This is a genomic window from Achromobacter sp. Root565 (assembly GCF_001427425.1).
Lineage (GTDB): Bacteria > Pseudomonadota > Gammaproteobacteria > Burkholderiales > Burkholderiaceae_B > Achromobacter > Achromobacter spanius_D.
In genome coordinates this window covers 112,047-165,703 of record NZ_LMGO01000008.1, presented here as the reverse complement: position 1 = coordinate 165,703, position 53,657 = coordinate 112,047, and the positions used below count along the sequence as shown (strand labels likewise).

The following is a 53,657-nucleotide window of genomic DNA, read 5'->3' as shown; positions in this document are numbered from 1 at the left end:
CTCTTCGAGCGCCCGCGCGCCATTAAGGCTGAACCTGAGCGGAAATCCGTCTGTACCCGTCAATTGGTGCAACTGTTGGAGGTGGGCGACGAGGAGGTGGATATCGTCGGGAGCCACCAAGATGATTCCTGCTTGCTGGCGGAGCCAATGTTCGACGGCGTGGGTGAATAATGCCTCGTCGAGCGGAACTAGCAGGGGGCCATGGCGATAGCCTGGATTTCGATATTCCCGAGGCGTATCGCGCCAGACCCAGCGATACTCGAATCCACGCCTGATTTGCAGAAGGTCGTTCTCGAGCGTGTCGCTGTGCGCGCCGTCCAGAAGAATCCAGGGGCGGGTTTCCTGTTCAAGCGTCGCCCAGTCGGGGCATGGCAACGCTTTTACTACGCGACGTGTCCACTGGGACGCCTCGTCCATCAAATCTGTCGCTGCGCCCGCCATGTGCGTGTCACTCGTCAATTGAACGAAAAGTCGTTCAATCTAAGGCGGGACCTTCGCCATGGACATATGAATAGTTCGAAAGCTCGGCAAAGGGGGGCTAATTTGTCAGAAGGCTGGAACCGGCTAAAAAATTGCCGACCATTAGCGAGGTTGCTAGTGGCGGGCTCCCAAAAAGAAAAATCCCCACTCGGCATATCGCTTCGTGGGGATCGGGCTGACCGTCCTAGTATGGCCGCCGGAACCGCCGGCCTTTTGCCATGGCGGCGGGCGGCAAGCCTGCAGCCGCGCAGCGGACCACTTACACCGTCAATTCCTTCCAGATCGCCAGCGGCGCTTCGGAACTGTTCAGCGTGTAGAAGTGCACGCCCGGCGCGCCGTTGTCCAGCAGCGTCTGGCACAGCTCGGTCACGACGTCCACGCCGAAGGCGCGGATGGAGGCCTTGTCGTCGCCGAACTCGGCCAGGCGCAGGCGGATCCAGCGCGGCACTTCGGCGCCGCACATTTCCGAGAACCGCAGGAGCTGCGTGTGGTTCGTGATGGGCATGATGCCCGGCACGATCGGCACGTTCACGCCCTTGGCGCGGGCCCGGTCGACGAAGTCGAAATAGGCGTCGGCATTGAAGAAATACTGCGTGATGGCGGCATCGGCGCCGGCCTTCACCTTGGTCACGAAATGGTCCAGGTCGGCCGAGGGATTGGCGGCCTGGGGGTGCATTTCGGGATAGGCGGCCACTTCGATGTGGAACCAGTCGCCGGTTTCCTCGCGGATGAACGACACCAGTTCGTTGGCGTAGCGCAGCTCGCCCGCGTCGCCGCCCATGCCCGACGGCAGGTCGCCGCGCAGGGCCACGACGCGCCGCACGCCTTCGTTCTTGTAGGCCTGCAGGATGTCCCGCAGGTCCTGGCGCGAGGCGCCCACGCACGACAGGTGCGGCGCGGCGTCGCAACCCAGATTGCGCAGCGTGCGCACGGCGTCGGCCGTGCCGGCGCGCGTGGAGCCGCCCGCGCCGAACGTCACGCTGACGTACTTGGGCTGGATGGCCAGCATCTGCTTGGCCGCGCGCACCAGACGCTCTTGGCCGGCGAGATCACGCGGAGGAAAGAATTCCAGACTAAAAGCAGGAGAGTTCGATTCGGACATATCAATCTTTTTATGGCTAAGCGCCGCATTCGGCCGGAGTGACCCCGCGAGGTGCCGCGGATCCGGGCTCCGCCGGTCCGCAGGCACGCCCCTGGGGGAAGCGCGCAGCGCTCGGGGGGACTCTACCGTCGGGGGGGCCCTCTACGGGATCAGCTTGGTCAGCAGACCGGAGATGATGCTGTACAGGATGGCGCCGCCCACGGCCCACCAGAACCCGTTGACCTGGAAACCCTTGAGCACGGAGCCCACGAACCAGAACAACAAGGCGTTGATGACGATGAGGAAGAGCCCGAGGGTAACGATCGTGATGGGCAGCGTCAGCAGCACCAGGACCGGCTTGACCAGCATGTTCACCAAGCCCAGCACCAGTGCGGCGATAAGCGCCGAACCGAAACTGGCCACCGTGATGCCGGGCAGCAGGTAGGCAACGGCCAGCAAGGCCACTGCGTTCAGGATCCAGACGAGTATCAGTGTCACCATGTTCGAACTCCTGTATTGACGCTCCGCGGACCCGTCGGCGCCGGGCGGCGACGGGCGTGACCCGCAGACCGGAAAACCCGCGCCGACATGGCGCGGAATTTTCCTATTGTGCTACATCCATCAATAGCGGTAGTGGTTGGGCTTGTAGGGGCCTTCGACCGGCACGCTGATGTAGTCGGCCTGGTCCTGACGCAGCGTCGTGAGCTTGACGCCCAGCTTCTTCAGGTGCAGGCGGGCGACCTTCTCGTCCAGGTGCTTGGGCAGCACGTAGACTTCGCCGGACTTGTAGGCTTCGTTGCGCGTGAACAGTTCGATCTGGGCGATCGTCTGGTTGGCGAACGAGGACGACATCACGAACGAGGGGTGGCCGGTGGCGCAGCCCAGGTTCACGAGACGGCCCTGAGCCAGCAGGATGATGCGCTTGCCGTCCGGGAAGATGACGTGGTCGACTTGCGGCTTGATCTCTTCCCACTTGCAATCGGCCAGACCGGCGACATCGATTTCGTTGTCGAAGTGGCCGATGTTGCAGACGATGGCCTGATCCTTCATTGCGTTCATGTGGTCGCGCGTGATGACCTGGTAGTTGCCGGTGGCGGTGACGAAGATGTCGCCGTGGGCGGCGGCTTCTTCCATCGTCACGACCTTGAAGCCTTCCATGGCGGCCTGCAGCGCGCAGATCGGGTCGATTTCGGTGACCCACACTTGCGCGCGCAGCGCGACCAGCGCCTGGGCGCAACCCTTGCCTACGTCGCCGTAGCCGGCCACAACCGCGATCTTGCCCGCGACCATGACGTCGGTGGCACGCTTGATGCCGTCAACCAGCGATTCGCGGCAGCCGTACAGGTTGTCGAACTTGGACTTGGTGACCGAGTCGTTGACGTTGATGGCGGCAAAGGCCAGCTCGCCCTTTTGCGACATCTGGTACAGGCGATGGACGCCGGTGGTGGTTTCTTCGGTCACGCCCTTGATCAGCGCCAGGCGGGTCGAGTACCACTTGGGATCGCGCTTCAGGGTTTCCTTGATGGCGGCGAACAGGATGCGCTCTTCGTCGCTGCCCGGGTTGGCCAGGACCGAGAGGTCCTTTTCAGCCTTGGTGCCCAGGTGCAGCATCAACGTGGCGTCGCCGCCGTCGTCGAGGATCATGTTGGCGTTCTGGCCATTGGGCCATTCGAAGATCTTGTGGGTGTACTGCCAATACTCTTCCAGCGTCTCGCCCTTGACGGCGAAGACCGGCGTGCCCGACGCGGCGATGGCGGCTGCGGCGTGGTCTTGCGTGGAGAAGATGTTGCACGAGGCCCAGCGCACTTCGGCGCCCAGGGCCACCAGCGTTTCGATCAGCACGCCGGTCTGGATGGTCATGTGCAGGCTGCCGGCGATGCGCGCGCCCTTGAGCGGCTGCGACGCGGCGAATTCCTCGCGGATGGCCATCAGGCCGGGCATTTCGGTTTCGGCGATGGCGAGTTCGCGGCGGCCCCAGCCGGCCAGCGACATGTCGGCGACGAGGTAGTCGGAAAAGGATTTATCAGTCACAGCGTTCATGGTGTGTAGGCTCCACGTAAATGACGAACGGCGCACGAGATGGCCGGACAACGCGAATACACCACGACAGTCGAGTGCTCGCCTTTCCCGCCATACGCGACAAAGGTGAGCGCCGTTGCTGTAGCGACGCGCGGGGCGCGGCGCTTGAACAAGGATTCCTGAGCCTGGCGAGCCGGGGTCCGCATGGGTAAGACACATGGGGGACCGCAGGGTCGTCGCAACGCTCCTCAGGATTGCCGGGCATTGTACAAGGTTGGCGCGCCAGACGGCTAGCAAATCCGGGCGGCGCGTCTGTATCAGCTTGTGGTCGCCCAATCGTTGGCCGCCCCGCGCGAATCGCCCTGTGTCAGCGGCACCAGTGCGTCCAGCAGATCCGAAGCAACCGAATCCCAGCTGCGGGTCAGCGCCTGCGCCCGCACCTCGTCGCGGTGCAGCGGCAGCGCGGCCAGGCAGGCCCGCTTCAGGTCGTCGTCCAGCCGGCCCGTCACGCCTTCCTGCACCACGGCAAGCGGGGCCTCGCTGCGAAAGGCGGCCACCGGGGTTCCGCAGGCCATGGCCTCGAGCATCACCAGCCCGAAGGTATCGGTCAGGCTGGGAAACACGAACACGTCGGCGGCCGCGTAAAAGCCGGGCAGCGCGCCGTCCTGTTGCATGCCCAGGAAGATCGCGTCCGGGAAGCGCTTTTTCAGGCGGGCCTCATCGGGTCCGGCGCCCACCACGACCTTGCTGCCCGGCAAATCCAGGGACAGGAAGGCATCCAGGTTCTTTTCCTTGGCCACGCGGCCCACGCTCAGCCAGACGGGCCGGGGCAGATCATGGAACGCCTGGCTGGCCGAGGGCTGGAACTTGCGCGGATCGACCCCGCGCGACCACACGCGCAGATTCGCCAGGCCGCGCCGCACCAGGATGTCGCGCACCGTGGGCGTGGGCACCAGCACGCATTGCGACGGCCGGTGGAACCAGCGCAGGTAGCGCCACGGCAGCGCCGCGGGGATGCCCATGCGCGCCTCCAGGTAATCCGGAAACATCGTGTGGAACGAAGTAGTGAAGCGCCAGCCCCGCCGCAGCGCCATGCGCCGGGCAGCCAGGCCCAGCGGGCCTTCCGTGGCGATGTGCAGCGCGTCGGGGATGGTGTCGCCCAGGATGCGGCGCAATTGCCGGCCGGGTTGCAGGCACAGCCGCAGATCGGGTTCGGAGGGCGCGGGAATGGTTCGGCTGCCCTCGGGACTGACCACGATCAGCTCGTGGCCCCAGTCGCTGAGGATCTGCCGCATGGTCGACCAGGTGCGGACGACGCCGTTGACTTGCGGATGCCAGGCATCCGTGACCAGGACGATGCGCATGATGGAGCCGGAAGTGGGCAATGGCGCTATTCAGCCTGCGCCATGTGACAAGCCCAAGACGGGGACGCAAGCGCGTCAGTGCGCAGCGGCGTCAGTTGTTGCGCCGCGGATACCCTTGCGACTTGATGCGGATCCAGACTTCGCGCTTTTCGGCTTCCGACATGAACACCCAGTTGGCAACTTCCATGGCCGTGCGCCCGCACCCGCGGCAGATGTCGTCGAACAGCGTGGAACACACCGCCACGCAGGGTGAATCCGACGCCTTGAAGGCGCGCTGGGCGTCCTCGGCGTCGGGCAATTCGGAAAGATCGGCGAAGTAACGATTCATGGGCCGAAGGTTAACACCAGGGGTGTGTCCCTTTTTGGATAGCCCTATCGCCTGCCGAGGCTTGATTGACAGCGGGCGCCGCCCGGTTGTTCAACGCCAGCCGAAGAATGCGCCTGCTTCGCCCAGCACCGCGTCTGGCGTTTCCTCGGCCAGATAGTGCGCGCCGGGCAGCGGGCCGCCGGTCACGTCGTCAGCCACCGCGCGCCACAGGGCCAGCACGTCGAAGTTGCGGCCCACGGCGCCGCGTTCGCCCCACATCGCGCGCACCGGCATGCGCAGGCGCTCGCCAGCAGCGCGGCCGGCCTTGTCGTGGTCCAGGTCGATCGTCGCGGACGCGCGGTAGTCCTCGCAAAGGCCGGTCGCCCAGCCGGGTTGGCGCGCGGCGCGTTCGTACTCGGCCATGGCCTCGGCCGAAAAATGCGCCAGTCCGCCCGGCCGCCCGCCCATCACGGATCGCAGATAGAAAATGGGATCGTGCTCGATCATCGTTTCCGGCACGGGCGCCGGCTGGATCAGCCAGAACCAGTGGAAATAGGCCTGCGCGAAGGCGCGCGTCGTGCCTTCGTACATATCCAGCGTGGGCGCGATATCCAGCAGCAGCATCCGGCTCACGGTGTCGGGATGGTCCAGCGCAAGGCGATGTGCGACACGCGCGCCGCGGTCATGCGCCAGGACCTCGAAACGGTCGTGGCCCAGTCCGCGCATCAGCGCCACCATGTCCGCCGCCATGGTGCGCTTGGAATGCGCGGCGTGATCGGCGCTGGCGGCCGGCTTGCTGCTGTCGCCGTAACCGCGCAGATCGGCGGCCACGCAGGTGCGATGACGCGTCAGTTCGGGCCAGACGCGGTGCCAGATGGCGTGGGTCTGCGGATGCCCGTGCAACAGCAGCAGGGGCGGACCCGAGCCGTCGATGCGGGCGGCGATCTCCACGCCGTTGGCCGGAAAGCGCCGCACCGGCAGGTCGAAAAAGGCGGTCATCTGCGTCATCTCCTTTCGTTGTCATGCGCGTCCAGCCGGTCGCGCACCTGTCGCGCCACATCCTTCATCCACGGAAAGCGGGCCCAATGGCGTGCTTCAAATCGCTCCACCTCGGGCAGTTGCTGCAGCGTCGCGCCCACCATGTCCTGCCCTTGCGCGAACATGCTGCGATGCCGCGCCGGCAGTTCAAAGTGTGCGATCCAGCCGTCGGCCGCGCGCACCTGCCCGGCCATCACGTCGATGCCGACGCGGTTTGCGCCGGCTGCCGCCGTATTGGACACCTTCGCGAGCAAGGCGTCGACCTCGGCGGGCGGCAACGTCACCAGCAAGAGGCCATTATTGAGCGCGTTGAAGTAGAAGATCTCGCCGAAGCTGGACGCGATGACCGCCCGGATGCCGAACTGCTTCAGGCCCCAGACGGCGTGCTCGCGGCTGGAGCCGCAGCCAAAATTGGGACCGGCCACCAGGATGCTGGCGCCCGCGTAGGCGGGCTGGTTCAGCACACAGTCCGGCCGCGGCGCGCCCGCTTCATCAAAGCGCAGGTCGTACAGCAGGCCCTTGTCCAGCCCGGCCTTGTCGATGATGCGCAAGAACTGCTTGGGCATGATCTGGTCGGTGTCCAGATTGGAGTACGGCAGCGGCGCGGCCACGCCTTCGGTCATGACATTCATTTGGCGTCTCCCCAGGTGCGCACATCGACGATACGGCCCGCCAGCGCGGCCGCTGCGGCCATCGCGGGACTCATCAGGTGCGTGCGCCCTGCCCGCCCCTGGCGTCCCTCGAAATTACGGTTCGTGGTGGACGCACAGCGTTCGCCGGGGCGCAGCACGTCATCGTTCATGGCCAGGCACATCGAGCAGCCGGGCTGGCGCCATTCAAAGCCCGCCGCGATCAGGTCGGCGGCCAGCCCTTCGGCTTCGGCCTGCGCGCGCACCGCGCCGGAACCGGGCACCACCATCGCACGCACCCCCGCGGCCACCTGCTTGCCGCGCGCCAGATCCGCCACGACGCGCAGGTCTTCGATGCGGCCGTTGGTACAGGAGCCGATGAACACGCGGTCGATCGGCACCCCCGCGATGGGCGCGCCCGCCGCCAGGCCGATATAGTCCATGGCCTTTTCCAGCGCCAGCCGGGCCAGCGCGTCCGGTTCGTCCCGCGGATCCGGCACCGCGCCATCGACGGGCATCGCCTGATCGGGGCTGGTGCCCCACGTCACGAAGGGCGCGATGCGGCCCGCGTCGAACGCGTGTTCCACATCGAAGCGCGCGTCGTCGTCCGAACGCAGCGTAGCCCACCACGCGCGCGCCTCGTCCAGCAACGCGCCGCGCAGTTGCGGCGCGTGCGCCGTGACGTACGCGTCGGTGACAGCGTCCGGCGCGATCAGCGCGGCGCGCGCGCCGGCTTCGACCGTCATGTTGCACAGGGTCATGCGCGCTTCGGCCGACAGCGCGGCCACCGCCTCGCCGCAGAACTCCACGGCATGGCCGCGCGCGCCCTGCGCGCCAATGCGATGCACGAGGTAGATCACCAGATCCTTGGCCGACACGTGCGCCGGCAGCGCACCGTCGATGCGGATTCGCATGTTGCGCGCCACGCGGTACGCCAGCGTCTGCGTCGCCAGAATGTGTTCGACTTCGCTGGTGCCGATGCCAAAACCCAAGGCGCCCAGCGCGCCGTACGTGGTGGTGTGGCTGTCGCCGCACAGCACCACCATGCCGGGCAGGATCATGCCGTGCTCCGGCGCGATGACGTGCTCGATGCCCTGCAGCGGATCGGTGGTATCAAAGAGCGCGATGTGCTGCGTATCGCAATTGCGCTTCAGGTTCAGCGCCTGGCGCGACGAGGCGTCGTCCGCAATCACGCGCAGCGCGGACGGCACGGGATGCGTGGGGATGATGTGGTCCACCACCGCCATCTGCTGACCCGGGCGCAGCACGTCGCGGCCCCGCGCGGCCAGGCCGCTGAAGGCCTGCGGGCTGGTGTATTCGTTCATGATGTGCAGGTCGACGTAGAGCAGCACGTGCTCGGCGTCGATCCGGGCCACCTCATGGCTGGCCACCAGTTTGTCGTATAGCGTCATGCCGGGCATGTCAGGGCTTCCTTGCTTGAAAGAGGCGCCCGCGGCGCGCGCGGGCGGGTATTGCGGGCCGGAGTTGCTCGCGGCCTTTGCGTGCGGCTTTTTCGTGCGGCCTTTGCGCGCTTGGCCGCCGATCAGTTCGCCTGGATCCCGGCTTCCTTGACGATGCCGGACCAGCGCGTCATCTCGGTGGCCACCATGGCGTCGGTCTTGTCCGGCGCGGTGATCAGGGGTTCAAACCCTTCTCTCTGCATGCGTTGCGTCAGCGCGGCCGACTTCAGCGCCTGCGCCAGCTTCGCGTTCAGCGTGTCGATCACCGGCTGCGGCGTGCCGGCCGGCGCGCTGATGACGAACCAGGTGTTGAATTCGTAGCCCGGCAGGCCCGACTCGGCAATCGTCGGCACGTCGGGCAAGAGCGGCGAGCGCGTCGTGCCGGTCACCCCGAGCGCGCGCAGCTTCTTGCCGTCAACCTGCGGCTTGGCCGCGGACAGCACGGGAAAGCTCATCTGCACCTGCCCGCTGATCGTGTCCAGCATCGCGGGGCCGCCGCCCTTGTACGGGACGTGCATGATCTGCGTCTTGGACACGGACTTGAACAGCTCTGCCGCCATGTGGAACGTGCTGCCGGTGCCGGCCGAGCCAAAGCTCAGGTCGTTGGCGGGACGGGCGCGCACATACGTGAGCAGCTCGCTGACCGACGCCACGGGCAAACTGTTGGTGACCGTCAGCACATGCTGCGACGTCCCCACCGTGCCCACCGAACGCAGGTCCTTTGCGGTATCGAACGGCATGGTCTTGAAGAGCGCCGGATTGATCGCGAGCGACATGGTGTTGATGCCCAGCGTGTAGCCGTTGGGCTCGGCACGCGCCACGGCCGTCATGCCGATGTTGCCGGACGCGCCGGCGCGGTTTTCCACGATGACGCTCTGCCCCAATTCCTTCGCCCAGGCGTCGGAGATCAGGCGGGCCGCGATGTCCACGCTGCCGCCCGGCGCGAACGGCACGATCAGCGTCACCGCGCGTTCGGGAAAGGCGTTGCTGGCCCCGGCCGCATGGGCCCAACAGGATGCGGCAACGGCCGCGCACAATGCGCCGGCCAATCTGGCTATCTTCATTTCGGGTCTCCTCGTGTGGCCGCGTGGCGCGGCTCTGTATCGGTGAACCCAGTGTATAGGCCGGTTTCGTTCTTATAATTCGCTGGATTTATAAATCTTTGTTAAATCCAATTTATAAATAGCCATGGACGCGCTCTCCGATCTCGCCTTCTTTTCGCTTGTGGTCAAGCACGGCAACCTGTCGGCCACGGCGCGGGAACTGGGGCTGACGCCGCCCGCGGTCAGCACCCGGCTGGCCAAGCTGGAGCAGCGCCTGGGCGTGCGGCTCTTGAACCGCACCACGCGCCGCGTCAGCGTCACGCAGGAAGGCGAGCTGTACCTGGCCGAGGGCACGCGCATCCTGGCCGACCTGCAGGCGCTGGAACGCTCCGTGTCCAGCGCCCGCGCCCAGCCGCAGGGGCTCCTGCGCCTGAACGCCACGTTCGGCTTTGGACGCGCCCACATCGTGCCCGCCGTCTCGGACTTCTGCCGCCAGTATCCCGACGTGGAAGTGCAGATGCGCCTGACCGACAGGCCGCTCAATCTGATCGAGGAAGGCGTTGACGTGGCGGTGCGCTTTGGCGACCTGCCCGACGCGCGGCTCACGGCGCGCAGGATCGCCTCGAACCGGCGCCTGCTCTGCGCGTCGCCGCGCTATCTGGAGATTCATGGCGAGCCGCGCGCGCCCAGCGACCTGCAGCGCCACCGCTGCATCGTGGTGCGCGAGAACGACGTGGCCTACGGCACCTGGCGGCTGGAATCCGGGGCGCGCGCGGAGACCGTGAAGGTGCGCGGCCCGGTCAGTTCAAATGATGGCCAGAGCGCGCTGGAATGGGCGCTGGACGGCCACGGCATCGTGATGCGGTCCGAATGGGAAACCGCGGCGCACCTGCGCGCGGGCCGCCTGCGCGAAGTGTTGACCGATTGGCGCACGCCGCCCGCGGATATCCACGCGCTGTACCCCGAACGGCTGAACCTGCCGGCCAAGACGCTGGCGTTCGTGGACTTCCTGTCGCGCCGCTTCGCGCGCCGCCTGCGGGCGCCCGGCTCGGACGCCGCCGTGTGGTGAGGCTTCAGATCTCGTCGATGGGCGTGCTGGCCGGCGCGTTCTTTTCCGCGCCGATGGCGTAGCGGTCGCGCGTCCGCACGTAGAAGCTGGCGCCAAACCGGCCCACCGGAAAGTAATCCTGCAGGCGCACGCGCCAGGTTTCCGTGTCGATCAAGCCGTCGCGCGCATGCAGCCAGCGCACCTGGCCGATGAAGATCTGGCGGCTGGCGGTTTCCATGGTTTCGAATAGCGTGCATTCAAACGCGACGGGCGCCTGCACGATGCGCGGCGGCGCGACGCGGTGGCTGGGCGCGGCATCCAGGCCCGCGTGCGCCAGCTCGCTGACATCGGCCGGCAGGCGGTCGCCGCAGCGGTGCATCTTTTCGGCCATGGCCTCGTCGGTCAGGTGCACGACGAACTCGCGGTCGCGCTTGATGTTGACCGCGGTGTCCTTCAGCCCGCCGTCTTCCAGGCGGTTGATGCTGACCATCACGATGGGCGGATCCTCGCCCAGCATGTTGAACATGCTGAACGGCGCGGCGTTGACCACGCCGGTCTCGGACAGCGTGGTGATCAGCGCGATCGGACGGGGCACGATCAGGCTGGCCATCAGCTTGTAGCGCTGATATTCGGTGATAGCGTCGAAGTCGATTTCCATGTCAGGCCAGTCCCAGCATCTGGGCAAGGGTTTGCGCGGGCTGCGGGCGCTCCAGGCTGATGCGCCGCTCCAGGTCCGCAAGGTGGTTGTCGTTGGTCCGCACGGCTTCGGCCACGTCGCCGCGCTCCATCATGTCCACGATCAGCACGTGCTCGCCGTGTTCGCAAGCGGCATTGCCGGGCGGCTCGTACAGCGCCACGATGAGCGAGCAGCGCGACACCAGTTCGGCCAGGTAGCCATGCAGGATGGTGTTGCCGGACAGTTCGCCCAGCCGCACATGAAACGCGCTCGCCTGCCGCGCCCAGGCCGGCTGCCCGGCGCGATGCAGCAGCGCATGTTCGTCGCGCAGTTGCCGGCGCAGCGAAGCGTAATCGGCGCGCGTGGCGCGGGCCGCCGCCAGCGGCAGCAGCGCGGCCTCCAGCGCGCGGCGCGCCTGGAATATCTGGCGCGTGTCTTCCGGCGTGGGTTCGGCCACTACCGCCCCGCGGTTGTGGTGCAGGTCCACGACGTGCTCGTGCGCCAGCCGCTGCAACGCCTTGCGCGCCACCGACCGCGACACGCCGAACAGATCGCAGATCGCTGCCTCGGGCAGCTTGGTGCCCGGCGTGAGGCGCTGGCTCATCACGCTTTCGTAGACCGCCTCGCAGATGCGGCGTTCCATGTCGGCGTCGGGGGTAGCGGACGGCGATCCGGCCTCGGGCATGACATCAGCCGCCGCCGCGGACCTGCGCGTCCGGGAAGCGGCGGGCTTGGCGGACTTGGACCGGACGGTGGCGGGATTGCGGGACTTGGCGGCGCTTTGGGTGGACATGCGGAGCTCGGTTCAACAAGAAAAACAACATGACGTGGGCGGGTCGTTCTGACGGACCCTTAATCGATCACACCCGGCGGCAGGCCGTCCACATGGCGGCAGATCTCGCCCGGCGTGGTGAACCAGATCTCGCCGCGGTCGCGGGCGGCGGCCAGCGGCGCCAGCGCGCGCCGCAGGTGACGCAACCGGTACGGCTGGCCGACGATGTAGGGATGTAGCGCAATGCCCATGACCAGCGGCTGGCGCACCGCCTGCGCGCGCATCTCCTCGTACTGGTCAAGGATCATATCGGCAAAATCGCGCGCGTCCATCTTGCGGCCCATGATCATCGGAATGTCGTTGAGCTCCTGCGGGTAGGGAATCGCCCACAGGTCGCCCGCGCGGGTGCGCATGCGCATGGGCTGGTCGTCGTGGCACCAATTCAACGTGTAGCGGTAGCCGGCCTCGGCCAGCAGGTCGGGCGTGGCGTGGCTTTCCGAGATCCACGGCGACAGCCACCCCGCCGGCTCGCTGCCTGCATGCTGCAGGATGCGATCGCGACAGTGCGCCAGCAGCGCGCGTTCCTCGGCTTCGGGCAGGCCTCCCTGCCGGTGCGCGTTGCTGTAGCCGTGTCCGATGAGCTCGTCGCCGCGCGCCAGGAAGGCATCCACCAGATCGGGGCAATGCTCGTAGAGCGCAGTGTTGATCAGTACGCCGGCCGGCAGGCGCAGCTCGTCAAAGAGCTCCAGGCAGCGCCACGCGCCCACCCGGTTGCCGTATTCGCGCCAGGCGTAGTTCAGCACATCCGGATGCGGCGACGCCGGGCCAAGTTCCGCGCCTAGTCCTTCTCCGAACGCAAAGTGCTCGATGTTGAAGCCCAGGTACACGGCCAGGCGCGCGCCGTTCGGCCATGAATAGTCGGCCCTGCCGGCGATGGGGCGGTACGGGAACCGGCCGTGGCAGGCCAGGGGTTGCGGCGTCCAGGCGGCGTCGCCGTCACGCCCCGGTTTAGTGCTTGGAAGCGAGGATGGATTCATTTTGGTGCAAATCCTGAAGCATGATTGTGAACAAAATCGCGGAAGTTTTGGCGACAAAATCCGTAGACCGGTGCATACATATCCGGTCTGTTGCCGCCGCGCCCCGCAGCGGCTGGGCGGAGACGGCAAGTGGCAGTGGGCGCGGATCAGGTGGCATGGATCTTGCATAAGGAAACGAAGCAGCACTTAACCCCATGCAAGATTCATTCCACTTTTTCAGGAGTGTCCCGATGACCCCGACCCGTCGTTCCTTCATGCGCCACGCGGCCGCCGCCGCCCTTTTCGCCGCGGGCCTCGTCTCGCAGCCGGCGCTGGCAGCGGACCCGATCAAGATCGGCCTGATCACCGCGTTGTCCGGGGAGTCGGCGCGCGCGGGTGAAGCGCTGACGCGCGGCATCACTGTCGCCATCGACGAGATCAACGCGCGCGGCGGCCTGTTGGACGGCCGCCAGGTCGTGCTGGTGCGGCGCGACGACGAAGGCAATCCCGCCAAGGGCATGGCCGCGGCGCGCGAGCTGATCTTCAAGGAAAAGGTTGCCGTGCTGTTCGGCGGGCTGGACACGCCCGTGTCCATGGCCATCGTGCCGATCGTGAACCAGGAGAAGGTGCCGTTCATGGGCCCATGGGCCGCGGGCACCGCCATCACGCAGAACAAGGGCAATCCCAACTTCGTCTTCCGCGTGTCGGCGATGGACGAGATCGTGGACAGCGCGATGGTCCAGTACGCGCAAAAGACGTTCCAGAGCGCCAAGCCCGGCATGATCCTGGTGAACAACCCCTGGGGCGAGTCCAACGAAAAAGGCCTGAACGCCGCGCTGGCGACTGCCAAGATCACGCCGGCCGGCATCGAGAAATTCCAGCCCAATGACCTGGACATCGTGCCGCAGTTGAGCCGCCTGAAGGCCGCGGGCGCCGACACGCTGTTCCTGGTCGGCAACGTGGGCCCGTCGGCGCAGGTGGTGAAGTCGCTAGACCGCATGGGCTGGAAGGTGCCGATCGTGTCGCACTGGGGTCCGGCCGGCGGCCGCTTCACGGAACTGGCCGGTCCCAACGCCAAGAACGTGCACTTCGTGCAGACGTACAGCTTCTTCGGCAAGCAGGGGCCGGTGGGCGACAAGGTGATGCAGGCGCTCAAGACCAAGTATTCCGACATCAAGGGACCGCAGGACATCACGCCGGCCGTGGGCGTGGCCAACGCGTACGACGGCATGCAGCTTGCCGCGCTGGCCATCGCGCAGGCCGGCTCCACCGACGGCGACGCGGTGCGCCAAGGCTTCTACAAGATCGGCAAATACGAGGGCCTGATCAAGACGTATGAGCAGCCCTTCACGCCGGCTTCGCACGACGCGCTGCGCGAGGACGACTACGTGTGGACGCAGTTCATCGACAACCGCATCCTGCCCGTCAAGGGCGTGCAGTAAAGCGGCCAGACGCCGCGGGAGACGCGCATGTTGTTGATGTCCGCCATCGTCAGCGGCCTGGGGCTGGGAAGCATGTACGGGCTGATGGCCCTGGGCTTTTACCTGACCTATGCCGTGTCCGGCACGGTGAACTTCGCCCAGGGCAGTTCCATGATGCTGGGCGCCGTGCTGACCTACACGTTCGCTCAGACGCTGGGCTGGCCGCTCGCCGTGGCGCTGCTGTTTGCGCTGGCGCTATGCGCCCTTTACGGCCTGGTCGTGGAGCGGCTGGCGGTGCGGCCATTTGCCAGCCGCGGTTCCAACGCCTGGCTCATGTCCACGGTGGCACTGGGCATCGTGCTGGACAACGTGGTCATGTTCACGTTCGGCAAGGAGCCGCGCAGCCTGCCCTCTCCGCTGGCGCAGTCGCCGCTGGAGATCGGCGGGCTGGGCCTGGGCATCTATCCGCTGCAACTGCTGATACCCGTGGTGGGACTGGCGCTGGCGGCCGCGCTGCACACATTGTCGCGCCGCACGCGCTGGGGCGTGGCGCTGCTGGCTGTGGTGCAGAACCCGAACGCCGCGCGGCTGATGGGCATCCCCGTGCGCCGCGCGATCATGGCCGCCTTCGCGGTGTCCACGCTGTTCGCGGGCGTGGCCGGCGCGCTGGTTGCGCCGCTCTTTAACGTGCAGGCGGACATGGGCACGCTGTTCGGCTTGAAGGCCTACGTGGTCGCCATCCTGGGCGGCATCACCAGCGCGTGGGGCGTGATGATCGCGGGCCTGCTGTTTGGCGTGGTCGAAGCGCTGATCACCGTGGCGCTGGGTTCCGGGTATACGCAGATCATCAGCTTCACGCTGGTGATCGTCATGTTGGCCGTGCTGCCCAATGGCCTGTTCGGGCGCGCCGATGTGAGGAAGGTCTGATGAACAAGCAATCCCCCATGCGCTGGCTGCCGCCGGCGCTATATGCCCTGCTGGCGGCGGTGGCCCTGATGCTTGCCGCCACCGTCAACGGCTACTACGTCTTCGTTCTGGGCAATGTGGCGCTGCTGGCGCTGGCCGGCATCGGCCTGAATGTGCTGGTGGGCCTGACGGGCCAGATGTCGTTCGGCCACGCGGGCTTTTACGCCATCGGCGCCTACACGGTTGCGATCCTGACCGGCCAGGCCGGGTGGAGCTTCTGGCTGGCGTGGCCGGCGGCCGCGCTGGTGTGCGGCGCGTTCGGCCTGCTGCTGGCCGTGCCGGCGCTGCGCGTGAAAGGCCCTTATCTGGCGATGATCACCATCGCGTTCGGCTTTATCGTGGAACACGCGCTGATTGAAGGCGGCTCGGTCACGGGCGGGCAGAACGGCCTGATGGGGATCGTGCAGCCCGCCATCGGCAGCCTGGGCGGAGACCGCGGCGTGGCGATGCTGGCCATCGTGGCCGTATTCGCGGCGCTGGGCGGTTATGCGCTGCTGTCGCGCGGCACCTGGGGCGCCGCCATGCGCGCGGTCAAGGACAGCGAGACGGCCAGCGAATCCATCGGCATCAATCCGCTGGCGGTCAAGGCGGCGGCCTTCATGGTGTCCGCTGCCGTGGTCGGTCTGGCGGGCGGGCTGTACGCGCCGCTGACGGGCATGATCACGCCGCACAACTTCAACTTCATGCAATCCATCCTGTTCGTGCTGGCCGTGACGATCGGCGGCGCGGGATCGCTGGCCGGTCCGCTGCTGGGCGCGGTGGTGGTGGGCCTGCTGCCGGAAGTGCTGTCCAGCCTGGAGGAGTACCGCCTGCTGTTCTTCGGCGCCTTTCTGCTGGTGGTGCTGTGGGCCGCGCCCGAGGGCGCCGCCGGGCTCTTGGCACGCTGGCGGTGGCGCGCGCAGACGCAGGGTCTTGCGCCGCGCCACGGCGCCCTGCCGGCCAGTGCGCGGACGCGACGCACCCTGCATGCCGACACCCTCACCATGACCTTCGGCGGCGTGCGTGCCGTGCAGGCGGTGTCCTTCACCGTGCCGCCCGGCGCGGTGACCGCACTGATCGGCCCCAACGGCGCGGGCAAGTCCACCGTCATCAACATGCTGAGCGGCTACTACCAGCCCACCGATGGCCGCGTCGCGCTGGGCGATGCGCCGCTCGCCGCGCTGCCCGCGCATCGCGTGGCGCGCAGCGGCATTGCGCGCACCTACCAGACCTCGCAGCTCTTTGACACGTTGAGCGTCGAGGACAACGTCGCACTCGGCATGCTGCGCGGTCGCCTGGGAGGGCTGCTGGCGTCGCGCCGTTACCTGGCGCCCGATGTGCGCGAACGTGCGCGCGCCCTGCTGGCGTTCTGCGGCTACGAAGGCGCGCTCGACATTCCCGCGGCCGACCTGCCGCACGTGGACCGGCGGCTGGTGGAGATTGCGCGCGCGCTGGCCACGGACGCCGACGTGCTGTTGATGGACGAGCCCGCAGCCGGGCTGTCGCGCGAAGACAAGACGCGGCTTGCCGGGCTGCTGCGGCGCATTGCCGACGCGGGCGCCGGCGTGCTGCTGGTCGAGCACGACATGACGCTGGTGATGGGCGTGTCCGACCACATCGTGGCGATCGACGCCGGACGCGAGCTGGCGCAGGGCAGCGTCGCCGAGATCCAGCAATCGCCGGAAGTGCGGCAGGCTTATCTGGGCGACGAGGCCGCACGCCGGGCGCCGGCCACGCGGCGCAGGCCGGCGGGCGAGGCGCTGCCGCCCGAGGTGCTGGGCGTGGGCAACCTGACGACCGGCTATGGCGCCAATCCCGTGCTGCACGGCATCGACCTGCAGGTCAGGCAAGGCGAAATGGTGGCGCTGCTGGGCGCAAACGGCGCGGGCAAGTCCACGCTGATGCGCACGCTGGCCGGGCTGCACCGGCCAGCGCAGGGCGGCATGCACCTGCAGGGGCAGGAGCTGCACAATCTCCCCGCCGATCGCATCGTGGCGCGCGGCCTGGTGCTGGTGCCCGAAGGCCGTCAGGTGTTTCCGGGGCTGAGCGTGCTGGACAACATCCGCCTGGGCGCCTTCCTGCATCCGCAGGACCGCGAGGCGCGCGTCGAGGAAATGCTGACGCGCTTTCCGCGGTTGCGCGAACGGCTGCACCAGCGCGCGGGGCTATTGTCGGGCGGCGAACAGCAGATGCTGGCGATCGCGCGCGGCCTGATGGCCAAGCCCGTGATCCTGCTGCTGGACGAGCCCTCGCTGGGCCTGGCGCCCAAGATCATCGACGAGCTGTTCGACGCGCTGGACCGGCTGCGCAAGGAGTCGATGACCATCCTGCTGGTGGACCAGATGGCGGCGCTGGCGCTGTCGCTGGCCGACCGCGCGTACGTGCTGGAATCCGGCCGGGTCGCCGCGCACGGCGCCGCGGAAGACATCGCGAAGGACGGTGCGCTGGCGCGCGCTTACCTGGGGGCTTAACGGGCGAGTAGCGACGCCATCACGCGGCGTCCGTCCCCAGCCGCGCACCCGCGCGCACAATGCCGCAACGCTTGTGCGCGCGCATCACCACGCCGACCTCGCTGTTCAGCACGCCGTCCAGCTCGCCCAGCCGCCGCGTCACCACGTCCCACAGATGCAGGCTGTCGCGGCACAGCACGTGCCAGAAGAGCTGCGAGGCGCCACTGGTGCCGAACAGGCAGCGGGTGTTGGGGTCCAACGCCAGATGCGCGGCCAGCGCGTCCACCGTTTGCGGGCGTACCTGCACCGAAATCACCGCTTCCACCGGAAAGCCGACCAGCGCCGGCTCGACTTCCACGCGAAAGCTCAGCGCGCGGCGCTCCACCAGATTCTGCAGCAGGCGATTCGCAGTCGGTTCGCTGACGCCGGATCGTTCGGCCAATTCCGCCAGACTGGCGCGGCCATCGCGCATCAGGTGCGACACCATGCGCTGCTCGGGGTCGGTCAGCGCCGCCGGTGGCGACAGCAGCGGCGCGTCCGCATCGCCGCCAGACTCCGGCTGGATCCGCCACTGGCCCGCGCGCCGGAACGGCCGCAACACCAGGCGCGCCTCCACGTGTTCCACCCCGTCGATGGACGGCAGCACGTGGGTCACCACGTCCGGCATGTCGGCCGCGTCGGCCAGGGTCAGCTCGGCCATCAGGTCGGCGGAACCGGCCAGCGTCACGACGAGCTGGCTGATGTCCAGCCGCGCAAGTTGGTCGGCCACGTCCGGCACCCGGCCCGACCGGCAGCGCACCCAGGCGTGCAGCACCACGCCGCGGCCGGTGGCCAGCGGATCCGGTTCCGCGATGACGCGCAGCGCGTCCGCGTCCATCAGGCGCTTGATGCGCCGCGCGACAGTTCTCTCGGCGATGCCGGTCGCCGCGCCCAGCTCGCGCCAGGACGCGCGAGGCTGCGCCTGCAGCGCGACGAGGCACGCGAGATCCGTGTCGTCCAACGCGGCGATTAGGGAATTACCCTTACTTGACGTGACCATATTCATTAATCTAACGTTCGCGCATTGATAAAAACACAAAATTTATTGGTCTATTTGACCAAAAAACAAAACACAATTTGAGGACGTCATGAGCAGCACATCCGCAACCTTGCGCGCGGCGCAAGGCGCAAGCGCCCCGCCCGTTTCGCGCGGCCGCACGATTCTGGCCGGTAGTGTAGGCAATGCGGTGGAATGGTTCGATTGGACCATCTACGCGTCGTTCGCCATCTTCTTTTCCAGCCAGTTCTTCCCGCCCGGCAACGAAACCACCGCCCTGCTCGCGACGTTCGGCATCTTCGCAGTCGGGTTTTTCATGCGTCCCGTGGGCGGATGGGTGCTGGGCATCTTCTCCGACCGCTATGGCCGCAAGGCCGCGTTGGGTCTGACGATCCTGATGATGGCGGGCGGCTCGCTCATCATCGCCATCACGCCCACCTACGCCACCATCGGCATCGCCGCGCCGCTGCTCCTGACCGCTGCGCGCCTCCTGCAAGGCCTGTCGCTGGGCGGAGAGTATGCCTCGGCCACGACCTTCCTGGCGGAAATGGCGCCGCCCAACAAGCGCGGGTTCTATTCCAGCTTCGTCTTCTTCAGCGCCGCCGTCGGCATCCTGGCCGCCTCGGCCGTGGGCTGGATCCTCACCACCGTCCTCACCAAGGCCGACATGGCCGCCTGGGGCTGGCGCATTCCGTTCCTGCTGGGCGCCCTGGGCGGCCTGGCCGGCATGTGGATCCGCCGCGCCATCCCGGAAACCGAAGCCTTCTCGCACGCCAAGAAGGCCGGCGTTGAAAAGCAGCCGCTGCGCACGCTGCTGCGCGACCATCCGCGCGAAGTGCTGCGCATCGTCGGCTTCTCGGTCCTGACCACGTTCGCGTTCTACATCTTCGTGGCCTACGTGCCCACCTACGCCATCCGGCAGGTCGGCGCCGACCCCAAAACCGCATTCGCGGCCAACACCGTCGCGCTGATCGTGTTCATGCTGGTGCAGCCGCTGTTCGGCATGCTGTCCGACCGCATCGGCCGCAAGCCGCAGCTGATCTTCTTTGCCGCGGGCTACCTGATCTTCTTTTATCCGATCATGACCACGCTGGGGCCGTCGTTCGGCTCGATCCTGGCGGTGGAGCTGTTCGGCCTGGTGCTGTACGCCATGTACACCGCGATTGCGCCGGCCATCATGTCCGAGCAGTTTCCCACCAGCGTGCGCGCCGTCGGCATCGGCACGCCGTACAACCTGGTCGTCGCGCTGCTGGGCGGCACCACGCCCTACCTGCTGACCTGGCTGCAGAGCAAGGGCATGGAGCGCTGGTTCTTCTACTACGTGCTGGCCGGAGCCGTGATCACGCTGATCACCTTCATCCGCATGCCCGAAACCAAAGGCCAGGTCCTGAAGTAGGCCAGCCCCGGTAGGCCCCCCCTGCGCAGCCCTTCCGATCAGATCGCTTTCCGGTCCCGCCGCGGACCGGAAGGCTTTTTCCATTTCGACGAGACTCATGCCCGCCCAAGATACTGCCCTGCATTTCCAGGACGCCCGCCAGCTTGCCCGCGCCATCCGCGAGCGCAAGCTCCGTTCGCGCGACCTCACCCTGCATTTCCTTGACCGCATCGAGCGCGGCGCGGCGCTCTCCGCGTATAGCGTGGTCACGGCCGAGCGCGCCCTAGCGCAGGCCGAGGCGGCGGACCGGTTGCTGGAAGCCGGCATCAATCTGGGCCCGCTGCATGGCGTGCCGGTCGCGGTGAAGGACAGCGTGCAGTGGGAAGGCACACCGTGCAGCGGCGGCTCGCAGGCGCGCGCCGGCGTCGTCAGCACGGAAACCGCCACCGCCGCGCGCGCGCTGGCGGCGCAAGGCATGGTGCTCCTGGGCAAGACGCGCATGACGGAATTCGCGTTCGGCCTGTCGGGACAGAACCCCACGCAGGGCACCGCCCGCAATCCGTGGGACGCGAAGGTCCCGCGCGCGCCGGGCGGCTCGTCCAGCGGCGCGGGCGTCGCGGTCGCGGCGGGTCTGGCGCCGCTGGCGCTGGGCGGCGACACCGGCGGCTCGGTGCGCGCGCCCGCAGCACTGAACGGCGTGGTCGGCTTCAAGCCATCGTCGGGCCTCATCAGCCGCGCCGGCTGCCTGCCGCTGTCCGACACGCTGGACGTGCTGGGCCCGATCGCGCGCAGCGTCGGCGACGCGCGCCTCTTGACGCAACTGCTGGCCGCACCGGACGTCGATGACGCCGCCACGCTGACGCTGCCGGCCGCCCGCTTCACCGGCCTGCGTCACGCCACCGCGCGCCAGCCGGGCGCCGTCGCCGTGCTGGCGCCGCAAGCCTGGCCGGCCCCGCTGACTGACGAGGCGCTGCAAACCTGGCACGCGGCGCAGGGACGCCTGGCAGCGGCCGGCTACACGCCCACCGCCTGGCATCCGCCCGCGTCGCTGTCGTTTGCCCGCATGGCGGATGACAATTCGCTGGTGCTGGCGTTTGAAGCCTTCCGCTACTTCGGCGCGCTAGCCGAAGACCCTGCGCAGCCCTTGTGGGATGTCGTGCGCGCGCGCATCGCTGCAGGCGGCCGGATCACGCAGTCCAGCTACGAGGCCGCGCTGCTGCGCCGCCAGTCCGACATGGCGGCTTTCGAAAAAGCCATGCAGGGCGTGGATGCCCTGCTCATGCCCGCCAGCGATCAGGCCGCACAGGCGCTGGACCCGCAGGACACGCGGCACGCCGGGCTGGGCAAGCTGCTGCGCCCGGCCAACTTCCTGGGCGCGGCGGCGATCACGCTGCCGGCCGGCCTGGACGCGGACGGCATGCCCTGCGCCGTGCAACTGCTGGCGCCCGCGGGCGGCGACGCCGCACTGCTGGACTGCGCGGCGGCCTTGGAAACCGTGCTGTCTCCGACGCCGCTGCATCCGGATCTGTCGGCCTGGGGGCTTTGACGCCGCGCCTGCCGCGATCGGACCCGACAAAAAGAAAAGCGCCCCAACGGGCGCTTTTCCATGAACCGCATGGCGGATCGGGTCAGACGGACTTCTTCAGTTCCTGAACCTTGTCCGTCGCTTCCCACGAGAACTCCGGCTCGGAGCGGCCGAAGTGGCCGTAGGCGGCGGTCTTGGTGTAGATCGGCCGCAGCAGGTCCAGCATGTTCACGATGCCCTTCGGACGCAGGTCGAAGTGCTCGCGCACCAGCTTGGCGATCTGGTCATCGGGGATGACGCCCGTGCCTTCCGTGTAGACGGTGATGTTGATGGGTTCGGCCACACCGATGGCGTAGCTGACCTGCACCTGGCACTGGCGCGCCAGCCCGGCGGCCACGATGTTCTTGGCCACGTAGCGGGCGGCGTAGGCGGCCGAACGGTCGACCTTGGACGGGTCCTTGCCCGAGAACGCGCCGCCGCCGTGCGGGCAAGCGCCGCCGTAGGTGTCGACGATGATCTTGCGGCCGGTCAGGCCGCAATCGCCTTGCGGACCGCCGATGACGAAGCGGCCGGTCGGGTTGACCAGGAACTTGGTCTGGGGCGTGATCAGGCCTTCGGGGAAGCTGGGCTTGATGATGTCTTCGATGACCGCTTCGCGGATGGTCTCTTGCGAGACTTCCGGCGCATGCTGGGTCGACAGCACCACGGTGTCGACTTCGGCGGGACGGCCGTCGACGTAGCGGAACGTGACCTGCGACTTGGCGTCCGGACGCAGCCAGCCCAGGCGGCCGTCCTTGCGCAGTTCGCTCTGGCGCTGCACCAGGCGGTGCGCGTACCAGATCGGGGCGGGCATCAGGTCGGGGGTTTCGTCGCAGGCGTAGCCGAACATCAGGCCTTGGTCGCCGGCGCCCTGGTTCAGGTAGTCTTCCGAGCTGCGGTCCACGCCCTGCGCGATGTCGGGCGACTGCTTGTCGTAGGCGACGAGCACCGCGCAACCCTTGTAGTCGATGCCGTATTCGGTATTGTCATAGCCGATGCGGCGGATCGTGTCGCGCGCGACCTGGATGTAGTCGACGTTGGCGGTGGTGGTGATTTCGCCAGCCAGCACGACCAGGCCGGTGTTGCACAGCGTTTCGGCTGCGACACGCGCGTTCGGGTCTTGCGTGAAGATGGCGTCGAGGATCGAATCGGAGATCTGATCGGCAACCTTGTCGGGGTGCCCTTCGGAGACGGATTCGGAAGTGAAGAGAAAATCGTTGTTGGCCACAGATGCGTCCTTAGTGTCCGGTCTTGCCGGCGCATAGGTTCTTGAGACGCGTAGCACCCCGGTCTGCACTGCAATGCCAACTGGGCGCGACGCTTTAGCGGATTTGGCATGGGCCGCGCAAAGCGCAGTACCCTTGCCGTCGCCCCGCAAGTTGTCGGTTAACTCGGCGACTGGGCGCATTTTAAGCGAAAATGCCGTTCTTATGCTTGCGCCCGGGGTGTATCCATATACCCCGAGCAGCGGTAATACCCTGCCCGTTTTCATCCTTTTGACGAATGCTGCTGCCCCTGTTCCGACTTTTTGCCGCCCTGCCGCTCCCCGTCGCGCATGCGATCGGGCGGTTCGCGGGACGCGCCATCTACGCCTTGCCGGGCAAATACCGGCGGCGCCTGCAGGCCAATGCAGCGCAGGCCGGCTACCCCGGCGCGGCGTTCGCCCGGCGGGCGGCGGCCGAAGCCGGCGCAATGATTCTTGAGAACCCGCGCGTCTGGTTCCGCAACCAGGAAAGCCTGGCGCAGGTGGTCTCCGACGATGACGACGTGGTCGCCGCCGCCCGCGCGGAAAACCGCGGCATCCTGTTTCTGACCCCGCACCTGGGCTGCTTCGAGATCACCGCCCGCTATCTGGCCCGCCAGATGCCCATGACGGTGATGTTCCGCCCCCCACGCAAGGAAGCGCTGGCGCCCCTGCTGGAAACGGCGCGCAACAGTTCGGCCGTCAATGCGGTGCCCGCCAACATGCAGGGCGTGCGGGAATTCGTGCGGGCGCTGCGCCGCGGCGAATCCGTCGGCATGCTGCCCGACCAGGCGCCCAGCGTGGGCGACGGCGTATGGGTGCCGTTCTTCGGGCGTCTGGCCTACACCATGACGCTGCCCGGCAAGCTTGCGTCGCAGACCAACGTTCCCATCATCCTCACGGCCGGCGAACGCCTGCCCAAGGGCCGCGGCTGGCGCATCCACTACGTGCGCGTGCCCGAACCGCTGCCCGCCGAGCCCGAGGCCCAGGCCGCCCTCATCAACGCCGCGATGGAAACGCTGATCCGCCGCTGCCCCGACCAGTACCTCTGGAGCTACAACCGCTACAAGACTCCGCGCGGCGCCACCCCGGCGCCCGGCGCAGAACCGGCGCCGCCAGCCGCTTGATCCCTTGCCGCTCCCGCCGCCCGGTCTCATTCCACGTCCATGATCGATAGAAAAACGCGCACGCTGGTTTCCCTGCTGAAATGGTTCAGCCGCATCAAGCCGTCGACGCGCCTGCGCATCGGCGCTTGCCTGGGCTGGCTTGCGCCCCGCCTGGCCAAGTCGCGCGCGCACATCGTGCGCCGCAATCTCGAACTGTGCTTTCCCGACCAGCCCGCGGCCGTGCGCGAACAATGGGTGGCCGACCACTTCCGCGCGCTGGCGCAGTCTATCGTCGACCGCGGCGTGCTCTGGTACGGCACGCCCGAAGCGATCAAGGACATGGTCACGCTGCAGGGCGCCGACCGGATCAATGCGCTGACGGCCGAGGGGCGGCCCGTGATCCTGCTTGCGCCGCACTTCATTGCGCTGGACGCCGCGGCCACCAGCTTGACCTTGGTCATCCCCAGCGCGGCCACCATGTACACGCCGCAGAGCGACCCGCACATCGACGCCGTCGTGGCCGCCGGCCGGGCGCGCTTCAACGAAGTCTTCCTGGTCAGCCGCAAGGATGGGGTGCGCGACCTGATCCGGCACCTTCGGGCCCCGCGCCCCGTCTACTACCTGCCCGACATGGACTTCGGCCGCGTGGGCTCGGTCTTCGTGCCGTTCTTCGGCGTGCCGGCCGCCACGCTCGTCGCCACGGCCCAGCTGGCCCAGAAATGGAACGCCGCTGTCCTGCCGATCGTGGGATTCTGGAATCCGGACACCGGCAAATACCACGTCGACGTGCTGCCGCCGCTCGAAGACTTTCCGGGCGACGACACGCTGGAAGCGGCCACCGCCCGCCTGAACCGCGAACTCGAATCCTGGGTGCGCCGCTGCCCCAGCCAGTATTACTGGGTCCATCGCCGCTTCAAGACGCGTCCCGAAGGCGAACCCAAGCTGTACTGATCCGCGGCGCGCGCTCGCCGCACCGCGAGAATGGGCGATAATCCGCAGATGAACTGGAACTTCACCAAAATGCACGGCGCGGGCAACGACTTCGTTGTGCTCGACGGCGTCCGTCAGACCATCGAGATGACGCCCGAGCGCGCGCGCGCCCTCGGCGACCGCCACTTCGGCATCGGCGCTGACCAGATCCTGCTGGTCGAACGCGCCACCCGGCCGGACGCCGACTTCCGCTATCGCATTTTCAATTCCGACGGCTCCGAGGTCGAACACTGCGGCAACGGCGCCCGCTGCTTCGTGCGTTTCGTGCACGAGCAAGGCCTGTCCGACCGCAATCCGCTGCGCGCCGAAATCGCCACGGGCATCCTGGTCCTGGACGAAGGCGACGACGAACAGGTCACCGTGGAAATGGGTAGCACCCGTTTCGACCCGGCCGCGCTGCCCTTCGACACCGCCGGCCTGCCTGCCGTCACGCAAGGCCAGGACACTCTCTGGGAGCTGGAACTCGACGCCCCCGCCGGGCTGCCCCGCACGGTCGTCCTGTCGGCTGTCGCGATCAGCAATCCGCACGCCGTGCAGGTCGTCGACAACGTCGACACCGCGCCCGTCGCCGTGCTGGGCCCGCTGATCGAAACCCATCCGCGCTTTGCGCGCCGCGTCAACGCCGGCTTCATGCAAGTCGTCGACCGCCACAACATCCGCCTGCGCGTCTTCGAGCGCGGCGCTGGCGAGACCCTGGCCTGCGGCACGGGCGCCTGCGCCGCGGTTGCGGCCGGCATCCGCCGCGGCCTGCTCGATTCGCCCGTGCGCGTGCAAACGCGCGGCGGCGTGCTGACCGTCGCCTGGAACGGCGAACAACTCCGCATGACCGGCCCGGCCGAATCCGTCTTCACGGGCCAGGTCGACATCGACAAGCTCGTTTTCTCCATGGCGCTGAACCGATAACTCTATGACTGATACCGCTTTCACCGCCCAGGACATCGCCGCCTTCCTGCAAGATAACCCCGGCTTCTTCGACGAACACGCCGAAGTCTTTTCCACCCTGCAGATCCCGCATCCGCACGGTTCGCGCGCCATTTCGCTGGGCGAACGCCAGATCCTCACGCTGCGCGAGCGCACCCGCGAACTCGAATGGCGCCTGAACGAACTGGTGCGCAACGCCACCGCCAACGAAACCATCGGTTCGCACGTGGCCAAGTGGTGCTGCCGCCTCTTGTCCGAATGCGATCCGCAACTGGTGCCCGGCGAAATCGCGCTGGGCCTGGCCGAACAATTCGAACTGAACCACGTGGCGCTGCGGCTCTGGAACCTGTCTGAACTGCCCGATCACGGCTACGGCGAGCCCGTGTCGGACGACGTGCGCACCTTCACCGACAGCCTGAAGACGCCGTATGTCGGCGCCGACACCGCCTTCGAAGCGGTGAACTGGCTGGACGCCAAGCCCAAGTCGCTGGCGCTGGTGCCGCTGCGCCTGGAAGCCGACGGCGCCGCCGTGGGCCTGCTGGTGCTGGGTTCCGACGACCCCGAGCGTTTCACGCCCGAAATGGGCACGACGTTCCTGGAATCCGTCGGCCAGCTTGCGTCGGCAGCCCTGCACCGGCTGAATCCGGCCTCGCCCAAGGCGTAAGCCTGCCGGGGCGGACAAGGACAACGCGATGCGCAACGCCGAGCAAGACGCCAATCCGCCCCCCCTTCCGGATCCGATGCGCGCCTGGCTGCGCCATCTGGAAACCAACCGCCGGTACTCGCCCCATACGCTGGACGGCTACGGGCGCGAACTGCAATTCTTGCGCGAACTGGCCGACAAGGCCGGCCTGCCGCTCGATAAGCTCGCCAACGGCCACATCCGCCAATTCGTGGCGCGCCTGCATGCGCAGGGCCGCGGCCCGCGCAGCCTGGCACGCACGCTGGCGGCATGGCGCGGTTTCTATCAATGGTGGGCGCCGGCCGCCGAACTGGCCGGCAATCCCGTCGCGGGCGTGCGCGCCCCCAAGGCGCCGCGCGGCCTGCCCAAGGCCTTGTCGGTCGAACAGACGCAGGCCCTCCTGGATAGCGCGCCCGCACAGGTCGCCACGGAACCGGCCGCGCTGCGCGACCAGGCCATGTTCGAACTGCTGTATTCCAGCGGACTGCGGCTGTCGGAACTGGTCGGACTGGACCTGCGCTACGAGCGCGCCGCCGATTACGAATCGCGCGGCTGGCTGAATCTGGATGACGCCGAGGTCGTGGTGCTGGGCAAGGGCGGCAAACGCCGCTCGGTGCCGGTCGGCCAGCAGGCCCTGGCAGCGCTGCGCAAGTGGATCGAGGTGCGTCCGCAGCTCGCGCGGCCCGCGCCGCCGCCCGAAGACGCGGCCGCGCTTTTCCTGGGCGCGCGCGGACGCCGCATTTCGCCGCGCGTGGTGCAGTTGCAGCTTGCGCGCATCGCGCAGACGGCGGGTGTGCCCACGCATGTGCACCCCCACGTCTTGCGCCACAGTTTCGCCAGCCACGTCCTGCAATCCGCGCAAGACCTGCGCGCCGTGCAGGAGATGCTTGGCCACGCCAATATCTCGACCACGCAGATCTACACGCGGCTGGATTTTCAGCATCTGGCCAAGGCCTACGATCAGGCGCATCCGCGCGCCGGGCGCAAATCCTGAACCTTTGTGCCTGAACCTTTCTGGCGGCGCGGCTCTGCTGCCTGAACAAGCGCGGCCGCAGTTCGCAGATCGCGTCAGCCGCCCGCCGCCACCATGCCGCCCAGCAGCGTCACCCCCAGCAACAGCACCGCCATCGCCGCCAGCGCCTCGATGGCGTAGCGCAGCCACGCCGCGCCCGCGCCAGACAGGCGGCTGCCCAGGCGCGTGGCCGCGCCCCCGGCGGCGACGGCAAGGCAGGCCAGCACCGCCACCGTCAGCCCCGTGCCCAGGCCCATCGCCAGCGCCGACGCCACCCCGGCCAGAAAGAAGTTCTGCGACAGCGCGAACACCAGCACGATCAACGCCCCGCTGCAGGGCCGCAGGCCCACGGCAAAAATGGCCGACCACGCGCGGCGCCAGTTCAACGGACCGGCGACCTGTTCCGGCGCGGGCACGTGCACGTGTCCGCACCCGCAGTCGTGGCTGTGGTCATGGTCGTGGTGATGATGGTGGTAGTGCTCATGATGATGCACGTGCGTATGCACGTGCGCGTGATCCGGCGCATGCGCGTTGCCATCGTCATGCCCATGCGCATGCTGTTGCCCATGCCCGCGCGCACCAGCCCGCCGCAGCAGCGGCCTCACCGCCTTGATCCACACCAGCCACACGCCCAGCAGCGTCACCAGCACATACGACGCCAGCTCCAGCCAGCGCGTGGCCTCGTTCATCGTGGCCGCCGTGGCGTTGAACACCAGCGCCAGCACCGCCACCATCACGATTGCCACCAGCGCCTGGATCAGCGAAGACGCCAATGCCAGCAGCGCGCCGTTGCGCGCGGTCTGGCGGTTGGCCAGCACGTACGACGAGATAACCGCCTTGCCATGGCCCGGCCCCAGCGCATGAAAGACGCCGTAGGCAAACGACAGGCCGATCAGGGCCCACGCCGCGCCGCCGTCCGCCTGCCAGGCACGCACCGCGCCCGTCAGTTGCCGGTAGAAATGCGATTGCCAGACGGACACGCTGCCGAAAAAGCTGGACAGCCAACCGGGCCCGGCCACGCCGCTTCCGCTTTCCGGCACGCCAAAGGGATGCGCACCTTGCGCGGCCGCCACCGACAGCCCGCCGATCATCAACAGGACGACGGCCAGCACGCGCGCCCATCGGCCTACGGGCATCGCACCTCGATGCGGTGCGTGAGCCCCTTGGTGATGGCGAACAGTTCGTCCGGCAGGGCGTCCGGGTCGGCCGGGATTGCGGCCAGTTCCTGCATGGTTTTCCAATCCAGTTCCTTGGGCTTGCGGTAGTCGGCCTTGCAGGCCGCGCCTTGCGGGCCGCCGAGCGACACCGCGCCCTGCTCTTCAAATGCGTAGGCCACGAAATAGGTGGGGTCGTAGATATCCACTTGCGCGCCGCCCGCGCCTGGCGCAACGGGCTCGGCCAGCGGCAGCGTGAAGGACAGCGTCAGCCGCGTGGTCTTGGGGTTCCAGTCGACGCGGGCATCGCGCGGCGCGCCAAACGCCGCGCTCTTGCCGTCCACGGTGACGCGCGTGAAGTAGTGCGAGATCGGCTCGCCCAGCGCCTTCATCCAGTCCTGCGCCATGCCTTTGAGCGTGTCGGCAGGCAGCGACCCGTCCTTGGCTTTTTTCAGCCCCTGCGTCGCATAGGCGCCAAACATCTCGTCGAACCGCCACACCTGCCGCACGGCGGTGATGCGGTGCGCGGCATCGACGTCGATCTGCGCGCGCGCATCGATCCACATATGCGGGTGCGCGCTGGCGGCGCCCGCCGCCAGCAGCGCCGCCGCGGCGCTCAGGGTTGCAAGGCCGCGGCAAGCTGGCGTGCGTTCCATTCAAACATTTCCAGGTAGGTGGCGCCCGGCTGTCCAGGCTTGGACAGGGCATCGGAGTAGAGCGTACCACCCACCTTTGCGCCGGTCTCACGCGCGATCTGCTGGACCAGTTTCGGGCTGCTGATGTTCTCGACGAACACCGCCGGCACCTTGTCTCGCCGCACCTGTTCGATGATCGCCGCCACCTCGCGCGCGGACGGCTCGGCGTCCGTCGACACGCCCATCGCGGGGATGAACGTCACGCCATAGGCGTCGCCGAAATAGCCGAACGCATCGTGCGAGGTGACAACCTTGCGGCGCTCCGCGCCGATGGCAGCAAAGGTCTTGCGCAGGCTGGCATGCAGCGCCTGCAGCTTGGCGATGTACGCGTCGGCGCGCTGGCGGTAGGCCTGCGCATGCGCGGGATCCGCGGCAGCCAGACCGTCGGCCACGTTGCGCGCGTAGATCACGCCATTCGCCAGGCTTTGCCAGGCATGCGGATCGGCGTCGCCATGGCGATGGTGATGGCCGGGCTTGTGGTCGTGGTCGTGGTCGTGGTCGTGGTCATGATCATCGTGCCCGTGCGTGTGATCGTCCTTGTGGTCGTCCTTGTGATCGTGGTCATGCCCGTCGCCCTGTCCCGCGAACTTGCGCGGCGTAACGCCCGTGGACGCCGTCACCGTCTGCCCGGCGAACCCGGACGCCTTCGTCAGCTTGGGCAGCCAGGTCTCGAAGTCCAGGCCGTTCACCACCAGCACGCGCGCGTCGGCCAGCTTCTTCGCGTCGCTGGGCGTGGGTTCGTACCCATGCGCGTCGCCGTCAGGCCCGACCAGCGTCGTCAGGCTGATGTCGGCGCCGCCCACTTCCCGCACGATGTCGCCCAGGATGGAAAAGCTGGCCACGACCTTCAGCGGCTCGGCCGCCTGCGCGGCCCCCAGGACGGCCGACAGGCAGACGCCCGCCATGGCCAGCAGTGCACGGCGGCGCGCCGGCAGAATCGAACGCATGGTCAATCTCCTTATGTAGTCTCAGGCAGGGCGCACCCGGCGCGTTGCCCGCAGCAGCCCGCCTTGCGGTCCGCCCATGATGGAAAACAGATAGCAGGCGCCGGCCGCCAGGATGATCGCGGGCGAGGCCGGCGCGTCGAAGTGATAGGAGACCAGCAGCCCGGCCACGGAAGACGCCACGCCGATCGCCGCCGACAGCGGAATCTGGCGGGCCGCGCTGCGCACCCAGAACCGCGCCGCGGCGGCCGGCAGCATCATGATGCCCACCACCATCAGCGTGCCCAGCACCTGAAAACCCGCCACCAGGTTCACCACGACCAGCACCAGAAAGCCCATGTGCACCACGCCGCCCATCCCGCCGCTGGCGCGCAGGAATCCCGGGTCCAGGCATTCGGCGACCAGCAGCCGGTAGATGGCCGCCAGCACAAGCAGGGTCACGCTGGCCGTGGCGGTCACCAGCAGCAAGGCCGCATCGTCAAGGCCCAGCACCGTGCCGAACAGCACATGCAGCAGATCCATGTTGGAGCCGCGCAGCGACACCAGCAGCACGCCCAGCCCCAGCGATATCAGATAGAAGGCGGCAAAGCTCGCGTCTTCGCGCAGCGGCGTCAGCCGGGCCACCAGCCCGGCCAGCAATGCCACGGCCAGGCCGGTGGCGATGCCGCCCAGCATCATCGCGCCCAGCGACAGGCCGGCCATCAGAAAGCCGACGGCCACGCCCGGCAGGATGGCGTGCGACATCGCGTCGCCCATCAGGCTCATGCGCCGCAGCACCAGAAAGACACCCAAGGGCGCCGCGCCTAGCGACAGCGCGCAGGCCCCGGCCAGTGCGCGCCGCATGAAGCCGTAGTCCAGGAACGGCGACACCACCCACTCCACGAGCGTCATGCCCAGACTCCCGCATGGCGCTGGCGCGCCGCCTTCAGATGCGCCTCGCTCAACGTTGCCGCGGTGTCGCCCCAGGCCACCACCGAGCCGGACAACAGCAGGCTTTCCGGAAAATGATCACGCACCAGATCCAGGTCGTGCAGCACCGCGATCACCGTGCGGCCCTGTCCATGCAGGCCGCACAGCAGCGCCATCAGTTCCTCGGCGGTGTGGCTGTCCACCGCCGCGAAGGGTTCGTCCAGCAGCAGCACCGGCGCGTCCTGCACCAGCATCCGCGCAAACAGGGCGCGCTGCATCTGCCCGCCCGACAGCGTATCCACGCCGCGGCCAGCGGCATCGGCCAGGCCCACGGTTTCCAAGGCGTGCATGCAGCGGTCCAGCTCGTCGTTGCGGAACGCACGCCATGCGCCGACCCGGCGCCACGCCCCCATGGCCGCCAGGTCCAGCACCGTCGTCGGAAACGACCGGTCCAGTTCCGCCGCCTGAGGCAGCCACGCCAGCGCCGAACGTCCCGCGCCCTGAATACGCACGCTGCCCGACATCGGACGCAGCACGCCCATGATGCCCTTGATGAGCGTCGACTTGCCCGCGCCGTTGGGTCCGACCACGGCCGTCATGCCGCCGGGCGCGAAACTGCCCGACACCGCGCGCAACGCCGGACGCCCATGCCAGCCGAACGATGCGTCGGCCAGCTCGACCGTGACAGGCGCCGCCTTCATCGCGGCCACCAGTCGAGCGCCCAGCCGGTCAGCGCCCACAAAGCGGCCGCGGCAACCAGCGCACCCGCCATGCGGCGCCAGGCGGAAACGAGAAACGCGGATCGGGACTGCGCGCCCCGGCCGGGCGCGGCGCCGGGCCGCGCGGGCAGGAGCGTGAAATGGGACATGGCAGGCAACAACGGAAAGCGGCGAAGGATTTTTATTATGTTATATCATAACTAAACCATGATGGCGTCAGGGCCGGTTACCGCGCGCGGGGGTTTTCTGCTACCTTCCAGGCATCTCGCGCGCGCGTCGCGCGCGCTTCCCATTCAGATAAAGCCCGCCATGTCCGCTCCATCCCGTCCACCCCGCAACGACAGCGTTGGCGCTCAGCTCAGCGTCGCCGAAACGCTGTGCGCGCAGCGTGGACGCCGTCTTACCCCCATCCGCCGCAAGGTCCTCGAACTGCTGCTGCGCCATGGCCGCAGCCTGAAGGCCTACGAGCTGCTGGACGCCATGCGCGCCGTCCATCCGGGCGCAGCGCCCCCCACGGTGTACCGCGCCCTGGACTTCCTGATGGACGAAGGCCTGATTCACCGCCTGGACGCCGTCAACGCCTGGAGCGCCTGCCACGACGCCGGCGGCGCGCCGCACGACCTGCTCGTCGTCTGTACCGGTTGCGGCGCGGTCGCAGAAGTCTCCGACCCGGCCATGAGCCGCCAGCTGGCCGAACGCGTCGCCCAGACGGGCTACGCGCTGGCCACGCACGAAACCGAGATCCGCGCGCTGTGCCCGCAGTGCCAGAAGACGCAACCGGCCGACGCGGGTCACCACCACCATCACCACTGATTGGGGGATATCCCCCGGGGCGTTTCATCCTTTGGATGCGCCCGTCCGGCCGAGCCGTTCCGGGCCCGCCCGCCCCCCGCCGCCGGCGCTCCCTTGAAATCCGGCAAACCGCCCCAAAATAGAGGTATCGCCCGATACTTGACGGCGTTCGGCTGCCATCTGGCGGCCACGGCCCCCCGGGTTGGCCCGGGGTTTGCCCCCTGCCCCCGACTGTGCTGTAATCCTGCGTCCGGCCGCTATCGGTGGCTATCGCAGCCTGTGGCAGACATCAATCGGCAGGGACTGAAAACCCCGTCAGGCGCTGTGTTTCACGCCCTGACATCACGCTAGCAGCTTCGCCATGAACACCCCGCGCAGTTTGGACAAAATGGTTCCCGTCACCATCCTCACCGGCTTCCTCGGTGCGGGCAAGACCACCCTGCTCAAACGCATCCTGACCGAATTCCATGGCCGCCGTGTCGCCGTCATCGAAAACGAGTTCGGACCCGAAAGCATCGACAACGACCTGCTCGTGCAGGACAGCGACGAAGAAATCATCGAGCTGTCCAACGGTTGCGTCTGCTGCACGGTGCGCGGCGACCTGATGCGCACGCTGTCCGAGCTGCGCGCCAAGCGCGAAGCCGGCGAACTGACTTTTGAACGCGTCATCCTTGAAACCACCGGCATGGCCAACCCCGGCCCCGTATGCCAGACGTTCTTCATGGATGACGACATCGCCGAATACTACCGCCTGGACGCGGTGGTCACCGTGGTCGATGCCAAGCACGGCATGGCCACGCTCGACGAACAACCCGAAGCCCAGAAGCAGGTCGGTTTTGCCGACCGCATCCTGATCTCGAAGAAAGACCTGGTCAACGAAGTCGACTACGAAGCGCTGCGCCACCGCCTGGTTCACATGAACCCGCGTGCGCCGATCACCGCCGTCAATTTCGGCGACGTCGACCTCAAGTCCATCATCGACATCAGCGGCTTCAACCTGAATTCCATTCTGGACATCGACCCGGAGTTCCTGGCCGATGAGCATCCGGACGCCGCGCACAATCATGCCCACGGGCACGATCACGATCACGATCACGGCCATGGCCATGACCACGATCACGATCATGACCACGACGGCGACTGCGGCGCGCACTGCAATCATGCCCATCATCACCACCCCAAGCACGACGACGAAATCGGCGCGTTCGTGTTCCGTTCCAACAAGCCGTTCGATCCCGCGCGCCTTGAGGAATTCCTGGGCGGCGTCGTGCAGGTCTATGGCCCCGACCTGATGCGCTACAAGGGCATCCTGTACATGAAGGGCATCAACCGCCGCATGTTGTTCCAGGGTGTGCACATGATGATGGGCGCCGAACCCGGCAAGCCGTGGACCGCGGCCGAGAAACCGTCCACCAAGATGGTGTTCATCGGACGAAAGCTGCCCCAGGAGATTTTTACCCGGGGCTTGGAGCAGTGCCTGGCGGGGTAATCCCCATTCCTGCGTGACGCGATGCGACGAAGGCAGTACTGTGAGGTACGAATAGCGTAGGCAACAAATAACACGGACCGGGACGGACGCCCGCGCCAGGATCGATTCATAGTGGAGTGTTTACATGGCTACCAAGGCAGCAACCAAAAAATCAAGTAAGTCGACGAGCGATACGGCGATTGATCTGCCCAGCGAGAAGGAATTGCTGGCCATGCCCGAGTCGGACTACATGAACGACCGCCAACTGGCGTTCTTCAAGGAACGGCTCAAACAACTCGAGCAAGACATTCTGGCCAACGCCGGCGAGACCACCGAGCATCTGCGTGAAACGCAATTCGTGCCGGATCCCGCCGACCGCGCCACCATCGAGGAAGAGCACGCCCTGGAACTGCGCACCCGCGACCGCGAGCGCAAGCTGCTGAAGAAGGTGCAGCAGTCCATCGCCCGCATCGACAGCGGCGAATACGGCTGGTGTGAAGAAACGGGCGAGCCCATCGGCATCCCCCGCCTGCTCGCCCGCCCCACGGCCACCCTGTCGCTCGAAGCGCAGGAACGCCGTGAAATGCGTCAAAAGCTGTACGGCGACTGATCCGTCCCGCATTCGCTCCGCCCCCTGAAAGGCCATGCCGGTTAGCCGCATGGCCTTTTTTCTACTTGATATCCCCGCGACTGCCCCCAGCTAAATCTTTCAACGGAAGGAACGCATGGAACAATTTCACGCCACCACCATCGTGTGTGTGCGCCGCGGCAACCGCGTCGCGCTGGGCGGCGATGGCCAGGTCACTCTGGGCAACATCGTCATCAAGGGCACTGCCCGCAAGATTCGCCGCCTGTACCACGACAAGATTCTCGCTGGCTTTGCCGGCGCCACCGCCGATGCGTTCACGCTGCAGGAGCGCTTCGAAGCCAAGCTCGAAAAGCACCAGGGCAACCTGATGCGCGCCGCGGTCGAACTGACCCGCGACTGGCGTACCGACCGCGTCCTGCGCCGCCTGGAAGCCATGCTGATCGTGGCCGACGCCGAGCACACGCTGGTGCTCACCGGCAACGGCGACGTCCTGGAACCCGAGCACGGCCTGGCCGCCATCGGCTCCGGCGGCGCTTATGCCCAGTCGGCCGCGCTGGCGCTGCTGCGCAACACCGACCTGCCGCCCGAAAAGATCATCAAGCAATCGCTCGAGATCGCCGGCGACCTGTGCATCTACACCAACCAGAACCACGTCATCGAAACGCTGGGCGACTGACGCCTGCCGCGCCGCGCAACCTGCGCCGCGGCGCCCTCCCAGCCCGCCCTAGCTTCAAGGATTCGCCCTCATGTCCGCATCCAACATGACGCCCGGAGAAATCGTCTCCGAACTCGACAAGTACATCGTCGGCCAGAACCGCGCCAAGCGCGCGGTCGCGGTGGCGCTGCGCAACCGCTGGCGCCGCCAGCAGGTCGCCGAGCCCCTGCGCCACGAAATCCACCCCAAGAACATCCTGATGATCGGCCCGACCGGCGTCGGCAAGACCGAGATCGCGCGCCGCCTGGCCAAGCTGGCCAACGCGCCCTTCATCAAGATCGAAGCCACCAAGTTCACCGAGGTCGGCTATGTGGGCCGCGACGTGGACACCATCATCCGCGACCTGACGGAATACTCCATCAAGCAGACCCGCGAACTGGAAATGCGCCGCGTGCGCACCCAGGCCGAGGATGCCGCCGAAGACCGCATCCTGGATGCCCTGGTGCCGCCGCCCCGCGGCGCCTCGGGTGAACCGCAGCGCGGCGAGGACAACAGTGCCCGCCAGACCTTCCGCAAGCGCCTTCGCGAAGGCAAGATCGACGATCTGGAAATCGAGATCGAAGTCGCCCAGACCGTGCCCCAAATGGACGTCATGACGCCCCCCGGCATGGAAGAAATGGCCGAGCAGCTGCGCGGCATGTTCGCGGGCATGGCGCGCGACAAGAAAAAGCCCAAGAAGATGAAGGTGCGCGAAGCCTTCAAGCTCATCATCGACGAAGAAGCCGCCAAGCGCGTCAACGAAGAAGACCTGCGCAGCGTTGCCATCACCAACGTCGAGCAGAACGGCATCGTCTTCCTGGATGAAATCGACAAGATCGCCGCCCGCCAGGAATCCGGCGGCGCCGATGTCTCGCGCCAGGGCGTGCAGCGCGACCTGCTGCCGCTCGTTGAAGGCACCACCGTCAACACGCGTTACGGCATGGTCCGCACCGACCACATCCTGTTCATCGCGTCGGGCGCCTTCCACCTGGCGCGTCCGTCCGACCTGATCCCCGAGCTGCAGGGCCGCTTCCCGATCCGCGTCGAACTCGAATCCCTCACCGCCGAGGACTTCGTGCGCATCCTGTCCGACACGGATGCGTCGCTGACCAAGCAGTACACGGCGCTGATGGCCACCGAGGACGTCGCGCTCGAGTTCACCGATGAAGGCGTGCGCCGCCTGGCCGAGCTGGCCTTCGACGTCAACGAAACCACCGAGAACATCGGCGCCCGGCGCCTGTACACGGTGATGGAAAAGCTGCTCGACGAGCTTTCGTTCGACGCCACGTCCAGCCAGGACAAGCACGTCACGATCGACGCCGCCTACGTGAACTCGCAATTGGCCGAAGCCGCCAGCAGCCAGGACCTGGCTCGCTACGTGCTCTGAAGACCCGGGTCCCTGCGACCCGCCGCAGACGCAAAAAAACCCCGCCGCAAGCGATTGCGGCGGGGTTTTTGATTGGCGCGGCGTCAGTTCGCGATCGCCGTCACCACATACTTGCCATCCTTGCGCGTGGCGGTAAAGCGCACCTTGTCGCCCGCCTTGATGTTGGCCAGCAATGCCGGATCGGCCTGGTAGACCAGCGACATCGCCGGCAGGTCCAGCGCCTTGATGGCATCGTGCTTGATCGTGACCTTGCCCGCCGCGGCGTCCACGCGCCGCACTTCGCCCGTGGCGTCGGCCTGCTGCGCGAAGGCCACCGGCGATGCCAGCGACACGACAGCCATTGCGGTGGCAACGGCCATGGGCGTTGCGTACTTGCGGTTAAAACCCATATGTAACCTCCCTATGCGGTCCAAGCGGACGGGCGCCGAGGGCGCTCGTGCCGCTTTTTACAGTGCTAGGATACTGCGCGAATGCAACAGTTCCGCTGCCAGTGCGCAACAATCCTGACGGTTGTTTGCGAGGCAGCCCTGCTCGCGGGCTGCGCTTACCGTCGGAAGCAAGCCTCCAACTCTTCTCACCGAATCAAAACACCATGGCCAACCGCTTATCCGTCATTGCCACCCGCACCGGCGACGATGGCACCACTGGGCTGGGGGACGGATCACGCCTTCCCAAAGACGCCCCGCGCATCGCCGCCCTGGGCGACGTGGACGAGCTGAACAGCGTCATCGGCCTGCTGCTGACCGAAGCCTTGCCCGAAGACGTGTCGGCCGACCTGCTCGCCATCCAGCACGACCTGTTCGACATGGGCGCAGAGCTCTGCATCCCCGGCCATGTCGCGGTCACGCAAGCGCAGGTCGCCCACCTGGATGCGCGCCTGGCGCACTACAACGCGGCGTTGCCGCCGCTGCGCGAATTCATCCTGCCCGGCGGCTCGCGGCCGGCGGCGGTGGCGCACATGGCGCGCACCGTGGCCCGGCGGGCCGAGCGCGCGGTGGTGGCGCTGGCTGGCATCGATAGCGTCAACGCGCCGGTCCGGCAATATCTGAATCGGCTGTCGGACCTGATGTTCGTGCTGGCGCGCTACATCAACCGGCAACTGGGTCAAGAGGACACGTTCTGGGCAGGCGCGCAAGCGCGCCGCTAGCCTGTCCGCGACTTCCGGAGCCAGCGCCCATGCCAAACATCCTGTTGCTCGGCAAAGACGGCCAGGTCGGCCGTGCGCTGCGGGCAGTCTTGCCGGCAGTGGGCGATGTCACGGCGCTGGGCCGCGACGCGCTCGATCTGCGTGACCACGCGGCCATCGCCGCGACGCTGGACGCGCATCGCCCCGGCATCATCGTCAATGCGGCCGCATGGACGGCAGTCGACCAGGCCGAGCGCGAACCCGACGCGGCCGCAGCGGTGAACGCGCTGGCGGTCGCGGCGCTGGCGCAGCATGCCGCGGTCAGCGGTGCGCTGCTTGTTCACTACTCCACCGATTACGTCTTTGACGGCGCCCTCGCACGCCCCTATACCGAAGCCGACGCGCCCCACCCCATCAACGTGTACGGCGCCACGAAACTGGCCGGCGAGCGCGCCATTGCCGCAAGCGGGTGCGAGGCTTTCGTGCTGCGCTGCAGCTGGATCCACTCGCTGCACGGGCGCAACTTCTTCCGGACGATTCTGAATCTGGCCCGGACGCGTGAATCGCTGAATGTCGTGGCGGACCAGCAGGGAACGCCGACGCCGGCGTCGCTGATCGCGCAGACCACCGCGATGTGCCTGGCGCGCCATCGGCAGCGGGCGTTGCCTGCGGGCTTGTATCACGTCGCTGCGGCCGGCTCGACAACTTGGCACGGCTACGCGCAATACCTGGTGGCAGGCGCCCTCGAGCGGGGCATCAACCTGAAGCTTGGACCGGCGCAGATTGCGGCCGTATCGTCGGCGGATTACGCGGCCTCAGCCCCGCGTCCGCGCAATTCGTGCCTGGACACGCGGGCGCTGACCGTAGCGGCCGGCTTCGCGCCGGCGGCCTGGACCACGTATGTGGACCAGAGCCTGGATGAGCTGATTTCCTCCGGCAGCGCGGAGGACTTTTTTTCGCAGGCGTAGCGGGCAAGGCGCAACGCTACGCAACACGCCACGCCACGCCCAGACCGCTCAGGCGATCAATTCACGCCGGCCGCATGCGCCTGTTCGTCCGCATGGTACGAAGACCGCACCATCGCGCCGACCGCCGCGTGCGAGAACCCCATCGCGTACGCTTCGCGCTCGAACATCGCGAACGTATCCGGGTGCACGTAGCGCAGCACCGGCAGGTGGTGTTCCGAAGGCTGCAGGTACTGGCCGATCGTGAGCATGTCGACGTTGTGATCGCGCATGTCGCGCATCACCTGCAGGATTTCCTCGTCGGTCTCGCCCAGGCCCAGCATCAGGCCGGACTTGGTGGGCACTTCCGGATGCAGCTTCTTGAACTCGGCCAGCAGCTTCAGCGAGTGCAGGTAGTCCGAGCCCGGGCGCGCCTGCTTGTACAGGCGAGGCACGGTTTCCAGGTTGTGGTTCATGACGTCCGGAGGACCGGCGTTCAGGATGGTCAGCGCGCGGTCCAGGCGGCCGCGGAAGTCGGGCACCAGCACCTCGATGCGGGTGGTGGGCGACAGTTCGCGGATATGGGTGATGCAGTCGACGAAGTGGCCGGCGCCGCCGTCGCGCAGGTCGTCGCGGTCAACCGAGGTGATCACCACGTACGACAGCTTCATGGCGGCGATGGTGCGCGCCAGGTTTTCGGGCTCTTTCGTGTCCAGCGGGTCGGGCCGGCCGTGGCCCACGTCACAGAACGGACAGCGGCGTGTGCACTTGTCGCCCATGATCATGAAGGTCGCGGTGCCCTTGCCGAAGCACTCGCCGATGTTCGGGCACGAGGCCTCTTCACAGACCGTGTGCAGGTTGTGCTCGCGCAGGATGCGTTTGATGTCGTAGAAGCGCGAACCGGGCGCGGCGGCCTTCACGCGGATCCATTCGGGCTTCTTCAGGCGCTCGGCCGGAATGATCTTGATGGGAATGCGCGCCGTCTTGGCCTGCGATTTCTGCTTTTGCGTCGGATCGTAGACCGCCTCCGCGGGCGCGGTGGCGGATTCGTTCGAGGGCACAGGAGACTCGGCGAGCGTGGACATGGGACACCTTCGTGACCGGCGCGGGAAGGCGCCGGGTCTGGGAGAAAAATGGCATTTTACCCTTCGCGGCGCGATCCGCCGCCACCGCGTCCGGCGCCCCCCCGGAGAGCGGCGGCCCTGGGTTATCGTCTGGCCTGACGTAATTCCCGCCATTTGCCATGCCTTCGCTGACCCCGCCCGCCCCCATCGCCCTGATCGCCGCCCGTCTCGATGCCGGCCCCGCCGCCCGCGCCCTGCAGGCGTGCACCGAGCGGCTTGGCCCCGCCGGCTATTACCTCGCGGCGGCGCCCTGGCAGGCCGCCGCCACGCTGCCGCTACTGGAAGCCTTGCGCCCGGCGGCGGCCCTGGCCATCGGTCCGCTGGAAGACGCCGCGCTGCGCGCCGCGCTGGCCGCGCTGGAAATCCCGGTGGTCGAAACCTGGAGCGAGTCGCCGCAGACGCTGGACAGCGCGGTCGCCATCGACAATGCCGAGGCCGGCCGCATGGCGGCGCGGCACCTGGCCGAAAAGCGCCATCCGCGAGTCGCCTGCATCAGCGCCGACACGCCCTGGGAGCGCGGCCGCCGCGAGGGCTTCATCGGCAGCGCGGCGGCGCTGGGACTGGAACTGGTCGCCGACATCGTGCAGCCCGAGGTCCAGCACCTGAACGACGGCCGCATGGCCTTTCTGCGCTTGCTGGCCACCAATACGATCTTCGATGCGGTGTTCTGCACGAACGATCTGCTGGCCGCCGCCGCCGTGTCGGAAGCGCACAATCGCGACCTGCAGGTACCGCAGGATCTGGCGGTGCTGGGATTTTCGGACGACGGCAGCGCCGTGCAGTGGGTGCAGGGTCTGACCACGGTGGGCGTGGATGCCGCCGAACTGGGGCGGCGCGCCGGTCAGCTGCTGCTGGATCGGCTGGAGGGCGAGCGGGGCGCCGGCCAGCGCGACATGATGGACGTGGTGCTGGAGCCTCGCCTCAGCACCTGATCCGCATCAGTCCGCGGTTTCGTACAGCGCCGGAAAGCCGCAGCCCTCCAGCATGCCGTTGGCTTCTTTCAGAAACGCCGGCGTGGCGGTTTCGGGCACGCGCACCAGCCATTGCACGGCGTCTTCCTTTTTGCCTTGCAGCAGCAGCATCCGGCCCAGGTGGAACATGCCGCGGAAGTCGCCGCCTTCGGCGCAGCGCCGGTAGCAATCGAACGCGCGTTTCAGGTCTTGCGGGATGACGTCGCCGGCCTCGTGGTAGCGGCCCACCACGCCAATCGACTTCACGTGGCCGGCCTGCGCGGCCTGCTGGTACATCGCCAGCGCCGCAGCCTGATTCTGCGTCACGCCGCCCCGGCCCGTGCGCAGCAGGTGGGCGTAGTTGTACAGGCCCCAATCCAGACCCGTGTCGGCGGCCCGGCGGAACCAGTACGCCGCGACCGTATCGTCGGCCGGCACGCCCCAGCCGTTTTCATAGCAGCGTCCCACCATGTTGATGGCCATGGGGTGATCGGCGTGCGCCGCGCGCTTGAACCACGCCAGCCCCTCGGCGGGCTGGCGCTCGACCCCCACGCCGTCCAGCAGCATCTGTCCGTAGATGGTCTGCGCCTCGGTCAGCCCCAATTCGGCGGCGGCGCGGATCCACGCGGCGTATTCCTCGGGCGGTCCGGACTCGCGCAGGCGGGCAAGCTGCTCGGGCGTGGTGGCGGCGACGTCGGCCGCGGTGTAGGTCTTCAATTCGCGATCCTTCGGCGATGCCATGCGTGCGCAAGATTCTGCGCCAGCGCATCGCCCGTTTCGGTGGGCGTGCAGCGCACGCCACAGGCCGCCATGTCGACGGTGCGCAAGCCTTCGTAGCCACAGGGATTGATGCCCAGGAACGGCGCCAGATCCATCTCGACGTTCAGCGACACGCCGTGATACGCGCGGCCGTTGCGGATCTTGATGCCCAGCGCGGCGATCTTGGCCAGCTCGCCGCCTTCGGGATGCGGCACGTAGACGCCCGGCGCGCCAGGCTTGCGACAGGCCCCGCCCACGCCCAATTGGACAAGCGTGTCGATGACGGCGGATTCCAGCAGCGCCACGTATTCCTTCACGTACATGTCGGCGCGGCGCAGGTCGAACAGCGCGTACGCCATGATCTGGCCAGGGCCGTGATAAGTCACTTGGCCGCCGCGGTCGCAATGGACGATGGGAATGTTGCCGGGGTTGAGCACGTGTTCCGGCAGGCCCGCCTGGCCCAGCGTGTAGACCGGCAGGTGTTCGCACAACCAGATTTCATCGGGCGTGCCGGCGTCGCGCTGGCTGGTGTACGCCTGCATGTCCTGCCAGACCGGCAGGTAGTCCGCCGGCCGCGCGAGCCACTTGATCACAGCGGTCTTGCCTTACAGGACGATGGACACCATGGGGTGGCCATGCAGCGCCTGGTACAGCGCGTCCAGTTGCTCGCGCGAGGTCGCGCGCACCGTAAAGGTCAGGCCGAGGTAGTTGCCGCCCTTGCTGGGGCGCATTTCCACCGTCGCGGCGTCGAACCCGGGATCGAACTGCAGCACGACCTCGGTCAGCGTCTGCGCAAACTCGGGATGCTGCTTGCCCATGACCTTGATGGGAAAGTCGCTGGGATATTCGATCAAAGAATCTTCGGGCGGAATGTGCATGATGTGCCTAAAAAGAGTTGCCCCTGAATGTTCTTATATGGGGGCAAGCGGCGCGCCGGCAAGTGCCGGCGGGCGCCGGGGCGGGCGGCCGCCGCGCGTCGAACGCGAGAGGGCCGCCCCGCGCCAGGACTACAGCGCGGCGATGCGGGCATCATAACCCGCACGCAATTGCTCAAAAACAGGGCCGGGCTTGCCCGAACCCACGGGCTTGCCGTCCAGCGACACGATGGCCAGCACTTCCTTGGTGGCGGACGACAGCATCAGCTCGTCGGCCTGCTCCACCTCTGCTTGCGAGATGCGGCGCGACTCGAACGGGATGCCGGCCTCGGCGGCCAGCTCGCCCATCAGGCCGTAGCGGATGCCTTCGAGGATCAGGTTGTTCTTGGGCGGGGCCAGCAGCTTGCCGCCGGAGACTACCCAGATGTTGGTGGACGCGCCTTCGGTCAGGTAGCCGTCGCGGAACTGCAGGACCTCGTCGACATGGGCGTCCACCGCCTGCTGCTTGGCCAGCACGTTGCCCAGCAAGGACACGGACTTGATCTCGCAGTGCAGCCAGCGCTCGTCGGGAATGCTGATGGCGGACAGGCCCTGCTCGCGTTGCGCGGCCGGCGGCGGCGACCAGGGCGCGATCATGCCGAACACCGTCGGCGTGACGGCCGGCATGGGGAACGGATGGTCGCGCTTGGCGACGCCGCGCGTCACCTGCAGGTAGACGATGCAGGTGTCCAGGTTGGAGCGGTCCAGCAGCTGCTGGATCAGGTCGATCCACCCGCTGCGGTCGAACGGCGGCGCGATGCGCAAGGCAGCCAGGCTGCGATCAAGGCGGTCGAGGTGTTCGGCCATGCGAAACGCATTGCCTTGGTACACGGGGACGACTTCGTAGATGCCGTCGCCGAAAATGAAGCCGCGGTCCAGGACGGAGACCTTGGCCTCGTCCACGCGCAGGAATTCACCGTTGAGATACACCTGGCTTTCGCCCGGCACGCCCGGAATCATGAGGCACTCCTGAATTTGAAATGGAACAGGGACGAGCCATGCGGCCCGCCCCCGAAGAATGCAAAACGGGCGTTTCGCGCACGAAACGCCCGCTGCTAGCTTACACCCGCGGCCTGGGCCGCGGGGCGCCGATTTACTGGAACCAGCGCTTGACGGTGTCGACCATGCGGCCAAAGAAGCCGGCGCGTTCGACGGCGTCCTGCACCACCAGCGGTTCGGTGCGCAGCACCTTGCCGTCCAGCGTGAACTGCAGCGTGCCCACCTGTTGGCCCTTGGCCAGCGGCGCGATGAGCGGATCGGTGCGCTGGGCGACCGGCTTGAGTTCGCCTGCCTTGCCGCGCGGCACGGCGATCGACACCGGGTTGGGCGGACCCAGCTTGACGTTTTCGGCGGTGCCTTCCCAGACGCGGGCGTCGATGCCGGGCTGGCTCTTGTCGAACAGCTTGACCGTGTCGAAGTTCTGGAAGCTCCAGTTCAGGAGCTTCAGGCTTTCTTCGGCGCGCGTCGCTTCGCTGTCGGTGCCCACCACGACCACCAGAATGCGGCGGTCGCCGCGCACGGCCGTCGACACCAGGCAGTAGCCGGCCGAATCCGTGTGGCCGGTCTTCATGCCGTCCACCGACGGGTCGGCCCACAACAGGCGGTTGCGGTTGGGCTGCGTGATCTTGTTGTAGGTGTAGCTCTTCTGCTTGTAGTAGTGGAAGAAGTCCGGGTGATCGGTGATCAGGTGCGCCGAGAGCGTGGCCAGATCGCGCGTGGACGTCATGTGCTGCGGATCGGGCAGGCCCGTCGCGTTCATGAAGTGCGTGTTCTTCATGCCCAGGCGATCGGCTTCCTGGTTCATCAGCGCGGCGAAGGCGGATTCGCTGCCGCCCACGGCTTCAGCCAGCGCCACCGAGGCGTCGTTGCCCGATTGCACGATCATGCCCTGATTCAGTTCGTCCACCGTGACCGGCTTGCGCGGCTCGATGAACATGCGCGAGCCGCCCGTGCGCCAGGCGTGCTCGGACACCGGCACGGTCTGCTCCAGCGTCAGGCGCTTTTCTTCCAGCGCGTTGAACACGACGTAGGCCGTCATGATCTTCGTGAGCGAGGCCGGCTCGACCTTCATGTCGGGATTGGAGGCGGCCAGCGTCTGGCCGCTGTTCACGTCAACGACGATCCAGGCCTTGGCCGCGATGGTGGGCGCCGGGACGGCCGAGACGTCTCCGACCGGCACCGCGCCCGTGGGCGACGGAGCCTGAGCCGCAGCGGCCGGCGCGGCGGCGGGTGCGGCTGGCGCCTGCTGCGCCCAAGCTGGCATGGAGGCCGCCAGCATCGCTGACAACACCGCGCCTGAAACGAGGCGGCGGGTAAAGACAACGGGGGATTGAGCGGAGTGAGGCAATTTCTTCATCGGCAACGTGGGTCCAGGAATGACGCCCGCCGGCGCGGGGCAAGTGGCTGACAATTATAGGCAGTCGATCAGACCCATCCCGGCCGCGCGGGGTTCCCCGCGCGCCTAAAACATGCAACCTGATGCAACCTGCAGACTGCTGCGAGGCCGGTTTCAGTCCAGCGCAACCTTCAAACGGGCCTGCACCAGCTGGCGCAGCACCAGCAGCTTGCCGTGGAAGAAATGCGAGGCGCCCGGCACCACCACCACCGGAATCGAGCGCGGCCGCGCCCAGTCCATGGCTTCGGACAGCGGCACCACTTCGTCTTCTTCGCCATGCACCATCAGCGTGTCGTCGGGCACCTGCACCTCATGAGACTGGAAGCGGTTGACGGCCGGTCCCATCAGCATCAGCGCCGACGGCAGCACGGCCTCGTTCGCCTCCGCCAGCGCGGCGTAGGTCTGCGCGGCAACCGCGGTGCCGAACGAAAAGCCCGCCAGCACCCACGGCGCCTGCGCCAGTTCGGGATGCAGTTCGCGCATTTGCGCAACCACGGCCAGCATGTCCTGCGTTTCGCCGACGGATTTGTCGAAGGCGCCTTCGGACTGGCCGACGCCGCGGAAGTTGGGGCGCACCGCCACCAGGCCGTGCTGCACGCAGGCTCGCGACAGGGTCGTGACCACCTTGTTTTCGCGCGCGCCGCCCTGCAGCGGGTGCGGATGCAGCACCAGCGCCCAGCCGCGCGGCGTGTCGGCGGGCCAGTCGATGGCGCAATCGATTCGGCCGGCGGGACCGGCGAAAGCGTGGGTTTCAGTGCGTGCGGACATGGCGGGACTCAGCGTGCGGAAAAAAGAAACGATGTTAACCGCCCGGCCCGCCTGGCGAAATGCCGGATGACCGCAACCGGCGCGCGATGACGCGAGCCGCCGCTCACTTTCCGCGCGCGGCGGCGGCGGACGGCCGCAGGGTGACGGCAAGCCATTGCGCAAGCTGGTCGCTGGCGTCGTCGGTGGCCTGGCGCAGCGCCGCGACGCCGCCTTCGGCATCCTGCGTGGGCGCGGGCGCGGCCACCAGAATGCGCTTCTGGTCCACGACGTTGCGCCCGTCCAGCAGCACCGCCTGCAGCAGGACGCGTCCCTGGCTCGACTGGCCGTCCTCGGAAAAGACCTGCTCGAACTGCGCCAGCGACACCTGCAGTTGCGGCGTCTGCAACGTGACGCGATCGCCCAGCACGGCCCCCTGTCGCGACAGGCGATCGGTGATGCGCTGCCGGACCAGGTCGGCGGGCGATGCGGCCCAGCGGTAGGTGGCATAGGACCGCGGCGCGGCGCTGTCGCCCACGCGCCAGATCATGCCCGTGTCGGTCAGTCCCGGCGCCGACTGGAATGTCAGCGCGATCGGATCGCGTGCGGGCAAGGCGGGCACGGGCCGGGCGTCCAGCCCCAGGTCGAACAGCGTGGGCGGCGCGTCCACGCGGCCGATGCCGCAACCGGCCAGGGTCAGGGTCAGGATCAGAATGGCGCTGCGCATCTTCATGAGGTCTATCTCCGGAATCCGGCAAAGCCGGGTTCGCCGGGTCCCGGCGCGATGGGCGGGGGACCGAACAGGAACGATTGCGGCGTGCTGTCCACACGGCGCAGGGTGATGGCGGCGCCGCGCGCGGCCGTGCTGACGTCGTTCGCCATGGTGGTGAAGGCCGGCAGGGTCTCGCCGTCCAGCCGCGCGGCGGCCAGGGCGATGTCGTTCAGGCTGCGCGTCGCGACCGCCAGCGGGCCATCGGGCGCATTCAAGCGCGCCAGCGACTGGCGGGCCTGCTGGGCCAGGTCGCCGATCTCGCGCGCGGCGCGGTCGGCCTGGCGCGACGTGCTGTTCAGCGAGTCCATCAACGGACCCAGCTTGGCCAGGGTGGGCGCGAGGTCGCGGCTGGCTTCCTTCAGCGATTGCGAAATGTCGGTGGCGTTCTGCAGGCTGGCGGTGAGCGCCTGCACGTTCTGTTCGCTCAGCACGCGCTTTAATTGCTCGGTCGCCACTTCGACATTCGAGATCAGCTTGTCGCCGCGCTTCTCGATGCGGTCCAGAAAGCCCGGGCGCAGCGGGATGGCCGCCGGATGCTCGGCGGTGGAGGTCAGGCGCTTGAGCGACGAGCCGTCGTCGCGCAGGTCCACGTTGGCCATGCCGGTCACGCCCTGCACACCCAGCTCAGCCCACGTCGATTCGGTGATCGGCGTGTTGGGCGCCACGCCGATGCGGATGCGCACCTGTCCGGGTTTGTTGGGATTGAGCGCAAGCGATTGCACGCGGCCCACGGGCACGCCCTGGTAGCGCACGGCCGACTGCGGATTCAGGCCCGTGACGGCCGTGGCCGAGATGATTTCGTATGGCTGCAATTGCGTCCGGTCGCGGCCGATCCAGATGGCCGTCAGCGTCGCGGCAGCCAGCAGGACCAGCGTGAAGATACCGGCCATGAGCGCATGACTACGGTTTTCCATGGTGCATTCCCTTCGGTGCCAGGTCTCCCAGCGCGCGCAGACCGCGCTCGCCCAGGAAGAATGTATGAATGAACGGGTGATCGAACTTCAGGACTTCAGGCACCGTGTCGCAAATGATCACCCGCTTCTCCGCCAGCACGGCCACGCGCGTGGCCAGCGCCAGCAGCGTGTCCAGGTCGTGCGTCACCATGACGACGGTAAAGCCAAGCTGCCGGTGCAGGCTGCGCACCAGGTCCACGAACTCGTCGGACCGCAGCGGATCGAGCCCGGCCGTCGGCTCGTCGAGGAACAGCAATTCCGGGTCCAGCGACAGCGCGCGCGCCAGCGCCACGCGCTTGACCATGCCGCCGGACAGGTCTGAGGGCCGCTTGTCCGCATCGCGCGACGACAGGCCCACCATGGCCAGGCGGCACATGACGACGTCGCGCACCAGGTCTTCCGGCACCGTGCGCAGTTCGCGCAGGGGCAGCGCCACGTTGTCGAACACCGACAGCGCCGAGAACAGCGCCCCGGCCTGGAACAGCATGCCCCAGCGGTATGACAGGCGCCGGCGCTCGCCCGGCGTCAGTTCCGACAGCGTGTGCCCCAGCACCTTCACCGTGCCCGCTGCGGGCACGTCCAGCCCGATGATCTGCCGCAGCAGCACCGTCTTGCCCGTGCCCGAGCCGCCGACCAGCACCAGGATCTCGCCCGGAAACACCGTCAGATCCAGGTTCTCGTGCACGACGTGGTCGCCGAATGCGGTTCGCAGGCCGCGCACGGTAATGACCGGCTCGACGGTCACGCCCTCTTCGGTGAACAGCCGATTCTGGGTGGCGTTGTTCATCAGATGCCCACCGAGCTGAAGATGACCGCGTACACCGCATCCAGCAGAATCACGCCCGTGATCGACGTGACCACGGACGTAGTGGTGCCGCGGCCCAGGCTTTCGGTGTTGGGCTGAATGCGCAGGCCAAAATGGCAGGCGATGAGCGCAATCAGGATGCCGAAGGTCACGCCCTTCAACATGCCGATCCAGTAATTGGTCAGTGTGATCGCATCAGGCAGCGATTGCAGGAACCATTGCGCGGACACGCCCAGCTGCGCCTGCGCCGCCAGCATGCCGCCCAGCAGCGCCATCGCGCTGGTCCACAGCACCAGCAGCGGCATCGTGATCGCCAGCGCCACCACGCGCGGCAGGATCAGGCGCTGGCCGTGGGAAATGCCCATGACCAGCATGGCGTCCAGTTCCTGCGTGACCCGCATGACGCCGATCTGCGCCGTGATCGCAGACCCCGACCGGCCGGCCACCAGAATGGCCGCCAGCACCGGCCCCAGCTCGCGCACGATGGACACGCCCAGAAGGCGCACGATGAAGCGGTCGGCGCCGAACATCTGCAACTGCTGCGCCGACAGATAGGACAGCACCACGCCGATCAGAAAGCCCACCAGCGCCGTGATGCCCAGCGCCTGTGCGCCGGTCCGGTACACCTGCGCGGAGATCTCGCGCCACGGGCCCAGCCAGGGCCGGCGCAGCATGGCGCCCACATCCAGCACGAGCTGGCCCAGCATGATGAGCAGGGCCTTGCCGTTTTCGGCGGCCCGCAGGACCGCGCCGCCCGTGGCGCGCACCCACGTCCAGGTTTCGGGCTTGGCGGCGGGCGCGGGGGGCTCGCCCTTGTTCATCGCCAGCGCGTTGAAGACGTCCTGCTGACCCGCGCCCCAGCGCACGCGCTCGGGCAGTTTTTCGCCCCAGGCCTGCCAGATGATCAGCGCGCCGATGGTATCCAGCCGGTGGATCGCGTGCATGTCCCAGCGCGCCCCCTCCTTGGCCGCCCGCGCGAGCGCCTCACGTCTGCGTTCGACCTCGCCCGACTCGGCCAGCGCCAGGACGCTCCAGTCGCCGCCGACGTGGCAAACCCCGCCTTCGTGGCGGAAAGGCGCGGCGGCGGTCGCAAGCGATGCGGAATGCGGCATGTCGTCGGGGTACGGATGCAAAAATGTATCGCCAATCATAAACGCTGGCGCCCCGCAGCCGCGAGCGCAGCCCGCGTGCCCTACAATCGCGGCCATGCCCGCCCCCGTTTGCCCCATCGACCTGCCCGCCCCGGAAATGCTTGCCCGGACGCTGGCGGAACGCCTGCCCGCCTTCCAGGACGTCACCTGGACAGGCACCACCGGATCGACCAATGCCGACCTGCTCGCGCGTGCGCGTTCGGGCGCCGGCGCGGGCAAGCCCTGGCTGCTGGGCACACATCGGCAGGACGCCGGCCGCGGCCGCGCGGGCCGTCCGTGGCAGAACCGCCAGGGTTCCACGCTGATGTTCTCGTGCGCCTTCGACGTGCATCTGCCCGCCATGCAGCTGGCGGCGCTATCTCCGCTTGCCGGCGTGGCCGCCTGCGAAGCGCTGCGCACCGTTGCCGGGCCGGCGTCGCGGGGGCTCTGCATGAAATGGCCCAACGATATTCAATGGCACGACGCCAAGCTGGCCGGCATCCTCGTCGAGACCACCCGCAATCCGGGCGGCCGCGACACCGGCTACACCGTGGTGATCGGCATGGGCGTCAATCTTGCCGATGCGGCCGCACTGTCGCTCGCCCTGGACCGCGAGATCGCGGACTGGTCGCAGGTGCAGGCCGGCGCCGCGCACGCAGCGGTGGCCGCGGACCTGATCTGCGCCAGCGCCGCGGCGTGGCACGAGGCAGTGCGCACGCTCGAGCGTGACGGCTTCGGCGCCTTCCGGCAGCGTTTCGACCAGGTGGACGCGCTGGCGGGCCGCAAGGTGAACGTGCTGGACAAGGGCGCTATTCTTCTAAGCGGCACCGCCTGTGGCGTGGACGAGCAAGGCCGCCTGCTGGTGCAAACGCCCGAGGGCGCCACACCGATCTCGGTCGGTGAAATTTCGATTCGACGCCAAGCATGATTATTCTCATCGACTCCGGCAACAGCCGCCTCAAAGTGGGTTGGCTGGACGCCAGCAATCCGGACATGCCGCGCGAGCCCGCGGCCGTCGCTTTCGACGGCCTGGACCTGAACGCGCTGGATGACTGGCTTGCCGCCCTGCCCCGGCCGCCACGACGCGCGCTGGGCGTGAATGTCGCTGGCGCGACGCGTGGCGACGCCATCGCGGCCATCCTGCAAAAGCACGGCTGCGCCGTCACCTGGTCGCCGTCACAAGCGACGACGCTGGGCCTGGTCAACAGCTATCGCACCCCCACGCAGCTCGGCGCCGACCGCTGGGCCTCACTGCTCGGCGTGCTGTCGCGCCTGCCGGGCACGCACCCGCCCTTCGTGCTGGCCAGCTTCGGCACCGCCACCACCATCGACACCGTCGGACCGGACAATGTCTTTGCGGGCGGCCTGATCCTGCCGGGCCCGGCCATGATGCGCACCTCGCTTGCCCACGGCACCGCCAACCTGCCCATCGCCAACGGCCAGGTCGTGCCCTACCCCACGGACACGCACGAGGCCATCGCCTCGGGCATCGCCGCCGCGCAGGCCGGCGCCGTCGTGCGCCAATGGCTGGCGGGCCGCCAGCGCTATGGACAGACGCCGCAGATCTACGCGGCCGGCGGCGGCTGGCCCGAGGTGCACCAGGAAATCGAACGCTTGCTGGCCGACGCGGGCGGCGCGTTCGGCGCGACGCCGGTTCCCGTCTACCTGGACCATCCCGTCCTGGACGGACTGGCCGCCGTGGCGCGCGCCACCATGAACACCAATCCCTGACGAAGGCCCGGCATGCGCGTGCTCTTCATCCTGATCCTGCTGGCGAACCTGGGCGTCTATGCGCTGGGACAAGGCTGGCTCGGCGCCCGGCCCGAAGACCAAGGCCGCGATGCGCGGCGATTCAGCCAGGAATTGAATGCGGGCGCGGTCACGCTGGCGCCGCGCAAATCGCCTTGATGGCGGAAGGCTGATGGGTTGCTGGTTGGCTGGGGCCAATTCGCCCTTTCGCGGCCACAGCCCGGTTTCCCCGCTCAAGGCCGAAGGCCGGTTCGTCTTCTAACGGCCGGTGGCCGGTCCATCCAGCCACGGCCCCAACGCGGCCATCGTGCGCCCCGTCGCACCCGCATGCTGGTCGAACCACATGCGAGCGGCCTGGCCCGCCGCTTGCCGGCGGGCCATGTCGGAGAGCAGCCCGATCGCCGCGTCCACCGCCTGCGCCGGATCGGCCGCACGCAACGCGGCCCCCGCCTCAACAGCGTCTTCCGCCGCCTGCTTGAAATTGAACGTGTGCGGCCCGACGATGACCGGCACGCCCGCCGCGCAGGCTTCGATGAGGTTCTGGCCACCCAGCGGCGCAAAGCTGCCGGCCACGATCGCGACGTCCGAGGCCGCGTAATAGAAGGCCATCTCGCCCAGCGTATCCCCGACCAGCACGGCGGCATCCGGCGGCGGCAGCGTGCCTTCGGAACGGCGCGCAAAACCCACTTTCGCATCCGACAGCAGCCGCGCGGCTTCGTCAAAGCGCTGGGGATGGCGCGGAATCAGCAGAAAAAGCGGCGCGCCCGGCGCAGCCGCGTGCCGCTTGATCGCGTCGATGAACGGCGCATCCTCGCCCTCGCGCGTGCTGGCGACCGCGACGACCTGCCGGCCGAGCTGCGCGCGCCACGCGCGTCCCGCCTCCACCTGCGCGGGCGGCAGCACGAGGTCGAACTTGAGATTGCCGGTCACGACGGCCGCCGGCGCACCCGCCTCGGCCAGCCGTCCGGCATCCTCCGCCGTCTGCGCCAGCACCTTGTCCAACCCAGCCAGCGCCTCGCGCATCACGCCGCCCATCCGGCGCGCCTGCCGCAGCGACGACGCGGAATAGCGTGCGCTGACCAGCGCCATCGGCACCCGCGCCTGCCGCGCGGCGGCCAGCAGATTGGGCCAGATCTCGCGTTCCATCAGGAGGCCGCAGCGCGGCCGATGCGCCGCCAGGAAGCGGCGCGTCGCGCCGGGAAAATCGTAGGGCAGCCAGACCTGCCGCAGTTGTCCCTGCGCGATCGCGTCCTTGAACAGGCGCTCGCCTTCCGCGCGGCCGGTTGCCGTCGTGTGCGTGAGCAACACCGGCAGGCCGCGCGCCAGCAGCGCATTCAGTAATGGCAATGCGGCCCGGGTCTCGCCCAGGCTGACGGCATGCACCCAGACCGGGTTGTCCGGCAACACGGAGGTCGGATCAAAACGCCCGAAACGCTCGGGCGAAAAGATCTCCCAGCGGCCGCCGGCGCGTTTGGCGCGGCGGGCCATCCATAGCCAGATCAGCGGCGCGAGAGCCCGAAGCCCAAGCGTGTAGACGCCGCGGTTCATGTCACTGCGCGGCGAGCGCCTGCTCGACCGAGGCCATCACGGCCTCGCGCGACGGCGAGGCGCCGCGGTCGCCCAGGCTGGCGGTGTAGTTGGAGCCGACGAGAGGGGTTCGCACGGGCGTGGACGCCCGGTAGATGCCGATCGTGGGACGGCCGAGCGCGGCGGAAAGATGCGTGAGGCCGCTATCCAGTCCCACCATCAGGCGCGCGCCCGCCAGCAGCTTGGCCACGGCGGACAGATCCATGCGGGGCATGACCTCGGCGCCCTCCATGCCGGCCACCAGCAGTTGGGCGCGCTCGGCTTCCTGCTCGTTGCCGGCAAGCAGCTTCAGCGTGCAGCCGGCCTCGCGCAGGCGGCGGAACACCACGCGCCAGTCTTCCTCGGGCCACAGTTTGTCGTCACGGCTGGCCGACGGCATGATCACCGCATAGCCACGATCGGTGTCCAGGTGGTGCAGCCGGGGCAGCTCGGCGGCGTTCAGGCCGCCGCTGCCCACTTCCACGACCGGCTCGGGCGCCTGGGTCGCCTGGCGCGCGAAGGCCTGCAGTCCAAAATCCGGCAGGCCGGCATGCTGATAGCCGAACGTCAGGCCGGCCAGCTTGCGCTGGCGGATCACCGCCGGCTGCCAGAACTCGACGCGATGACGCACGTTGTAGAACAGCGAGGCCAGCGGCTCGCGGGCAGAGCGCCAATCCAGGCCGTGCTTGACGCCCTG

Annotated in this window: 57 protein-coding genes and 1 riboswitch (1 of these 58 only partly in view); of the genes, 22 read left to right on the top strand and 35 right to left on the bottom strand. The window is 67.8% G+C overall.

The genetic code is table 11. The annotated features are described in order from the left end of the window. From ASD71_RS28105 to ASD71_RS25940, 10 genes are all read right to left on the bottom strand, one after another. Positions 1-441 (bottom strand): DUF4123 domain-containing protein (locus ASD71_RS28105; RefSeq protein WP_156395309.1); only part of this gene is annotated, 441 nt, incomplete at its 3' end. Positions 442-739: 298 nt separating this feature from the next. Beyond that, positions 740-1,582, bottom strand: coding sequence for a methylenetetrahydrofolate reductase [NAD(P)H] (gene metF / locus ASD71_RS25980; protein WP_056571275.1), 843 nt, complete (start codon positions 1,580-1,582; stop codon positions 740-742). Positions 1,583-1,723: 141 nt separating this feature from the next. Further along, the gene (locus ASD71_RS25975) at positions 1,724-2,059 is read right to left on the bottom strand and encodes a phage holin family protein (protein ID WP_056327402.1); all 336 of its coding nucleotides are present in this window, start codon (positions 2,057-2,059) and stop codon (positions 1,724-1,726) included. Between the two features lie 123 nt (positions 2,060-2,182). Next, positions 2,183-3,601 carry an adenosylhomocysteinase gene (ahcY, locus tag ASD71_RS25970; protein ID WP_056571273.1) on the bottom strand — a complete coding sequence of 473 codons (1,419 nt, stop codon included), beginning with the start codon at positions 3,599-3,601 and terminating at the stop codon, positions 2,183-2,185. 100 nt (positions 3,602-3,701) lie between these two features. After that, positions 3,702-3,836, bottom strand: a riboswitch (S-adenosyl-L-homocysteine riboswitch). A 61-nt stretch (positions 3,837-3,897) separates the two neighbouring features. Beyond that, positions 3,898-4,944: a glycosyltransferase family 1 protein gene (locus tag ASD71_RS25965; protein ID WP_056571291.1), complete on the bottom strand. Its 1,047-nt coding sequence runs from the start codon at positions 4,942-4,944 to the stop codon at positions 3,898-3,900. Between the two features lie 91 nt (positions 4,945-5,035). After that, positions 5,036-5,272 carry a DUF1289 domain-containing protein gene (locus ASD71_RS25960; RefSeq protein WP_056571272.1) on the bottom strand — a complete coding sequence of 79 codons (237 nt, stop codon included), beginning with the start codon at positions 5,270-5,272 and terminating at the stop codon, positions 5,036-5,038. Between the two features lie 90 nt (positions 5,273-5,362). Next, the gene (locus ASD71_RS25955) at positions 5,363-6,250 is read right to left on the bottom strand and encodes an alpha/beta fold hydrolase (protein WP_056571289.1); all 888 of its coding nucleotides are present in this window, start codon (positions 6,248-6,250) and stop codon (positions 5,363-5,365) included. Between the two features lie 5 nt (positions 6,251-6,255). Further along, positions 6,256-6,921 (bottom strand): 3-isopropylmalate dehydratase small subunit, encoded by a 666-nt coding sequence (gene leuD / locus ASD71_RS25950; protein WP_056571270.1) that lies wholly within the window; start codon positions 6,919-6,921, stop codon positions 6,256-6,258. Continuing rightward, the gene (gene leuC, locus ASD71_RS25945; RefSeq protein ID WP_056571268.1) at positions 6,918-8,339 is read right to left on the bottom strand and encodes a 3-isopropylmalate dehydratase large subunit; all 1,422 of its coding nucleotides are present in this window, start codon (positions 8,337-8,339) and stop codon (positions 6,918-6,920) included. Before leuC ends, leuD begins: the two co-directional genes overlap by 4 nt. Positions 8,340-8,461: 122 nt before the next feature. After that, positions 8,462-9,442, bottom strand: coding sequence for a tripartite tricarboxylate transporter substrate binding protein (locus ASD71_RS25940; RefSeq protein ID WP_056571265.1), 981 nt, complete (start codon positions 9,440-9,442; stop codon positions 8,462-8,464). Positions 9,443-9,566: 124 nt separating this feature from the next. Between ASD71_RS25940 and ASD71_RS25935 the strand changes: the two genes are divergently transcribed. Continuing rightward, positions 9,567-10,490 carry a LysR family transcriptional regulator gene (locus ASD71_RS25935; RefSeq protein WP_056571263.1) on the top strand — a complete coding sequence of 308 codons (924 nt, stop codon included), beginning with the start codon at positions 9,567-9,569 and terminating at the stop codon, positions 10,488-10,490. A gap of 4 nt (positions 10,491-10,494) precedes the next feature. Here the strand turns inward: ASD71_RS25935 and ASD71_RS25930 are convergent, their stop codons facing one another. Genes ASD71_RS25930 through ASD71_RS25920 form a run of 3 tightly spaced genes read right to left on the bottom strand, consistent with a single transcriptional unit; the run spans position 10,495 to position 12,954 of the window. Next, on the bottom strand, positions 10,495-11,127 hold the full coding sequence (locus tag ASD71_RS25930; protein ID WP_056571261.1) for a flavin reductase family protein: 633 nt from the start codon (positions 11,125-11,127) through the stop codon (positions 10,495-10,497). Between the two features lies 1 nt (position 11,128). After that, the gene (locus ASD71_RS25925) at positions 11,129-11,938 is read right to left on the bottom strand and encodes a GntR family transcriptional regulator (protein ID WP_056571259.1); all 810 of its coding nucleotides are present in this window, start codon (positions 11,936-11,938) and stop codon (positions 11,129-11,131) included. 59 nt (positions 11,939-11,997) lie between these two features. Continuing rightward, on the bottom strand, positions 11,998-12,954 hold the full coding sequence (locus ASD71_RS25920; RefSeq protein ID WP_056571257.1) for a polysaccharide deacetylase family protein: 957 nt from the start codon (positions 12,952-12,954) through the stop codon (positions 11,998-12,000). 230 nt (positions 12,955-13,184) lie between these two features. On the opposite strand from ASD71_RS25920, the gene ASD71_RS25915 reads away from it, so the two are divergent. Genes ASD71_RS25915 through ASD71_RS25905 form a run of 3 tightly spaced genes read left to right on the top strand, consistent with a single transcriptional unit; the run spans position 13,185 to position 17,770 of the window. Continuing rightward, positions 13,185-14,375 carry an ABC transporter substrate-binding protein gene (locus ASD71_RS25915; protein ID WP_056571254.1) on the top strand — a complete coding sequence of 397 codons (1,191 nt, stop codon included), beginning with the start codon at positions 13,185-13,187 and terminating at the stop codon, positions 14,373-14,375. A gap of 27 nt (positions 14,376-14,402) precedes the next feature. Beyond that, complete coding sequence (locus ASD71_RS25910; protein WP_056571252.1) at positions 14,403-15,281, top strand: branched-chain amino acid ABC transporter permease; 879 nt, start codon at positions 14,403-14,405, stop codon at positions 15,279-15,281. Then, complete coding sequence (locus tag ASD71_RS25905) at positions 15,281-17,770, top strand: branched-chain amino acid ABC transporter ATP-binding protein/permease (protein ID WP_056571250.1); 2,490 nt, start codon at positions 15,281-15,283, stop codon at positions 17,768-17,770. Before ASD71_RS25910 ends, ASD71_RS25905 begins: the two co-directional genes overlap by 1 nt. A 19-nt stretch (positions 17,771-17,789) precedes the next feature. Here ASD71_RS25905 and ASD71_RS25900 read toward each other — a convergent pair whose 3' ends face one another. Next, on the bottom strand, positions 17,790-18,794 hold the full coding sequence (locus ASD71_RS25900; protein WP_056571248.1) for an Lrp/AsnC family transcriptional regulator: 1,005 nt from the start codon (positions 18,792-18,794) through the stop codon (positions 17,790-17,792). Positions 18,795-18,876: 82 nt separating this feature from the next. Here ASD71_RS25900 and ASD71_RS25895 point away from each other — a divergent pair, with 82 nt between their 5' ends. Then, a complete protein-coding gene (locus ASD71_RS25895) occupies positions 18,877-20,181 on the top strand; it encodes an MFS transporter (RefSeq protein ID WP_056571246.1) in 1,305 nt (434 codons plus the stop codon). 97 nt (positions 20,182-20,278) lie between these two features. Next, positions 20,279-21,706 carry an amidase gene (locus ASD71_RS25890; RefSeq protein ID WP_056571245.1) on the top strand — a complete coding sequence of 476 codons (1,428 nt, stop codon included), beginning with the start codon at positions 20,279-20,281 and terminating at the stop codon, positions 21,704-21,706. A gap of 82 nt (positions 21,707-21,788) precedes the next feature. Here ASD71_RS25890 and metK read toward each other — a convergent pair whose 3' ends face one another. Then, complete coding sequence (gene metK / locus ASD71_RS25885) at positions 21,789-22,952, bottom strand: methionine adenosyltransferase (RefSeq protein WP_056571243.1); 1,164 nt, start codon at positions 22,950-22,952, stop codon at positions 21,789-21,791. Between the two features lie 275 nt (positions 22,953-23,227). Here metK and ASD71_RS25880 point away from each other — a divergent pair, with 275 nt between their 5' ends. From ASD71_RS25880 to xerC, 5 genes are read left to right on the top strand one after another with little or no spacing between them, the layout of a single operon-like run. Further along, positions 23,228-24,094 (top strand): lysophospholipid acyltransferase family protein, encoded by an 867-nt coding sequence (locus tag ASD71_RS25880; protein ID WP_056571241.1) that lies wholly within the window; start codon positions 23,228-23,230, stop codon positions 24,092-24,094. 39 nt (positions 24,095-24,133) lie between these two features. Then, positions 24,134-25,024: a lysophospholipid acyltransferase family protein gene (locus ASD71_RS25875; RefSeq protein ID WP_056571239.1), complete on the top strand. Its 891-nt coding sequence runs from the start codon at positions 24,134-24,136 to the stop codon at positions 25,022-25,024. 30 nt (positions 25,025-25,054) lie between these two features. Beyond that, positions 25,055-25,966 (top strand): diaminopimelate epimerase, encoded by a 912-nt coding sequence (gene dapF, locus ASD71_RS25870; RefSeq protein ID WP_056571237.1) that lies wholly within the window; start codon positions 25,055-25,057, stop codon positions 25,964-25,966. 4 nt (positions 25,967-25,970) lie between these two features. Further along, complete coding sequence (locus ASD71_RS25865) at positions 25,971-26,648, top strand: DUF484 family protein (RefSeq protein WP_056571235.1); 678 nt, start codon at positions 25,971-25,973, stop codon at positions 26,646-26,648. 28 nt (positions 26,649-26,676) lie between these two features. Then, positions 26,677-27,660: a tyrosine recombinase XerC gene (gene xerC, locus ASD71_RS25860; protein ID WP_056571233.1), complete on the top strand. Its 984-nt coding sequence runs from the start codon at positions 26,677-26,679 to the stop codon at positions 27,658-27,660. Positions 27,661-27,734: 74 nt separating this feature from the next. On the opposite strand, the gene ASD71_RS25855 is transcribed toward xerC, so the two are convergent. The 6 genes from ASD71_RS25855 to ASD71_RS28305 are packed head-to-tail and all read right to left on the bottom strand — an operon-like array spanning position 27,735 to position 32,248. Continuing rightward, a complete protein-coding gene (locus tag ASD71_RS25855) occupies positions 27,735-28,814 on the bottom strand; it encodes a nickel/cobalt transporter (RefSeq protein WP_056571231.1) in 1,080 nt (359 codons plus the stop codon). Beyond that, entirely contained in the window at positions 28,805-29,488 is a 684-nt protein-coding gene (locus tag ASD71_RS25850; RefSeq protein ID WP_056571229.1) for a DUF1007 family protein, read from the bottom strand. The genes ASD71_RS25855 and ASD71_RS25850 overlap by 10 nt, the downstream gene beginning before the upstream one ends. Next, complete coding sequence (locus tag ASD71_RS25845; protein ID WP_056571227.1) at positions 29,449-30,474, bottom strand: metal ABC transporter substrate-binding protein; 1,026 nt, start codon at positions 30,472-30,474, stop codon at positions 29,449-29,451. The genes ASD71_RS25850 and ASD71_RS25845 overlap by 40 nt, the downstream gene beginning before the upstream one ends. Before the next feature lie 21 nt (positions 30,475-30,495). Further along, positions 30,496-31,362 (bottom strand): metal ABC transporter permease, encoded by an 867-nt coding sequence (locus ASD71_RS25840; RefSeq protein ID WP_056571225.1) that lies wholly within the window; start codon positions 31,360-31,362, stop codon positions 30,496-30,498. Next, positions 31,359-32,081 (bottom strand): metal ABC transporter ATP-binding protein, encoded by a 723-nt coding sequence (locus ASD71_RS25835; protein ID WP_056571223.1) that lies wholly within the window; start codon positions 32,079-32,081, stop codon positions 31,359-31,361. Before ASD71_RS25835 ends, ASD71_RS25840 begins: the two co-directional genes overlap by 4 nt. Further along, the gene (locus ASD71_RS28305) at positions 32,078-32,248 is read right to left on the bottom strand and encodes a hypothetical protein (RefSeq protein WP_200949489.1); all 171 of its coding nucleotides are present in this window, start codon (positions 32,246-32,248) and stop codon (positions 32,078-32,080) included. Before ASD71_RS28305 ends, ASD71_RS25835 begins: the two co-directional genes overlap by 4 nt. Before the next feature lie 160 nt (positions 32,249-32,408). On the opposite strand from ASD71_RS28305, the gene ASD71_RS25830 reads away from it, so the two are divergent. The 5 genes from ASD71_RS25830 (at position 32,409) to hslU (ending at position 37,029) form a co-directional block, all read left to right on the top strand. Beyond that, on the top strand, positions 32,409-32,912 hold the full coding sequence (locus ASD71_RS25830; protein WP_056327248.1) for a Fur family transcriptional regulator: 504 nt from the start codon (positions 32,409-32,411) through the stop codon (positions 32,910-32,912). A 340-nt stretch (positions 32,913-33,252) separates the two neighbouring features. Further along, entirely contained in the window at positions 33,253-34,380 is a 1,128-nt protein-coding gene (locus ASD71_RS25825) for a GTP-binding protein (protein WP_056571221.1), read from the top strand. Between the two features lie 124 nt (positions 34,381-34,504). Next, positions 34,505-34,969, top strand: coding sequence for an RNA polymerase-binding protein DksA (gene dksA, locus ASD71_RS25820; protein ID WP_056327244.1), 465 nt, complete (start codon positions 34,505-34,507; stop codon positions 34,967-34,969). Between the two features lie 115 nt (positions 34,970-35,084). After that, positions 35,085-35,624, top strand: coding sequence for an ATP-dependent protease subunit HslV (gene hslV / locus ASD71_RS25815; RefSeq protein WP_056571219.1), 540 nt, complete (start codon positions 35,085-35,087; stop codon positions 35,622-35,624). Between the two features lie 70 nt (positions 35,625-35,694). Next, positions 35,695-37,029, top strand: a complete 1,335-nt coding sequence (hslU, locus tag ASD71_RS25810; protein WP_056571217.1) for an ATP-dependent protease ATPase subunit HslU — start codon at positions 35,695-35,697, stop codon at positions 37,027-37,029. A gap of 83 nt (positions 37,030-37,112) precedes the next feature. On the opposite strand, the gene ASD71_RS25805 is transcribed toward hslU, so the two are convergent. Next, positions 37,113-37,418 carry a copper-binding protein gene (locus tag ASD71_RS25805; RefSeq protein WP_056571215.1) on the bottom strand — a complete coding sequence of 102 codons (306 nt, stop codon included), beginning with the start codon at positions 37,416-37,418 and terminating at the stop codon, positions 37,113-37,115. Between the two features lie 203 nt (positions 37,419-37,621). On the opposite strand from ASD71_RS25805, the gene ASD71_RS25800 reads away from it, so the two are divergent. After that, the gene (locus tag ASD71_RS25800; RefSeq protein ID WP_056571213.1) at positions 37,622-38,176 is read left to right on the top strand and encodes a cob(I)yrinic acid a,c-diamide adenosyltransferase; all 555 of its coding nucleotides are present in this window, start codon (positions 37,622-37,624) and stop codon (positions 38,174-38,176) included. A gap of 29 nt (positions 38,177-38,205) precedes the next feature. Beyond that, complete coding sequence (gene rfbD, locus ASD71_RS25795) at positions 38,206-39,123, top strand: dTDP-4-dehydrorhamnose reductase (protein WP_056571211.1); 918 nt, start codon at positions 38,206-38,208, stop codon at positions 39,121-39,123. A 56-nt stretch (positions 39,124-39,179) separates the two neighbouring features. On the opposite strand, the gene lipA is transcribed toward rfbD, so the two are convergent. Next, positions 39,180-40,184 carry a lipoyl synthase gene (gene lipA / locus ASD71_RS25790; RefSeq protein ID WP_056571209.1) on the bottom strand — a complete coding sequence of 335 codons (1,005 nt, stop codon included), beginning with the start codon at positions 40,182-40,184 and terminating at the stop codon, positions 39,180-39,182. 158 nt (positions 40,185-40,342) lie between these two features. Here lipA and ASD71_RS25785 point away from each other — a divergent pair, with 158 nt between their 5' ends. Then, entirely contained in the window at positions 40,343-41,155 is an 813-nt protein-coding gene (locus ASD71_RS25785; protein ID WP_056571207.1) for a LacI family DNA-binding transcriptional regulator, read from the top strand. A 6-nt stretch (positions 41,156-41,161) separates the two neighbouring features. On the opposite strand, the gene ASD71_RS25780 is transcribed toward ASD71_RS25785, so the two are convergent. The 10 genes from ASD71_RS25780 to ASD71_RS25735 form a co-directional block, all read right to left on the bottom strand. Continuing rightward, positions 41,162-41,890 (bottom strand): tetratricopeptide repeat protein, encoded by a 729-nt coding sequence (locus ASD71_RS25780; protein WP_056571287.1) that lies wholly within the window; start codon positions 41,888-41,890, stop codon positions 41,162-41,164. Beyond that, the gene (gene lipB / locus ASD71_RS25775) at positions 41,887-42,525 is read right to left on the bottom strand and encodes a lipoyl(octanoyl) transferase LipB (RefSeq protein ID WP_056571205.1); all 639 of its coding nucleotides are present in this window, start codon (positions 42,523-42,525) and stop codon (positions 41,887-41,889) included. Before lipB ends, ASD71_RS25780 begins: the two co-directional genes overlap by 4 nt. A 12-nt stretch (positions 42,526-42,537) precedes the next feature. Further along, positions 42,538-42,810: a YbeD family protein gene (locus tag ASD71_RS25770; RefSeq protein ID WP_056571203.1), complete on the bottom strand. Its 273-nt coding sequence runs from the start codon at positions 42,808-42,810 to the stop codon at positions 42,538-42,540. Between the two features lie 129 nt (positions 42,811-42,939). Continuing rightward, positions 42,940-43,806, bottom strand: a complete 867-nt coding sequence (locus tag ASD71_RS25765; protein ID WP_056571200.1) for a D-amino acid aminotransferase — start codon at positions 43,804-43,806, stop codon at positions 42,940-42,942. Positions 43,807-43,939: 133 nt separating this feature from the next. Further along, entirely contained in the window at positions 43,940-45,202 is a 1,263-nt protein-coding gene (locus ASD71_RS25760; RefSeq protein WP_105241189.1) for a D-alanyl-D-alanine carboxypeptidase family protein, read from the bottom strand. A gap of 153 nt (positions 45,203-45,355) precedes the next feature. Next, positions 45,356-46,009 (bottom strand): alpha/beta hydrolase, encoded by a 654-nt coding sequence (locus ASD71_RS25755; RefSeq protein ID WP_056571197.1) that lies wholly within the window; start codon positions 46,007-46,009, stop codon positions 45,356-45,358. A 103-nt stretch (positions 46,010-46,112) separates the two neighbouring features. Beyond that, entirely contained in the window at positions 46,113-46,718 is a 606-nt protein-coding gene (locus ASD71_RS25750; RefSeq protein ID WP_056571195.1) for an ABC-type transport auxiliary lipoprotein family protein, read from the bottom strand. Positions 46,719-46,723: 5 nt separating this feature from the next. Continuing rightward, positions 46,724-47,671, bottom strand: coding sequence for an MlaD family protein (locus ASD71_RS25745; RefSeq protein WP_056571194.1), 948 nt, complete (start codon positions 47,669-47,671; stop codon positions 46,724-46,726). Beyond that, positions 47,658-48,497 carry an ABC transporter ATP-binding protein gene (locus ASD71_RS25740; protein WP_056571191.1) on the bottom strand — a complete coding sequence of 280 codons (840 nt, stop codon included), beginning with the start codon at positions 48,495-48,497 and terminating at the stop codon, positions 47,658-47,660. Before ASD71_RS25740 ends, ASD71_RS25745 begins: the two co-directional genes overlap by 14 nt. Then, a complete protein-coding gene (locus ASD71_RS25735; protein ID WP_056571285.1) occupies positions 48,497-49,627 on the bottom strand; it encodes an ABC transporter permease in 1,131 nt (376 codons plus the stop codon). The genes ASD71_RS25740 and ASD71_RS25735 overlap by 1 nt, the downstream gene beginning before the upstream one ends. A 94-nt stretch (positions 49,628-49,721) precedes the next feature. Here ASD71_RS25735 and ASD71_RS25730 point away from each other — a divergent pair, with 94 nt between their 5' ends. The 3 genes from ASD71_RS25730 to ASD71_RS28300 are packed head-to-tail and all read left to right on the top strand — an operon-like array spanning position 49,722 to position 51,553. Beyond that, positions 49,722-50,573, top strand: a complete 852-nt coding sequence (locus tag ASD71_RS25730) for a biotin--[acetyl-CoA-carboxylase] ligase (RefSeq protein WP_056571189.1) — start codon at positions 49,722-49,724, stop codon at positions 50,571-50,573. After that, a complete protein-coding gene (locus ASD71_RS25725; protein WP_056571187.1) occupies positions 50,570-51,376 on the top strand; it encodes a type III pantothenate kinase in 807 nt (268 codons plus the stop codon). The genes ASD71_RS25730 and ASD71_RS25725 overlap by 4 nt, the downstream gene beginning before the upstream one ends. Positions 51,377-51,388: 12 nt before the next feature. Further along, complete coding sequence (locus ASD71_RS28300; RefSeq protein WP_200949488.1) at positions 51,389-51,553, top strand: hypothetical protein; 165 nt, start codon at positions 51,389-51,391, stop codon at positions 51,551-51,553. Between the two features lie 99 nt (positions 51,554-51,652). Here ASD71_RS28300 and ASD71_RS25720 read toward each other — a convergent pair whose 3' ends face one another. Together ASD71_RS25720 and waaC are read right to left on the bottom strand one after the other, a co-directional pair. Then, on the bottom strand, positions 51,653-52,942 hold the full coding sequence (locus ASD71_RS25720) for a 3-deoxy-D-manno-octulosonic acid transferase (protein ID WP_056571185.1): 1,290 nt from the start codon (positions 52,940-52,942) through the stop codon (positions 51,653-51,655). Position 52,943: 1 nt separating this feature from the next. Beyond that, a protein-coding gene (waaC, locus tag ASD71_RS25715; protein WP_056571182.1) for a lipopolysaccharide heptosyltransferase I crosses the window boundary here: on the bottom strand, positions 52,944-53,657 show its 3' portion. It continues 324 nt past the right edge of the window; the window shows 714 of its 1,038 coding nt (coding positions 325-1,038); the start codon falls outside the window, past its right edge; it ends in the stop codon at positions 52,944-52,946.

Excerpts from the sequence above, each read along its gene's own strand:
- ASD71_RS25720 (WP_056571185.1), bottom strand. The coding sequence starts at position 52,942 with ATGAACCGCGGCGTCTACACGCTTGGGCTTCGGGCTCTCGCGCCGCTG.
- ASD71_RS25915 (WP_056571254.1), top strand. The coding sequence starts at position 13,185 with ATGACCCCGACCCGTCGTTCCTTCATGCGCCACGCGGCCGCCGCCGCC.
- ASD71_RS25770 (WP_056571203.1), bottom strand. The coding sequence starts at position 42,810 with ATGCACATTCCGCCCGAAGATTCTTTGATCGAATATCCCAGCGACTTT.
- ASD71_RS25805 (WP_056571215.1), bottom strand. The coding sequence starts at position 37,418 with ATGGGTTTTAACCGCAAGTACGCAACGCCCATGGCCGTTGCCACCGCA.
- ASD71_RS25865 (WP_056571235.1), top strand. The coding sequence starts at position 25,971 with ATGACTGATACCGCTTTCACCGCCCAGGACATCGCCGCCTTCCTGCAA.
- ASD71_RS25840 (WP_056571225.1), bottom strand. The coding sequence starts at position 31,362 with ATGACGCTCGTGGAGTGGGTGGTGTCGCCGTTCCTGGACTACGGCTTC.
- ASD71_RS25920 (WP_056571257.1), bottom strand. The coding sequence starts at position 12,954 with ATGAATCCATCCTCGCTTCCAAGCACTAAACCGGGGCGTGACGGCGAC.
- ASD71_RS25825 (WP_056571221.1), top strand. The coding sequence starts at position 33,253 with ATGAACACCCCGCGCAGTTTGGACAAAATGGTTCCCGTCACCATCCTC.
- ASD71_RS25745 (WP_056571194.1), bottom strand. The coding sequence starts at position 47,671 with ATGGAAAACCGTAGTCATGCGCTCATGGCCGGTATCTTCACGCTGGTC.
- ASD71_RS25750 (WP_056571195.1), bottom strand. The coding sequence starts at position 46,718 with ATGAAGATGCGCAGCGCCATTCTGATCCTGACCCTGACCCTGGCCGGT.
- ASD71_RS25855 (WP_056571231.1), bottom strand. The coding sequence starts at position 28,814 with ATGCCCGTAGGCCGATGGGCGCGCGTGCTGGCCGTCGTCCTGTTGATG.
- ASD71_RS25765 (WP_056571200.1), bottom strand. The coding sequence starts at position 43,806 with ATGATTCCGGGCGTGCCGGGCGAAAGCCAGGTGTATCTCAACGGTGAA.
- ASD71_RS25955 (WP_056571289.1), bottom strand. The coding sequence starts at position 6,250 with ATGACCGCCTTTTTCGACCTGCCGGTGCGGCGCTTTCCGGCCAACGGC.
- ASD71_RS25900 (WP_056571248.1), bottom strand. The coding sequence starts at position 18,794 with ATGAATATGGTCACGTCAAGTAAGGGTAATTCCCTAATCGCCGCGTTG.
- ASD71_RS25965 (WP_056571291.1), bottom strand. The coding sequence starts at position 4,944 with ATGCGCATCGTCCTGGTCACGGATGCCTGGCATCCGCAAGTCAACGGC.
- hslV (WP_056571219.1), top strand. The coding sequence starts at position 35,085 with ATGGAACAATTTCACGCCACCACCATCGTGTGTGTGCGCCGCGGCAAC.
- ASD71_RS25880 (WP_056571241.1), top strand. The coding sequence starts at position 23,228 with ATGCTGCTGCCCCTGTTCCGACTTTTTGCCGCCCTGCCGCTCCCCGTC.
- ASD71_RS25895 (WP_056571246.1), top strand. The coding sequence starts at position 18,877 with ATGAGCAGCACATCCGCAACCTTGCGCGCGGCGCAAGGCGCAAGCGCC.
- ASD71_RS25905 (WP_056571250.1), top strand. The coding sequence starts at position 15,281 with ATGAACAAGCAATCCCCCATGCGCTGGCTGCCGCCGGCGCTATATGCC.
- lipA (WP_056571209.1), bottom strand. The coding sequence starts at position 40,184 with ATGTCCACGCTCGCCGAGTCTCCTGTGCCCTCGAACGAATCCGCCACC.
- ASD71_RS25735 (WP_056571285.1), bottom strand. The coding sequence starts at position 49,627 with ATGCCGCATTCCGCATCGCTTGCGACCGCCGCCGCGCCTTTCCGCCAC.
- dksA (WP_056327244.1), top strand. The coding sequence starts at position 34,505 with ATGGCTACCAAGGCAGCAACCAAAAAATCAAGTAAGTCGACGAGCGAT.
- ASD71_RS25740 (WP_056571191.1), bottom strand. The coding sequence starts at position 48,497 with ATGAACAACGCCACCCAGAATCGGCTGTTCACCGAAGAGGGCGTGACC.
- ASD71_RS28305 (WP_200949489.1), bottom strand. The coding sequence starts at position 32,248 with ATGTCCCATTTCACGCTCCTGCCCGCGCGGCCCGGCGCCGCGCCCGGC.
- ASD71_RS25755 (WP_056571197.1), bottom strand. The coding sequence starts at position 46,009 with ATGTCCGCACGCACTGAAACCCACGCTTTCGCCGGTCCCGCCGGCCGA.
- leuC (WP_056571268.1), bottom strand. The coding sequence starts at position 8,339 with ATGCCCGGCATGACGCTATACGACAAACTGGTGGCCAGCCATGAGGTG.
- rfbD (WP_056571211.1), top strand. The coding sequence starts at position 38,206 with ATGCCAAACATCCTGTTGCTCGGCAAAGACGGCCAGGTCGGCCGTGCG.
- ASD71_RS25760 (WP_105241189.1), bottom strand. The coding sequence starts at position 45,202 with ATGAAGAAATTGCCTCACTCCGCTCAATCCCCCGTTGTCTTTACCCGC.
- ASD71_RS25875 (WP_056571239.1), top strand. The coding sequence starts at position 24,134 with ATGATCGATAGAAAAACGCGCACGCTGGTTTCCCTGCTGAAATGGTTC.
- leuD (WP_056571270.1), bottom strand. The coding sequence starts at position 6,921 with ATGAATGTCATGACCGAAGGCGTGGCCGCGCCGCTGCCGTACTCCAAT.
- ASD71_RS25830 (WP_056327248.1), top strand. The coding sequence starts at position 32,409 with ATGTCCGCTCCATCCCGTCCACCCCGCAACGACAGCGTTGGCGCTCAG.
- ASD71_RS28300 (WP_200949488.1), top strand. The coding sequence starts at position 51,389 with ATGCGCGTGCTCTTCATCCTGATCCTGCTGGCGAACCTGGGCGTCTAT.
- dapF (WP_056571237.1), top strand. The coding sequence starts at position 25,055 with ATGGGCGATAATCCGCAGATGAACTGGAACTTCACCAAAATGCACGGC.
- ASD71_RS25940 (WP_056571265.1), bottom strand. The coding sequence starts at position 9,442 with ATGAAGATAGCCAGATTGGCCGGCGCATTGTGCGCGGCCGTTGCCGCA.
- ASD71_RS25725 (WP_056571187.1), top strand. The coding sequence starts at position 50,570 with ATGATTATTCTCATCGACTCCGGCAACAGCCGCCTCAAAGTGGGTTGG.
- ASD71_RS25785 (WP_056571207.1), top strand. The coding sequence starts at position 40,343 with ATGCCTTCGCTGACCCCGCCCGCCCCCATCGCCCTGATCGCCGCCCGT.
- hslU (WP_056571217.1), top strand. The coding sequence starts at position 35,695 with ATGTCCGCATCCAACATGACGCCCGGAGAAATCGTCTCCGAACTCGAC.
- ASD71_RS25850 (WP_056571229.1), bottom strand. The coding sequence starts at position 29,488 with ATGGAACGCACGCCAGCTTGCCGCGGCCTTGCAACCCTGAGCGCCGCG.
- ahcY (WP_056571273.1), bottom strand. The coding sequence starts at position 3,601 with ATGAACGCTGTGACTGATAAATCCTTTTCCGACTACCTCGTCGCCGAC.
- ASD71_RS25925 (WP_056571259.1), bottom strand. The coding sequence starts at position 11,938 with ATGTCCACCCAAAGCGCCGCCAAGTCCCGCAATCCCGCCACCGTCCGG.
- ASD71_RS25800 (WP_056571213.1), top strand. The coding sequence starts at position 37,622 with ATGGCCAACCGCTTATCCGTCATTGCCACCCGCACCGGCGACGATGGC.
- ASD71_RS25845 (WP_056571227.1), bottom strand. The coding sequence starts at position 30,474 with ATGCGTTCGATTCTGCCGGCGCGCCGCCGTGCACTGCTGGCCATGGCG.
- ASD71_RS25730 (WP_056571189.1), top strand. The coding sequence starts at position 49,722 with ATGCCCGCCCCCGTTTGCCCCATCGACCTGCCCGCCCCGGAAATGCTT.
- ASD71_RS25910 (WP_056571252.1), top strand. The coding sequence starts at position 14,403 with ATGTTGTTGATGTCCGCCATCGTCAGCGGCCTGGGGCTGGGAAGCATG.
- xerC (WP_056571233.1), top strand. The coding sequence starts at position 26,677 with ATGCGCAACGCCGAGCAAGACGCCAATCCGCCCCCCCTTCCGGATCCG.
- ASD71_RS25935 (WP_056571263.1), top strand. The coding sequence starts at position 9,567 with ATGGACGCGCTCTCCGATCTCGCCTTCTTTTCGCTTGTGGTCAAGCAC.
- metF (WP_056571275.1), bottom strand. The coding sequence starts at position 1,582 with ATGTCCGAATCGAACTCTCCTGCTTTTAGTCTGGAATTCTTTCCTCCG.
- ASD71_RS25930 (WP_056571261.1), bottom strand. The coding sequence starts at position 11,127 with ATGGAAATCGACTTCGACGCTATCACCGAATATCAGCGCTACAAGCTG.
- ASD71_RS25890 (WP_056571245.1), top strand. The coding sequence starts at position 20,279 with ATGCCCGCCCAAGATACTGCCCTGCATTTCCAGGACGCCCGCCAGCTT.
- ASD71_RS25960 (WP_056571272.1), bottom strand. The coding sequence starts at position 5,272 with ATGAATCGTTACTTCGCCGATCTTTCCGAATTGCCCGACGCCGAGGAC.
- ASD71_RS25835 (WP_056571223.1), bottom strand. The coding sequence starts at position 32,081 with ATGAAGGCGGCGCCTGTCACGGTCGAGCTGGCCGACGCATCGTTCGGC.